Below are 55,583 nucleotides of genomic sequence, written 5' to 3'. Positions count from 1 at the left end.
CGCAAAAGCCGTTGCCGCCCCCCACTGACAAACCCGCCGAGCAGCCGCTCGGGGTTCCGGAGCACTGATGGCCCGTCCAGCCCGTCCCAGCAAGAAACCCGTCCACAACCAGCACAATGGCGTGGGCCAGCTGCGCATCATCGGCGGCGAATGGCGCAGCCGCAAACTGAGCTTTCCCGATCTGCCGGGCCTGCGCCCGACCCCGGACCGGGTGCGCGAAACCCTGTTCAACTGGCTGGCGCCCTATGTCGCCGGGGCCAAGGTCATCGACCTGTTCGCCGGCAGCGGCGCGGTGTTCCTCGAAGCCCTGTCCCGTGGCGCCGCCACGGGCCTGGCCCTGGACAGCAGCAGCGTGGCCATCTCCAGCCTGCGCGAGCACTTGGGCACCCTGCGTTGCACCGTAGGCCAGGCGCAGACCGCCGACGCCCTGCGCTACCTGGAAACCCAGCCGGCGACGCCGTTCGACCTGGCCTTCCTCGACCCGCCGTTCAACCAGAACCTGCTGCCCGCCGCCTGCGCCCTGCTGGAAGAGCGCGGCTGGCTGGCGGACGACGCCTGGATCTACACCGAAAGCGAAACCGCGCCATCAACCCTGGGCCTGCCCGGGCGCTGGCGCCTGCACCGTGAACAAAAATCCGGGCAGGTGTACTACTCGCTGTGGCAACGTATGGCAGACAACGCCGCGTAGCACCCGCCTACGTTCGGCCGGAACAAGGCGCGCACCCCGCCCGGGCTGCGCGCCGCTGCATCGAGATCCTCCCCGTGCCCGACTCGCCTGATTGTTTCATCCCCGCCTTCGGTCTTGGCAACCCGCACCTGCAGACCCTGTGGGGCCCGCTGTGGCGCCCGGCCACTGAGCTGGAGCGCCAGCGCGAACGCCTGTGGCTGGATGACGGCGACTTTCTCGATCTGGACTGGCACGGCCCCCATAGCGCCGAAGCCCCGCTGGTGCTGGTGCTGCATGGCCTGACCGGCTCGTCCAACTCGCCTTATGTGACCGGCCTGCAACAGGCCCTCGCCGCTCGGGGCTGGGCCAGCGCGGCCCTGAACTGGCGCGGCTGCTCCGGCGAACCCAACCTGCTGCCGCGCAGCTACCACTCCGGCGCCAGCGAAGACCTGGCTGCGGCCATCGCCCACCTGCGGGCCCAGCGCCCTCAGGCGCCGCTGTATGCGGTGGGCTATTCGCTGGGGGGCAATGTGCTGCTCAAGTACCTGGGGGAAAGCGGCAGCGAAAGCCCGTTGCAGGGCGCCACGGCGGTATCGGTGCCGTTTCGCCTGGACCAGTGCGCCGACCGCATCGGCCAGGGCTTTTCGAAGATTTACCAGGCGCACTTCATGCGCGAGATGCTGGCCTACATCAAGGACAAGCAGCGCCAGTTCCAGCACGACGGCCGCCACGACGGCCTGGCCACCCTGGCGCAACTGGGCCCGCTGACCAAGATGCGCACCTTCTGGGATTTCGACGGCCGGGTCACCGCGCCGCTGCACGGCTTTGCCGATGCCCAGGATTACTACCGCCGCGCCTCCAGCCGCTATTTTCTCGGCGAAATCCGCACCCCGACCCTGATCATCCAGGCCGCGGACGACCCTTTCGTGTTTCGCCACAGCCTGCCCGAAGCCCGTGAACTGTCCGCCAGCACCCGCTTCGAGCTGCAGGCCAAGGGCGGCCACGTGGGTTTTGTCGGTGGCAGCCTGAAACATCCGCGCTACTACCTGGAACAGCGCATTCCGCAATGGCTGATGGACCTGGACCGCCATGGCTAAGTCCACCCGGGAGTCGATCCGTTTCTGGCAGACCGAGCCCCTGGCCGGGGTCGAGTTGCTGGCCGCGCGCTATATCGAACAGCGCTTCGTGCCTCATGTGCACGAGGGTTATGTGATCGGCATGATCATGGCCGGCGCCCAGCGCTACCGCTATCGCGGGGCCGAGCACCTGGCGGGCAGCGGCACCCTGGTGCTGATCAACCCGGACGAACTGCACACCGGTGCCAAGGGCGTCGAGGACGGCTGGCTGTACCGGGCCTTCTACCCGGACAACCGGCAGATCCTCGGCCTGCTGGGCGAACTGGAGCTGCCCAACGGCAGCCTGCCGACCTTCGGCGCGACCCTGTATCGCGACCCGGACCTGGTGCAGGGGTTTGCCCGCCTGCACCACCTGCTGGAAAGCCCGGCCACTGCCCTGCAGCAACAGACCCAATGGCGAGAAATGCTGCTCTTGCTGTTGCAGCGACACGCCGGGGTCAGGGCGCCGGGTGCGCCCGGGCAAGAGCACCGGGCGATTGTCCAGGCCAAGGAATTGCTGCGCTCGCAACTGGCCGCGCCGCCGTCACTGGAGGAGCTGGCGGCGGCGGTGAACCTGTCGCCGTTCCACTTCGCCCGGGTGTTTCGCCGGGCCACCGGGATTCCTCCCCACACCTGGCTGATGCAGCAGCGCATCGCCAAGGCCCGGGCCCTGTTGCGCGAGGGCTGCCTGCCGCTGGAAGTGGCCACGCAATTGGGATTTGCCGACCAGAGTCACCTGAGTCGACAGTTCAAGCAGGTCTATGGGGTGGCGCCGGCGGCTTATCGCAGCGCCGTCCTGCAGTAGGACGGCGCGGCTTTCGCGAGCACATTCGCGCCTGCTGCCGCCCACCCGTCCCTGTCGACGCTTTCGCGAGCAAGCTCGCTCCTACAGGTTCGTGGGGGCCTGCGAATCATAGGCGCTGGCTTGCCAGCGAAGAGGCCGACCGGGGCAGCCCGTCAGTCGCCCGTGGCGACAGGCCGCTGGGCATCGGTGATCCACTCGCTCCACGACCCGGCATACAGCCGCGCCAGGGGATAGCCGGCCAGGCACAAGGCGAACAGGTTGTGGCAGGCGGTGACCCCGGAGCCGCAGTAAGCCACCAAGTGCTCCGGAGAACGCCCGGCGAGTTTTTCGGCAAAACGCTGCTTGAGCTGCTGCGCCGGCAAAAAGCGCCCGTCGCTGTCCAGGTTGTCCGTGAACGCCGCGCATTGCGCCCCGGGAATGTGCCCGGCCACCGGATCGATCGGCTCCACGTCACCGCGAAAACGCGGCAAGGCCCGGGCGTCCAGCAAGGTCAGGTCCGGCTGGCCCAGACGCTGCTTCAGGTGCTCGGCATCCAGCAGCAAAGCGTGATCGGGCTGACCGCTGAAGTGCCCGCTCACACTGTCGGGGGCATCCAGGCTCAGGGGCAGGCCGGCAGCGTGCCAGGCGTTGAGGCCGCCATCGAGAATGAACACGCCTTCACGCTTGCCCAGCCAGGCCAGCAACCACCAGGCGCGAGCAGCGTAGGCACCGGGACCGTCGTCATAGAGCACGATCTGGCTGTCGTTATCGATGCCCCAGGCCCGCAGGCGCGCCAGCAACTGCGCGGGATCCGGCAACGGATGCCGGCCGGTCACGCCCTTGATCACCGGTGCGCTCAGGTCGCGGTTCAGATCGGCGAAATGCGCCCCGGCAATATGTCCGTTGGCGTAGCTGCGCTGGCCGTAATCGGGGTCTTCCAGGGCAAAGCGACAATCCAGAATCACCAGGCCGGGCTGCTGCTTCTTCTGGTCCAGGGCAAGCGGGCTGATCAACTGCGCAAGGGGCATAGCGGGCTCCTGTGAATAAGTCGGAGGTTGATCCTACTGCACTTCTTCCAGGGCTTGGGCCAGGGGCACGTAAAACTCTTCGAACAGCGCATTGACCGCTTCACGGGCCTGCTCGGTGACAAAGCCGGCTTCCAGCACCAGCACCTGATAGACGCCGCGCTTGATGGCTTCTTCGCTCAGGTGGGTGGAGTTTTCCCGGGTGGTGCACAGAAAGCGTACCCAGGAGGTGAGGATGATCCAGGCATTGAGGGTCAGGGATTCGATCTGCACCTTGTCCATGGCGACGATTCCGGCGTCGACGAAGCGCCCGTAGATGGCCATGCCCTGGATCAGGCAGCGCTGGGAGAAACGCCGGTAGCGCGCGGCCAGTTCCGGGTCGCTGTCCAGCAGGTGCTCCAGGTCGCGATGCAGAAAACGGTAGCGCCACATGGCCGCCAGCAGCGCCTGCAGGTAATAGCGCTTGTCCTGCACGGTGACTGCGCGCCCGGGCGGCGGGCGCAGGAAGCTGTCCACCAGGCTTTCGTACTCGGCAAACAGCACGGCGATGATCGCCTGCTTGTTGGGGAAGTGGTAGTACAGGTTGCCCGGGGAAATCTCCATGTGCGCCGCAATGTGGTTGGTGCTGACGTTGCGTTCGCCTTGCTGGTTGAAGAGTTCGAGGCTGAACTGGACGATGCGTTCGCGGGTTTTTATGCGTGGGGCCATGGGTGTGGGCTTTAATCAGAAGGCTGGGGTGCATCTTACGTTCTATCCCCCTGGGGATAAATCGCGACCGGCACCGGATGGTATTTGACAATTTAGAGCATAAGCTCTAAAAAACTAGCCACCCCCTGAAACCGGAGCCCGTCCATGTCTGCCGAAATCGCCTACCTGCAGGATTCCCTTCAGCAACAGGACGCGCTGCAAACACTGTTCGAAGCCCAGCGCCGGGCCTTTGCCGCCAACCCCATGCCGCCCGCCGCGCAGCGCCAGCAATGGCTCAAGTCGCTGCACGATCTGCTCAACAACGAGCGCCAGGCACTGATCGACGCCATCAGCCAGGACTTCAGCAACCGCAGCGCCGATGAAACCCTGCTGGCCGAGCTGATGCCCAGCCTGCACGGCATCCACTACGCCCGCAAACACCTGAAGAAATGGATGAAGCCGTCCCGCCGCGCCGTGGGACTGGCCTTCCAGCCGGCCTCGGCCAAGGTGGTCTACCAGCCCCTGGGGGTGGTCGGGGTCATCGTGCCGTGGAACTACCCGCTGTACCTGTGCATGGGCCCGCTGGTCGGGGCGCTGGCCGCCGGCAACCGGGTGATGCTCAAGCTCAGCGAGTCCACTCCGGCTACCGGCCAGTTGCTCAAGCAACTGCTGGCGCGGGTGTTCCCCGAGGACCTGGTGTGCGTGGTGCTGGGCGAGGCCGAAGTGGGCATGGCGTTTTCCAAGCTGCGTTTCGACCACCTGCTGTTCACCGGCGCCACCAGCATCGGCAAGCACGTGATGCGCGCCGCCGCGGAAAACCTGACACCGGTGACCCTGGAACTGGGCGGCAAATCCCCGGCCATCGTCTCCAGCAGCGTGCCGCTCAAGGACGCCGCCGAACGCATCGCCTTCGGCAAGACCCTGAACGCCGGGCAGACCTGCGTCGCCCCGGACTACGTGCTGGTGCCGGAAGAACGGGTCGGCGCCTTTGTCGAAGCCTATCGCCAGGCGGTCCGCGGCTTCTTTCCGACCCTGGCGGACAACCCCGACTACACCGCGATCATCAACCAGCGCCAGTTGAACCGGCTCAATGGCTACCTGAGCGACGCCACCAGCAAGGGCGCGCTGCTGGTGCCGCTGTTCGAGCAGAGCCAGGAGCGCCGACTGGGCCACAGCCTGCTGCTCAACGTCACGGACGACATGAGCGTGATGCAGGACGAGATCTTCGGCCCGATCCTGCCCATCGTGCCTTACCGGACCCTGGATCAGGCCTTTGCCTACATCACCCAGCGCCCGCGTCCCCTGGCCCTGTACTACTTCGGTTACGACAAGGCCGAACAGCAGCGGGTGCTCAACGAAACCCACTCCGGCGGCGTGTGCCTCAACGACACCCTGCTGCATGTGGCCCAGGACGACCTGCCGTTCGGTGGCATCGGCCCGTCCGGCATGGGCCACTACCACGGCCACGAAGGCTTCCTGACCTTCAGCAAGGCCAAGGGGGTGTTCATCAAGCAGCGCTTCAACGCCGCGCGCCTGATCTACCCGCCCTATGGCAAATCGATCCAGAAGCTCATCCAGAAGCTGTTCATTCGTTAACCAGTACAACGCCGGGTAATAACAACAATGACCCCTAGCCTGTCTGCAACACCCGCGCTGTCACGGCGCGGCCTGCTGAAAATCGGCCTTTGCGCCAGCGCCTTCCTGGCCACCGCCGGGCTCGGCGCCAGCCTCAGCGGTTGCTCCGCCAGTACCCCCGCCAGCGGTTTCAGCATGCTGCGCAGCCATGACCTGCCATTCCTGCGGGCGCTGATTCCGGTGATGCTCGAAGGCGCGGTGGCGGCGGACAAGATGCCCGCCGCCGTCGAGGGCACCCTGGCCAGCCTGGACAATGCCCTGAACCACCTCTCGCCGGAGATGTTCAAGCTCACCCAGCAACTGTTCGATGTGCTGGGCATGGCGGTGACCCGCGGCCCGCTGACGGGGATCTGGGGCAGTTGGGAGAACGCCAGCGCGGACGACATTCGGCACTTCCTCAGCCGCTGGGAAAACAGCGTCCTGGCCCTGCTGCGCATGGGCCATGCCTCGTTGCTGCAACTGGTGATGATGGCCTGGTACACCCGCCCCGAGTCCTGGGCCCATTGCGGTTACCCCGGGCCACCGAAGGTCTGATCGGGTGGTGTAGACGCTGCCAGTGGCTGCGCGAGCGCTACGCTCGTGGGGCGATGGGGCAGCGGCTGGGGATCGTCAAGCAAGGCCCTACGGGCCTTTTCGCAGCTTCGCAGGCTCAGCAGCGGCTACAGTGGATCCGCGCCGAGCCTTCAATAATAAGAGAGCATCCGATATGCCTGTACCTGATCTGTTCCGCGAAGGCCTGAACCGTGGCTGGAAAACCTACAACGGCGCGCAGCTGGAGCAGGACCTGACCCTGGAAGCCGATGTCGCCATCATCGGCAGCGGCGCCGGTGGCGGCACCACTGCCGAAATCCTCAGCGCCGCCGGCTTCAAGGTGCTGCTGATCGAGGAAGGCCCGCTCAAGACCAGCGACGACTTCAAGATGCTCGAGGACCAGGCCTACACCAGCCTTTATCAGGAAGGCATCGGGCGCATGAGCAAGGACGGCGCCATCACCATCCTCCAGGGCCGGGCCGTGGGCGGCACCACCCTGATCAACTGGACATCGAGCTTTCGCACCCCGGACCCGACCCTGGAACACTGGGCTCGGGAGCACGGGGTGGTGGGCCACAGCTCGGCCGAGATGGCGCCCTGGTTCGAAAAGATGGAACAGCGCCTGGGTGTCGCGCCCTGGGTCATGCCGCCCAATGCCAACAACGACGTGATCCGCAAGGGCTGCGAAGCCCTGGGCTACAGCTGGCACGTGATTCCGCGCAACGTGCGTGGCTGCTGGAACCTGGGCTATTGCGGCCTGGGCTGCCCGACCAACGCCAAGCAGTCGATGCTGGTGACCACCATTCCGGCGACCCTGGAGAAAGGCGGCGAACTGCTGTACCTGGCCCGGGCCGAGCGCCTGTTGATCAAGGATGACAAGGTCAGCGGCCTGCAATGCCAGGCCATGGACGCCCGCTGCGTCGCCCCCACCGGGCGCACCATCACGGTCAAGGCCAGGCACTACGTGCTGGCCGGCGGCGGCATTAACAGCCCGGCCCTGCTGTTGCGCTCCGATGCCCCGGACCCGCATTCGCGGCTGGGCAAGCGCACCTTCCTGCACCTGGTGAACTTCTCCGCCGGGCAGTTCGACGAGGTGATCAACCCGTTCTACGGCGCGCCGCAATCGATCTATTCCGACCATTTCCAGTGGCAGGACGGCACCACCGGCAAGATGTCCTACAAACTTGAAGTGCCGCCCCTGCAACCGGCCCTGGCCAGCACCCTGCTGGGCGGTTTCGGGCCGCAGAGCGGGCTGTCCATGGAGCAACTGCCCCACACCCACGCCATGCTGGCCCTGCTGCGGGACGGCTTCCACCCCGACAGCACCGGCGGCAACGTCGAGCTGCGCGGCGATGGCACCCCGGTGCTCGACTATCAGGTTTCACCCTACGCCTGGGATGGCCTGCGCCGGGCCTTCCACAGCATGGCGGAGATCCAGTTCGCCGGTGGCGCCAAGGCGGTCAAGCCGCTGCACAGCGATGCCCGCTTCGCCAAGACCCTGGGCGAAGTGCGTGCGCAGATCGACGGCCTGGACCTTGCCCTGTACCGCACTCGCCTGGGCAGCGCCCACGTGATGGGCGGCTGCGCCATGGGCGAAAACCCGAAAATCGCCGTGGCCGACAGCCTCGGGCGCCACCATCAACTGCACAACCTGTCGATCCATGACGGCTCGCTGTTCCCCACCAGCATCGGCGCCAACCCGCAGCTGTCGGTGTACGGCCTGACGGCGCAACTGGCCACGGCCCTGGCCCAGCGCTTGAAAACGGCGTGAAACAGCCGGGAAATTTCGGCGTCCATCGGGCTTTCTTCTCTAAAAGGCGACTTGGCCGACCGGGAAGGCTGCGATACCATCCGACTCCCCAACGGATTCCCGCCAGGACGACGCGATGAACCGAGTGTTGTACCCAGGTACCTTCGACCCTATTACCAAGGGCCACGGCGATCTGGTCGAGCGCGCCTCGCGGCTGTTCGACCACGTGATCATCGCCGTTGCCGCCAGCCCCAAGAAAAACCCGCTGTTCCCCCTGGAGCAGCGCGTGGAACTGGCGCGCGAGGTGACCAAGCACCTGCCCAACGTTGAAGTCGTCGGCTTCTCCACGTTGCTGGCGCATTTCGCCAAGGAGCAGAACGCCAATGTCTTCCTGCGCGGCTTGCGGGCGGTTTCGGACTTCGAATACGAGTTCCAGCTGGCCAACATGAACCGCCAACTGGCGCCGGACGTGGAAAGCCTGTTCCTCACTCCGTCGGAACGCTACTCGTTCATTTCCTCGACGCTGGTGCGGGAAATCGCCGCCCTGGGTGGCGATATCACCAAGTTCGTCCACCCCGCCGTCGCCGACGCGCTGACCCTGCGCTTCAAGAAGTAAGCCCCTTGGCCCCGCTGCGGGGCCATTGCCTGACGCCAGCCATCACGCCTGCGTGCACTGCGGGCGTCAATACGGCACAATTGCGCGCATTCGTTTTTACATGCCCGGGCCTGCCGCCCAGGCCGGAGTCCCCCATGTCCCTGATCATCACCGACGATTGCATCAACTGCGACGTCTGCGAACCCGAGTGCCCCAACGCGGCGATCTCCCAAGGCGAAGAGATCTACGTCATCGATCCGAACCTGTGTACCCAGTGCGTCGGCCACTACGACGAGCCGCAGTGCCAGCAAGTGTGCCCGGTGGATTGCATTCCGCTGGACGAAGCGCACCCGGAAACCGAAGAAGAGTTGATGGCCAAGTACCGGAAGATCACCGGCAAGGCTTGAGTGATGGAAACTCGTTTCGGCTCCCACAACCCCTTGTAGGAGCCGGCAGGCTGGCCAGGCGCCTCAGCTCTGGCAACGCGGGCAATAGACGCTGGCCCGCTGGCCGAGCTTGATTTCCCGCAGCCCCGTGCCGCAGACCTTGCAGTGCTCCCCGCCACGCCCGTAGACGAACAGCTCCTGCTGGAAGTACCCCGGCTGGCCGTCACCGCCGATAAAGTCGCGCAAGGTGGTGCCGCCGCGCTCGATGGCCGCCGCCAGGATGCGCTTGATCTCGATCGCCAGTTGCAGATAGCGACCGCGGGAAATGCCCTTGGCTTCACGACGCGGATCGATGCCCGCGGCGAACAGCGCCTCGGTCGCATAGATGTTGCCCACCCCGACCACCACCGCGTTGTCCATGATGAACGGCTTGACCGCCATGGAGCGGCCCCGGGACAGCTGGAACAGGCGCTCGCCGTCGAACAGATCGGTCAGCGGCTCCGGCCCCAGGCGCGCCAGCAGCTCGTGGTTCAGCGGGTCCAGGCTCCAGAGCATGGCGCCAAACCGGCGCGGGTCGGTGTAGCGCAGGGCCAGGCCCGACTCCAGTTCGATGTCCACATGTTCGTGCCTGGCCGCCGGCTGGCCGATCTCCACCAGACGCAGATTGCCCGACATGCCCAGATGACTGATGAGGGTGCCGACTTCGGCATTGATCAGCAGGTACTTGGCCCGACGATCCACCTGGACGATGCGCTGCCCGGACAGGCGCACGTCCAGATCCTCGGGAATCGGCCAGCGCAAACGTCGCTCACGAACAATCACCCGGCTGACCTTCTGGCCTTCCAGGTGCGGCGCGATCCCGCGCCGGGTGGTTTCGACTTCCGGTAATTCAGGCATCTTCGCCTCAGGCACTCATTGCGATATGAACAGTCAGTGTGCGCCCAGCTCGCGCACGGTTTCCTTGAGGTTCTCGAAGTCGTAGTCCGACAGGCCGACGTAATCGAGAATCAGGTGGCCGATGCTGTTCCACTCGAAATCCTGGGTCTGGTTGCCCAGCACCCGGTAGGAGGCGCAGATGTGCTCGGCCATCTTCAGGATCGCCAGCAGGTTCTTCAGCTGGCTGTTGCGCGACGACTCGTCGCTGAAGATCGCCAGGGCATTGTGGTGATTGGCGATGGCGTTGGTCACGTGTTCCGGCAGGCGCCAGGACTTGGCGGTGTAGTAGCCGACCACCGCGTGATTGGTGTTGAAGGCACGGTTTTCCGTGTCCACCACCCGCTGCTCGGGTCCGGCACTGCCGTAGGCCTCTTCCAGCACCGCCATGTAGTCGGGGAAGCGCTTGAGCATCAGCGGCACGCCGCAGTCATGGAACAGGCCCAGGGCGTAGGCTTCGTCCACCGCTTGCGAGCCGGTGCGCTTGGCCAGGGTCAGGCAGGTCATGGCCACATCCTGGGCGGTGTCCCAGAAGCGGTTGAGGGTGACGATGGTTTCATCGCTCATCTCGCCCTTGATCGACTGCGCATTGATCAGGTTGATGATCGAGCGGCTGCCCAGGAGGTTCACCGCCCGCTGGATCGAAGCAATCTTGTTGCTCAGCCCGTAATACGGCGAATTGACGATCTTCAGCAACGCCCCAGACAGGCCCGGGTCCTGGGAGATCAGCTTGGCGATCACCTCCAGATCGGGATCGGGCATGTACTGCTCCATCTGCAAATCCACCATGATTTGCGGCTGAGGCGGCACGCTGATGCCTTGCAGGGCCTGCTGAATCTGTTCGGCTGATAGCTCTTGGGACATAAGTACACACTCTGGCTGAGGCGGCGATTCTAACCCCTAACGGGCCAATGTTGGGCGAACGGACAGGAACTTTACCCTGCGCCTTTAGCCGCAGGTCCATTGGCCGTCGCTGAAGTTGCGCAGCAAGGTATAATCGCGCCCTTTTTTCCGGAGCGACGTCATGTCCCTGCCAAGCCTGCGCCTCAAAGCCAACGCCGATCGCCGCCTGCGCGCCGGCCACCTGTGGGTCTACAGCAACGAAATCGATGTGGCCGCCACCCCACTGCACGGCTTCAAGGCAGGCGACCAGGCGCTGCTGGAAGCCGCCGGCGGCAAGCCTCTGGGGGTCGTGGCCATGAGCCCGAACAACCTGATCTGCGCTCGCCTGCTGTCGCGCGATGCCAAGCTGGCCCTGGACAAGTCGCTGCTGGTGCATCGCCTGAACGTGGCCCTGTCCCTGCGCGAGCGCCTGTTCGACAAGCCGTTCTACCGCCTGGTCTACGGCGACTCCGACCTGCTGCCGGGCCTGGTGGTGGATCGGTTCGGCGACATCCTGGTGGTCCAGCTGGCCTCGGCCACCATGGAACAGCACAAGGACGACGTGATCGCCGCCCTGGTCCAGGTGCTCAAGCCCAGCGGCATCCTGTTCAAGAACGACTCCGCCGCCCGTGACGCCGAAGGCCTGGGCCGCTACGTCGAAACCGTGTTCGGCCTGGTGCCGGAGTGGGTCGCCCTGGAAGAGAACGGCGTGAAGTTCGAAGCCCCGGTGATGGAAGGCCAGAAGACCGGCTGGTTCTACGACCACCGGATGAACCGCGCGCGCCTGGCGCCTTACGCCAAGGGCAAGCGGGTGCTGGACCTGTTCAGCTACATCGGCGGCTGGGGCGTGCAGGCCGGCGTGTTCGGCGCCAGCGAAGTGTTCTGCGTCGATGCCTCGGGCTTTGCCCTCGATGGCGTGGAACGCAACGCCGCGCTCAATGGCATTGCCGAGAAGGTCACCTGTGTCGAAGGCGACGTGTTCGAAGCCCTGAAAGAGCTGAAGGCCGCAGAAGAACGCTTTGACGTGATCGTGGCCGACCCGCCCGCCTTCATCAAACGCAAGAAAGACCTGAAGAACGGCGAAGGCGCCTACCGCCGCCTCAACGAACAGGCCATGCGCCTCCTGAGCAAGGACGGCATCCTGGTCAGCGCTTCGTGCTCGATGCACCTGCCCGAGGACGATCTGCAGAACATCCTCCTGACCAGCGCCCGCCACCTGGACCGCAATATCCAGCTGCTGGAACGCGGCGGCCAGGGCCCGGATCACCCGGTGCACCCGGCCATCCCGGAAACCCGCTACATCAAGAGCATCACCTGCCGCCTGCTGCCCAACAGCTGAGCCCCGGCCGACGGCCATTCCCGCCCGACGCGGGAATGGCCAGCGCCAGCGATTGACTTTGCGCGGCCACGACTCGATTCTCGGCACCTTCTCAAGGACCGAGAGCGCGGCACCATGGACCACTCCCCCGCCACCCCGAAAAACACCGCGGCCGTCATTCTGCTGCTGACCATGACCCTGCTCGGGGTCTTCCCGCTGGACGTCATCCTCCCCTCCTTTCCCGCCCTGGCCGAACGCTTCAATACCTCCAGCGCCGATATCGCGCTGTCCGTCAGCCTGTTCGCCATTGGCTTGTCGTTTTCCCTGATGGTGATCGGGCCGCTATCAGACTCCCTGGGGCGCAAGAAGCTGCTACTGGCAGGCATGGCCGTGGCCATCGCCGGGGCGCTGGGCTGCATGGCCGCCACCGAGTACCCATGGTTCCTGCTGTTTCGCGTGGTCCAGGCCGTGGGGTGTGGCTGCTTCGTGCTGTCCCAGGCGCTGGTGCAGGACCTGTTCGTCGGCCGGCAGCAGGAGCGCCTGCGCATCGCCCTGGTCACCGCCAGCGGCATCTTCATTTCCCTGTCCCCGCTGCTGGGCACCTGGTTGCAGGCCCACCTGGGCTGGCAGGGCAGCTTCGGTGTGTTCGTCGGCCTCGGCCTGCTGGTCATCCTCAAGGCCTGGGTCCTGCTGGAGAACAGGCCAGGCACGGCGCCAGGCCAGAGGCATATCCTCGCGGCCTACCGGCTGGTGTTTGCCGACCTGTCGTTTGTCGGCTACTGGCTGATCTCGGCGCTGGCCTTCGCCTGCCACTTTTCGTTCATCGTCATTTCCCCGCTCATTTTCATGGAGCAGTTGCAGCTCACGCCCTACCAGTACTCCCTGGCGCTGCTGTTGTATGGGGCGGCCTATGTGCTGGGCGGGGCCGGCGCCGGGGTGATGAACCGCTACCTGCAGGCCAACACCCAGATCGTCACCGGCCTGGGGCTGATCGCCCTATCCGGCCTGCTGATGCTGCTGTTGCAGCCGTTCGAGCTGTCCGTCGCCACGGTCCTGGTGCCGATGATCGTCTGCACCGCCGGCACCACCATCACCCGCCCGGTGGCGACCTCGCGGGCCATGGGCATCTTTGCGCACAACGCCGGGACCTCGGCGTCGGCGGGCAACATGCTCGTCTTTATCGCTGGCGGCCTGATCAGCGGGTTCATCAGCCTGAGCGCCAGCAATCTGGTGATGGCGCTCGGGCTGTGCTTCCTGGGTCTGAGTGCCATCGCCCTGGGCCTGAACAGCCTGGTCAATCGCCGCTATCAGGGCGCTTGCGTCTGAAGATCGCGCAAGCGGCACAAGTCCCTGAGGTAGAGGACAAAGGAGAATGCCAGGGGTGGCCCGGTGAAGTAGCGCAAGGACAGGAACCCGCTCTTGAAGGGATCCAGATGCCACTCGTGGGTCCAGAAATCGAACAGCGCCTGGACCAGCCATGACGCTGACAGGGCCACCAGCATCCAACTGCCGTCCCCCAGCAGCCGCCGTTCGAAGCCCTCGCGGCCCGGCAGCCCGGTGGCGCTGAGCAGCGTCATCAGCAGCAGGAGCGCCACCACGCTGTAGATCACCCCACGAGTGAAGGGCAACTCACTGCTGGCCTGGACCACCACCGCCGCGGCGAAGGCCAGCAGCAGCGCGGCCTTCCAGGTGCGCCACTGGCGCCGCTGCCCGGCCAGCAGCTGCACGAAGCCGCCGCCCGTGAGCAGGGCCGCGCCCACCACGGCCATGGTGCTGCCGGGCCAGTCGCTATGGAGCACCAGCCACATCAGCAACAGCCCCTGCAGCAGGCCGATGCCCAGGTAGAACCTCAGGGATCGCATGTTCGCGGACATTCCAGCTCCATTGGATGATGTTCGAGGGGCGGCGAGTCTAAACCAGGAACCACCGTGTTGGCAGCGCTCAGTGATATCCAGGCAATCGCACGCCGCAGAGCGGCCACGGCATTCCTTCCTGACGCCAGCGGTGTAGAATCGGCGAATTCATCGCCAGTCATCCCCCGGCGGGTTTATGAGCTCAGGCTGAGGCGCGCGGCGATCCCGCGACGTCATCGGCAGCTTTCGGACACACGGCCATTTCTGAGTGTTCCCAAGGTCAATAGAAGCTCACTCCCCATTTGTTCCCTGATTAGCCGCCCGGAGTGCTCCATGCCTGATTACCGCTCGAAAACATCCACCCACGGCCGCAACATGGCCGGCGCCCGCGCCCTGTGGCGCGCCACGGGGATGAAAGATGCCGACTTCAAGAAGCCGATCATCGCCATTGCCAACTCCTTCACCCAGTTCGTCCCGGGGCACGTGCACCTGAAGGACCTGGGTCAGCTGGTGGCCCGCGAGATCGAACGCGCCGGTGGCGTGGCCAAGGAATTCAACACCATCGCCGTGGACGACGGCATCGCCATGGGCCACGACGGCATGCTGTATTCCCTGCCGAGCCGCGAGATCATCGCCGACTCCGTGGAGTACATGGTCAACGCCCACTGCGCCGACGCCATCGTCTGCATCTCCAACTGCGACAAGATCACCCCAGGCATGCTGATGGCCGCCCTGCGCCTGAACATCCCGGTGATCTTCGTTTCCGGCGGCCCGATGGAAGCCGGCAAGACCAAGCTGGCCAGCCACGGCCTGGACCTGGTGGACGCCATGGTCATCGCCGCCGACTCCAGCGCTTCTGACGAGAAGGTCGCCGAGTACGAGCGCAGCGCCTGCCCGACCTGCGGTTCGTGCTCCGGCATGTTCACCGCCAACTCCATGAACTGCCTGACCGAAGCCCTGGGGCTGGCCCTGCCGGGCAACGGTTCGACCCTGGCCACCCACAGCGACCGCGAAGAGCTGTTCCTGCGGGCCGGGCGCACCATCGTCGAGCTGTGCCAGCGCTACTACGGCGACAACGACGAGTCGGTCCTGCCGCGCAACATCGCCAACTTCAAGGCGTTCGAGAACGCCATGACCCTGGACATCGCCATGGGCGGTTCCACCAACACCATCCTCCACCTCCTGGCCGCCGCCCAGGAAGCCGAGATCGACTTCGACCTGCGGGACATCGACCGCCTGTCGCGGAATGTGCCGCAGCTGTGCAAGGTGGCGCCGAACATCCAGAAGTACCACATGGAAGACGTGCACCGCGCCGGCGGCATCTTCAGCATCCTCGGCGAACTGGCCCGTGGCGGCCTGCTGCACACCGACCTGCCCACCGTGCACAGCAAGACCCTGGCCGAAGGCATCGCCCGCTGGGACATCACCCAGACCAGCGACGAAGCCGTGCACCACTTCTTCAAGGCCGGCCCGGCGGGCATCCCGACCCAGACCGCGTTCAGCCAGTCGACCCGTTGGGACAGCCTCGACGACGACCGTGAGAACGGCTGCATCCGCAGCGTCGAGCACGCCTACTCCAAGGAAGGCGGCCTGGCCGTGCTCTACGGCAACATCGCCCTGGACGGCTGCGTGGTGAAGACCGCCGGCGTCGACGAGTCGATCCACGTCTTCGAAGGCAACGCCAAGATCTTCGAAAGCCAGGACAGCGCCGTGCGCGGCATCCTCGCCGACGAAGTGAAGGAAGGCGACATCGTGATCATCCGCTACGAAGGTCCGAAAGGCGGCCCGGGCATGCAGGAAATGCTCTACCCGACCTCCTACCTGAAGTCCAAGGGCCTGGGCAAAGCCTGCGCCCTGCTCACCGACGGCCGCTTCTCCGGCGGCACCTCGGGCCTGTCCATCGGCCACGCCTCGCCTGAAGCGGCGGCCGGCGGCGCCATCGGCCTGGTGCAGGACGGCGACAAAGTGCTGATCGACATCCCCAACCGCTCGATCAACCTGCTGGTCAGCGACGAGGAGCTGGCGGCGCGCCGCATCGAACAGGACAAGAAAGGCTGGAAGCCGGTGGAAGCGCGTCCACGCAAAGTGACCACCGCCCTGAAAGCCTACGCCCTGCTGGCCACCAGCGCCGACAAAGGCGCGGTACGCAACAAGGCCATGCTCGACGGCCTGTGATCGCATCACCCTGAAATGAAAATGCCCCGCCAAGTGCGGGGCATTTTTTTCACCTTGCATCGCCCTTGCGGACGCCTTCGCTGGCAAGCCAGCTCCCACAGCAGCATTCGGGGTGCTGGCGCCGCCACCGTAGGAGCCGGCTTGCCGGCGAATGGGCCTTTAAACCTCGCATCGCCCTTCCGGGCGCCTTCGCTGGCAAGCCAGCTCCCACAGCAGCATTCAGGGTGCTGGCGCCGCCACCGTAGGAGCCGGCTTGCCGGCGAATGGGCCTTTGAACCTCGCATCGCCCTCGCGAGCGCCTTCGCTGGCTAGCCAGCTCCCACAGCAGCATTCAGGGTGCTGGCGCCGCCACCGTAGGAGCCGGCTTGCCGGCGAATGGGCCTTTGAACCTTGCATCGCCCTCGCGAGCGCCTTCGCTGGCTAGCCAGCTCCCACAGCAGCATTCAGGGTGCTGGCGCCGCCACCGTAGGAGCCGGCTTGCCGGCGAATGGGCCTTTGAACCTCGCATCGCCCTCGCGAGCGCCTTCGCTGGCAAGCCAGCTCCTACAGCAGCATTCGGGGTGGTGTTGGCGCCAGCATAGGAGCCGGTTCCGGGTTCTCAGGGCATGCGTTCGCCCAACTGCCCGCGCAGGAAACGGTACAGGCCGTCGGCGCTCTTGCGATAACCGTCGGCGGTCAGGTGCACCAGGTCGTTGCGCGCCAGGTCGCTGCCCTGCCATTTGCTGATGGAGCAGTCGCCGCCCATGAACGCCTGCCAGTCCCAGAACAGGGTGCGGCTGGTCTTGGCCACGTCCTTCTGGATCTGCACGATCTGCCGCAGCGGTTGCGGCTGGGAAGCCGCGCAGCTGCCGGCATTGCGGCGCTTGATGGAATCCGGCGGACCCACCAGCAGGATCACGGTCTTGGGCAGGTTCTTGCGCAGCAGCGTGACTTTTTCCTGCAACTGGCTGCGGTAGAGCTGCAGATCCAGATCGTCATCAAAGGCTTCGTTGGTACCGTAGGCCAGCACCACCATGTCCGGGCGCAGGGCCTTGAGGGTTTCCAGCCAGCCGGGCTGCCACTTGTCCAGCACATCCAGGCGCGCGCCATTGATGCCCAGGGAGGAATAGATCACCCCGGCGCTCTTCTGCCCGAGGATGTTCCAGCCGCCCAGGGCCAGGCCCTGGTTGTTGGCCACGTTCAGGTCCAGGGGCAGGGTCAGGTTGTTGAACGGCGGACTGAAGCGCCACTGTCCACCGGTGGCGGCCAGCATGCGGCTGCTTTTGTTGAGGTTGTCCCGGGCGGTCAGGGTGTTGTTGCTGGACGCCTGGTACAGCGCGGAAATCCGGTACTGCTGGTTGCTCGGCTGGCGCTCGGCGATATGCACCCGGGCTCCCGGGGTCATCGGCAGCGACAGGTAGCCCCCCAGAGGGAACTGGTTGCTTTGCTGGTTGCGCGCCGACACCAGGGACCACTGGCGCTTGGCCGCTCCCAGGATCACTCGCTCATAGCGGGTGCCGGGCACCGGTGTGGCCGCCACGAAACCGATGCCGCCATCGCCGTACTGCGCTTGCAACAGGCGACGCATCTCGCCGCTGAACAGGTCGGCGGCGGTATGGGAGTCACCCAGTTGCACGATATTGATGGGGGTGCGGTTGGAGGTACTGAACTTGCGCGCCAGCAGTGCCAGGTTCGGGTCGGTGCCGGTGGTCACGACTTTCTTGGTTCCGCTCCCGGACCGGGCCAGGGCCGAGGCCGGAGTGGCCTGGACCTCGGTGGTCGGGCTGCAACTGCTCAGCAAGGTGATGCCCAGCAACAGCGCAATGCCTTGCAGTCGCCCCATATCAGTGCTCCGTCAATTGTTGGCTGGGAAAGCTGATCAGCGAGATCACACGCTCAGCGATCAGCTTCTGCCCAGTGGTGGTGAAATGGATGCCGTCATCGACCCGGGTCTTGACCTTCTTGCCGTCGCCGGTGGTGCGGTAATAGGAAAACTCGTCGTTCTGGTAGCCGAGAATCTCGTTGGCCGAGACGAAATGCTGCTGATAGCGCTCGATCTGGCTCTTGTACAGGTCGCTCAGGTAAGCCATGGCCGTAGACAGCTTGGGCTTCTCCATGTTCGGCGGGCCGACCCAGATCACCTGCACATTGTGGGCCTGGGCGGTGTCGAGGATCGAATCGATGCGCTGGCGATAGGCTTCTTCCCAGTCCGGGGTCTTGAAGCGCAGGAACGGTTTGCCCTTGGCCACCGGCATGTCCCACGGATCGTTGGGACCGAGGAAGATCACCATCAGACGGATGTTCGGGTTGCTGGCCAGGGTGCTCTCAACGGTCTTGGGCCAGTTGAAGAAACTGGGATAGGCCAGCCCCGTGCTCTGTTTGCTGAGGTTCAGGCTCTTGACGTTGTAGCGCTTGCGCAGGGTGTTGGCCATGTGCGGCGCCACGCCCTGCATCAGCGAGTCACCGACAAAGAACACCTCATCGCCAGTGGCCAGGCTGGCCATCAGCGGCGCCACACCTGCCTGCTGGACCTTGGGCCCATGGCTGAGCGCCGGGGCCACGGCCACCGGCTGCGGGGCGACCGGGGCCGGGCCCTGGGGAGCCGCATGCGCGGGGGCTGCATGGGCGGGAGCTGCATGGGCGGCGCTCAGCGGCGGATGCTCCGGCACCGGCGCGGCGGCGACCTTCGGCAACGGCTCCGGCTCGTCGTCCGCCGCCGCTTCGGCCTGGGCCACCAGCGTCAGGTCGGCCGTGGCGGCAAAGGTGCCGACAAAGGCCACCCGGGCATTCTCCAGCGCCTGGTTGAGCTGGGCGCCAAAGCGCCACTGCGGGTTCTGCGACAGCCCCGGGATCTCGCAGTCATCGTGGTACTTCTGCTGGCAGTAGAGGCGGATCGACTGCTGGTTGAACCACACCAGCAACAGGCTGGTCACCACCAGCGCATAGAACACCTTGGCTGCGCTGCCGAGGCTGACCGACAAGGGCGAACGGTTAGAAGCTGGCATAAATGAACCCCGGCACGCCCGACGGTGAGGCGAAGATGACCACGCAGATGAACAGCCCCAACGGCACTGGGTAGAACAGCCACGGCAAGCTTGTGGCGGCCGTGAACAGGCGCTGCAGCAGCGCCACGATCCGTGGGTAGAACGCAACGAACAGCAGGCAGCCCAACAGGCTCAGGGCGCTGCCGGCCAAGCCGCTGAAGGACAGGCCGCCCAGGCCGCTGAGCATGTCCATGGCATCGGACAAGGTCGCGCAGCGGAAGAAGATCCAGGCCAGTGCCACGTAGTGGAAGGTCAGCAGGCGGGCCGCCAGGTCCGAACCGATCCAGCTCGGCCCCCGGGCCAGCAGCGGGCTGCAGAACTTGTACAGCGCCAGGCCCACGCCATGCAGCGCGCCCCAGATGATGAAGTTGGCGCTGGCGCCGTGCCACAAGCCGGAAATCAGCATGGCCAGCAGCATGTTCAGGTTGCCGCGCCACACCGGGCCCCGGTTGCCCCCCAGCGGGATGTACACGTAGTCACGGATAAAGGTCGACAGGCTGATGTGCCAGCGGCCCCAGAACTCCTTGAGATTGCGCGCCGCATAGGGGTAGTTGAAGTTCAGCGGCAGACGGAAGCCCAGCAACAGGGCGATACCGGTCACCAGATCGGTGTAGCCGCTGAAGTTGAAGTAGATCAGGAACGAATAGCCGTAGACCGCCCGCAGGATCTGCTCGGCCGAGAAGGCCACCGGGCTGTCGAACACCGGGTCGACCCACTCGTTGGCCAGCCACGAACTGAGGAAGAACAGCTTGACCACCGCCACCGCGATCAGGCCCAGGGCCCGTTGCGGCTCCAGCACCTGGCGCAGTTGCGGCGGGTTGATCTGCTCCAGCATCGGGATCGCCCGGTTCACGGGGCCGGCAATCAGGCTGGGGAAAAACGCCAGGTACAGCGCCAGGTCGAAGGGCGAGCCCGGGGTCAGCTCACGGCGATTGATCGATACCAGATAGCTGACCGAGTGGAAGGCATAGAACGACAGCCCCACCGGCAGCAGCACCTCCAGCAGCGGCAGCGACACCTCCACGCCAAACTGGGCGAAGGCGTTCTGCACCGTGCTGGTGAAGAAGTCCTGGTACTTGAACAGGTAGAAGGCCCCCAGCACCAGCAACAGCATCAGGCCATTGACCCAGCCCCTGCCGGGGTAACGCTGGCTCAACAGGCCGAGCAGGTACACCAGGGCCGTGTAGCCCAGCAGGATATAGAGGAAGTTCAGGCTGAAGCTGGCGAGGATCGCGTAGCTGGCGGCCAGCAGCAGGCCGTTCTGCAGACGCAGGCTGAAGCCCAGGCTCCAATAGACGATGAAGAACAGGATGAAGCAGAGGCCGAATTCGATCGAGAGATAGCTCACAACGTAGTCCATTACGTGCAATCGGGGACAAACCCGGCACAAGGGAGAGCAGGCGGGGGGACAGGAAACGGGCGCGATTATGGCAGAGGGGGTTTGGCAGTCACAAGTTGAAACATTCGCCGCCCATGGCGCTAACGGCCTGTCATAGGAGCTGGCTTGCCAGCGAAAGCGCCCACAAGGGCGATGCCTGATCCAAGGACCTCTTCGCCGGCAAGCCGGCTCCTACGGATGAAAGCGGCTTGGCGGATCGGTTTACCGTAGGAGCTGGCTTGCCAGCGAAGGCGCCCACAAGGGCGACGCCAGATCCAAGGACCTCTTCGCCGGCAAGCCGGCTCCTGCAACGGTGGGGAGGCTGGGGTTACTGGATGTCTTCGGGCTTGACGATCACCCAGTTCTTGTCAGCGGTCACCGGCAGGCCTTCCTTGGCCTGGGCCGCGGCATGCTTGGCCATCATGCCGTTGAGCTGGGTCATGTACTTGTCCTTGCGGTTGATCCACAGGTGGATGCCGCCCTTGGCCACGTCCACGCCATGAAACAGCATGTAGCCGTCGCTGGTCGGGGTGTCGCCGCCCACCAGTACCGGTTTCTTCCACTCGTCGATGTAGGTCAGGATCGCCGCGTGCTTGCCCGCCATCCAGGTGGCCGGGGTCCACAGGTACGGCGTCAGTTCCAGGCCGAGGTTGGCCTGCTCGTCATACTTGCCGTCGGTGATCTGCTTGCGCGCGGTGGTCAGGGCGCCGGTCTTGCGGTCCTTGAGCAGAGTGGTCACGCCAATCACGTTCTGCGGCTTGACGTTGTAGCCGTACTTGGGATCGGCGGCGACCATGCGCACCAGCTCTTCGGAGGCGGCGGTCATCACATAGACCTCGATGCCGTTCTCCATCAGCTTGTTGTACAGCTCGGCCTGGCCGGTGAAGACCTTGGGCGGGTTGACCTCGATGGTCTTGACCACGTCACCGTCGTAATAGGTGCTGGGCACCGGCTTGCCGGAGGCCATCAGCTCATCGACGTAGCCCTTGAGTTCCTTGAGGGTGAAGCCGGAGAACACCTGCGCCACCCAGGGGTAGCAGACCATGTCGTCGATTTCACACAGGCGGTAGTAGTAGCTGAACAGGCTTTCCTTGTGCTCGGCGGTGTCCTTGAACGGGATCAGCTTGAGCGACGGGTCGAGCGTGTCGCGGGTGATCAGCCCCTTGTTTTCCATGAAGGGCAGCAGGGACTCCTCCAGGTCGTAGCGGTAGCTGGTGTTGTCCATGTCGAACACCGCGAAGTTGCCCTTGTGGGCGTTGGCCGCGATCATCGCGTCCAGCTGCTTGGCCTGTTCGGCGGGCCAATGCTTCAACTCGGTGGCCAGGGCCTGGCCGGCGAGGCCCAGGCAGAGTGCGACTGCGAGCAATTTCGGAGCAAGTTTCATCGACGGTTTTCTCCCTGAGTGAAAGCCTTCGACGCTAACAAATCCCTGTGACAGTTCTCGTCTCCACGCGACCGCTTGCGTCCCGAGAGCGCCAGCCACATGCGCCTGAGCGTCAGCGGCTTATTCCAAAAACGACAGTTGCCATGCGATATCGTTATTAATTCTTTAGATTTCAAGCTGTTAGGCTTTCCGGTTCGCAATCGCCCCGAGCCGCGATTGGCACACGTCTTATCGGAGTCCCAATGAATCTGCCGCTGATCCTCAACCTGCTGGTGTTCCTGGCCCTGCTGCTGGGCCTGGCACAAACCCGCCACACCACCTGGAGCCTGGCCAAGAAGGTCCTGCTGGCCCTGGTGCTGGGCGTGGTCTTCGGCATTGCCCTGCACAGCCTGTACGGTGCCGGCCACCCGGTGCTCAAGGCCTCCATCAGCTGGTTCGACCTGGTGGGCAATGGCTACGTGCAGTTGCTGCAGATGATCGTGATTCCCCTGGTATTCGCCTCGATCCTCAGCGCCGTGGCCCGCCTGCACAACGCCTCGTCCCTGGGCAAGATCAGCTTCCTGACCATCGGCACCCTGCTGTTCACCACCGCCATCGCCGCGCTGGTGGGCATCGGCCTGACCAACCTGTTCGGCCTGAGCGCCGAAGGGCTGGTGGCCGGCACCCAGGAAATGGCTCGCCTGCAAGTGATCCAGAGCGATTACGCGGGCAAGGTCGCCGACCTCAACGTGCCGCAGCTGCTGCTGTCGTTCATCCCGCAGAACCCTTTCGCCGACCTGGCCCGGGCCAAGCCGACCTCGATCATCAGCGTGGTGATCTTCGCCGCCTTCCTCGGTGTGGCCGCGCTCCAGCTGTTCAAGGATGACGCCGACAAAGGGCAGAAAGTGCTCAACGCCATCGACACCCTGCAAGCCTGGGTGATGCGCCTGGTGCGCCTGGTGATGAAGCTGACCCCGTATGGCGTGCTGGCGCTGATGACCAAGGTGGTGGCCGGCTCGAACCTACAGGACATCATCAAGCTCGGCAGTTTCGTGGTGGTGTCCTACCTCGGCCTGGGCCTGATGTTCGTGGTCCACGGCCTGCTGGTGGCCCTGGCCGGGATCAACCCGCTGCGCTTCTTCCGCAAGGTCTGGCCGGTACTGACCTTCGCCTTCACCAGCCGCTCCAGCGCCGCCAGCATTCCCCTGAGCATCGAAGCCCAGACCCGGCGCCTGGGCATTCCCCAGTCCATCGCCAGCTTTGCCGCCTCGTTCGGCGCCACCATCGGCCAGAACGGCTGCGCCGGCCTGTACCCGGCGATGCTGGCGGTGATGGTTGCCCCGACCGTGGGCATCAACCCGCTGGACCCGCTGTGGATCGCCACCCTGGTGGCCATCGTGACCTTGAGTTCCGCCGGCGTGGCGGGCGTGGGCGGCGGCGCGACCTTCGCCGCGCTGATCGTGCTGCCGGCCATGGGCTTGCCGGTGTCACTGGTAGCGCTGCTGATTTCCGTGGAACCGCTGATCGACATGGGCCGCACGGCGCTGAACGTCAGCGGCTCGATGACCGCCGGCGCCATCACCAGCCAGGTGATGCAGCAGACCGACAAGGCGCTGCTGGACGCCGATGAGCATTCGGAGCTGCACCACGTGTAAAAGCAGCTGCAAGCCGCCAGCTACAAGCTGCAAGTAGAAGCCGACGGGCTCTTGCTTGCAGCTTGTAGCTTGAAACTTGCAGCTGCCTGCTGTCATCTTCTCTCCCACACCTCGAAGCTGTACGCCGGCTTGTCCCCTTCCGGCGGATTCGGCACCTCTGACACCCGCTTCCACTGCTGCTCGTCGAATTCCGGAAACCAGGCGTCGCCTTCCGGGCTCAGGGCCACCCGCGTCAAATACAGGCGATCCGCCTGCTCCAGGCCCTGGCTGTAAAGCTGCGCGCCGCCGATCAGCATCAGCTCGCTGGCGCCCTGCTCCAGGGCCCATTCCTCGGCCCGTGCCACGGCGGCCTCCAAAGATGGGTAGACCTCGGCACCTTCGAGCACCAGGCCGGTCTGACGACTGACCACGATGTTCAAGCGCCCGGGCAAGGGCCGGCCGAGGGAATCCCAGGTCTTGCGCCCCATGATGATCGGCTTGCCCAGGGTGGTGGCCTTGAAGAATTTGAAATCCCCCGGCAAATGCCAGGGCATGCTGTTGTCGACGCCGATCACGCGGTTTTGTGCGAGGGCCGCGATCAGGCTGAGAGGGAGAGATTTTTTCATGCCGGCGAGGATACCAGAGGCCCCAAGCCTGGCAACTTCACCCGACCACCGCTGCAGCAGTTATGCTCAGCGCACTTTGTAAGCGATGGAATGACGCGTGACTGCACTGACTCCCCTGCAACGACTGTGGCTGACCGAAACCGTGCGCCTGCGCGAGGAACACGCCGGCCCGCTGGAGGATCAGGAAGCCAATCGCCTGGCCCGCAACCAGGGCGGCGACCTGGCCACCCGCATCCAGAACCGCGCCCTGTGGCTGGCCCAGCGCGACGGCCTGCACAGTGCCCTGCTGCACTGGCTGCAGGGCGCGCGCCTGGCGCTGCTGGCGCTCTCGGTCCTGGCGGTCATCAGCGGCGCCGGTCTGGCCTTCAGCGCCCTGGGCAGCACCCAGCAACCGGTCAATGTGTTCTGGGCCCTGGGCAGTCTGCTGGGCCTGAACCTGATCCTGCTGCTGAGCTGGCTGGCCGGCCTGCTGTTTGCCGGTGAACACGGGGCCGGCCTGGGCCGCCTGTGGCTGTGGCTCAGCGAAAAATTCTCCCGCGATGCCAAGGCCGCGCAGCTGCCGCCGGCACTGCTGCTGTTGCTGCAGCGGCGCAAGCTCAACCGCTGGGCCCTGGGCAGCCTGATCAACGGCCTGTGGTGCCTGGCCCTGTTCAGCGCCGTGGTCATGCTGCTGGTGCTGCTGACCACCCACCGCTACAGCTTCGTCTGGGAAAGCACCCTGCTGGGCAGCGATGCCTTCGTGGCCATTACCAACGCCCTCAGCGCCCTGCCCCGGGGCCTGGGCTTCGGCGCACCGAGCGTGGCGACCATCCAGGCCAGCACCCGGGACGTCTACAACACCGAGCTGATCCGCCAGTCCTGGGCCATCTGGCTGGTGGTGCTGGTGGTGATCTACGGCGTGCTGCCGCGCCTGCTGCTGATGCTGTTCTGCCGCTGGCGCTGGAAACACGGGCAGGCGCGCCTGCAACTGGACCTCAACCTGCCGGGCTACGCCTCACTGCGCGAACGCCTGATGCCCAGCAGCGAACGCCTGGGAGTCAATGACGCGGCCCCCGAGCAGTTGCACCGAGTCGAAGGCGGCGTCAGCGCCGAGGACAGCAGCGGCGCCTTGCTGGTGGCCATCGAGCTGGACGACCAGCGCCCCTGGCCGCCGCAGTTGCCGGACAAGGTCAAGGACGCCGGCATCCTCGACAGCCGCGAATCGCGCAACCGCCTGCTGGAGCAGATGAGCCGCTTCCCCCCGGCGCGCCTGCTGATCGCCTGCGATCCACGGCGCTCGCCGGACCGCGGCAGCCTGGGGCTGATCGCCGAACTGGCGCGCAACGCCAGCGCGACCCGGGTCTGGCTGCTGCAAGCCCCACCCGGCCAGGCGCTGGATGCCGACCGCCTGGGCGACTGGCACAGCGCCCTGCAACAACTGGAACTGCCCTGCGCCGATTGCGCGCCCCTCGACTGGCTGGAGAACGGTCATGACTGATGCTCGCCAAAAACCGCTGAAACTCGCGGTGGTCGGTCACACCAACGTCGGCAAGACCTCGCTGCTGCGCACCCTGACCCGGGACGTGGGTTTTGGCGAAGTCTCCCATCGCCCCAGCACCACCCGACACGTGGAAGGCGCCCGCCTCTCGGTGGATGGCCAGCCCCTGCTGGAGCTCTACGACACCCCCGGCCTGGAAGACGCCATCGCCCTGCTGGATTACCTGGAGCGCCTGGAGCGCCCCGGCGAACGCCTGGACGGCCCGGCCCGACTGGCGCGCTTTCTCGATGGCAGCGAGGCTCGGCAACGTTTCGAGCAGGAGGCCAAGGTCCTGCGCCAACTGCTGGCCTCGGACGCCGGCCTGTATGTGATCGACGCCCGGGAGCCGGTGCTGGCCAAGTACCGGGATGAACTGGAAGTCCTGGCCGGTTGCGGCAAGCCGCTGCTGCCGGTGCTGAATTTCGTCAGCAGCGCCGAGCAGCGCGAAGGCGACTGGCGCGAAGCCCTGGCCCGCCTCGGGCTGCACGCCCTGGTGCGCTTCGACAGCGTGGCGCCGCCGGAAGATGGCGAGCGGCGCCTGTATGAAAGCCTGGCCCTGCTGCTGGAACATGCCCGCCCGGCCCTGCAACGGCTGATCGATGACCAGGAGGCCCAGCGCCTGGCGCGCCAGCACAGCGCCGCGCGGCTGATTGCCGAGTTGCTGGTGGACTGCGCCGCCTGCCGCCGCAGCGTGGCCAGCGATGCTGAGCTGGAGCAACAGGCCATCGGCGAACTGCGCCAGGCCATCCGCCAGCGCGAGCAGCGCTGTGTCGAAGCCCTGCTCAAGCTCTATGCCTTCCGCCCCGAAGACGCTGCCGCCAGCGACCTGCCGCTGCTGGACGGACGCTGGGGCGACGACCTGTTCAACCCGGAAACCCTCAAGCAACTGGGGGTGCGCGTCGGCGGCGGCATTGCCGCGGGCGCGGCGGCCGGTGCCGGGGTCGACCTGCTGGTGGGCGGCCTGACCCTGGGCGCCGCGGCCCTGGCTGGGGCGATTGCCGGTGGCGCGCTGCAGACCGCCCGCAGTTATGGCAGCCGCTTGCTGGGCAAGCTCAAGGGCCAGCGCGAGCTGACCCTGGACGACAGCGTGCTGCGCCTGCTGGCCCTGCGCCAACGGCAGTTGGTCCAGGCGCTGAACCGGCGCGGGCATGCGGCGCTGGATAGCATCCGCCTGGCCACCCCGGAGGATAAGAGCTGGCGCGAGGGCAAGTTGCCGGAAGCCTTGAACAAGGCCCGGGCGCATCCGCAGTGGTCATCGCTCAACCCGCACAAACGCCTGAGCCAGGCCGAGCGCCAGGAGCAGATCGAGGCCCTGGCCCAACATATCCTGTAGCCGCTGCCGAGCCCGCGAGGCTGCGCCAAGGGCCGCAGGACCTTCAACACTCCCCAAAGCGGCGCCTCCTGCGGAGCCGTTCGCAGCCTGCGGCAGCGGCTACAAAAAGCACTCTGCTCAAAGCAGCGCCATGGCCTTGTCCTTGAGCACCTGCAGGTCCATCACCGGCACCCACAGCTCCTTGGCCTGCTCGTCCCAGTGGCGCAGGCGCAGACTCAATGCGTACAAGGGGTCGAGCTCGAAGGCCGCCGCTTCTGCCGCGCTCATCGCCCCGCCCTGGTATTCCAGGGTGCGGCGGCTGGCCTCGCTCAGCCGCTGGTCATACTCGGGTTCCTTGAAGGTCAGGTAGCGCTTGGCCTGGACGTGGTATTCCACCAGCCGCGCCAAACGCTCGCTGAAGCCCGCCCGGCGCAGGTAATCGGCCCCCAGGCGCTCATGGCTGACCACGCCGAAACCACCCATGTTCTCGGCATCCTGCTGGCAGATATGCCCGATATCGTGGAAGAACGCCGCCAGCACCACTTCGTCGTCATGCCCTTCGGCCAGGGCCAGTTGCGCGGCCTGGGACATGTGCTCGATCTGCGACACCGGCTCGCCAATGTAGTCGCAGTCGCCAAAGCGTTCGTACAGGCCGAAAACCTCGTCGATGATCCGTTGCTGTCGATTCATCACGCGTGCTCCAGCAGCCGGGCGATATTGCCCTCGGCCATGGCCGGACCGACGCTCATGCCCACGCCGGTGTGCATCAGCGCCACATGCACCCCGGGCGCGGCTTCCAGGAAGGAGAACGGCCCGGGTCCGCGAGCGCCATACACGCCCTGCCAGCGCTCCACCACCTGGACCTTGCAGCCCAGGGTCTGCTCGGCCAGCTCGATCAGCCAGTTATCCACCTGTTCGGCGTTGAACGGCGATGAATCGCTGCCGTAGTCGTGGGAATCGCCGATGATCAACTCGCCGTAGGGGGTCGGGCTGATCAACAGGTGAATGCCGTGCTCATGCAGGTGTGGCGCCTCGCGCAGGATCTGCGCCTGCACGGCGGCTGCTTCCGGCAGATCGGCGAAGGCGCCGTAGTGCACACAGCTCAGCCCGGTGAGCAAGGCATGTTGCAGGTTGAGGTTGACCTGGGGCCGGGCGCGGAGCATCTGCAGGCGGCAGACCTGCGGTTGCAGGGTGGCGATCGGCTCGGCCAGCAGGGTCTGATAGTCGTGGCCCGAACACAGCACGATCTGCGGCGCATGAAAGTTGCCGGCGGTGCTCTGCAGCCGGCCCGGCTGGATGTCCCGGACCAGGGTCGAGAAGTGGAACTGCACCCCCAGGTCGCGGCGCAGGTAGTCGATCAGCAGCGGCAGCGCCTCGCGGGAATACACTTGCTGGTCGTCCAGGCCGTGCAAGGCCGCCCGATGATGGCGGAACTGGCCGCCATACAGGTCATTCAGGGCCGCGCCCCGGAGCAGTTCGACGCGGTAGCCATGCTCCCGCGCGCGCCCGGCGCAGAAGGCTTCCAGCAACTGCTCCTCGGCTTCGCTGCGGGCGAACAGGTAGGAACCGTTGCGCTTGAGTGACAGGCCCGCCAGCTGCTGCCAGTCGGCCCAGATTTCGCGGCTGGCTCGGGCCAGCTCCAGCATGATCCCCGGCGGCTGACCGGTGACCAGGGCCTGGCCGAAGTTGCGCACCGAGGCGCCCAGGGGCGTGGCGCTGCGCTCGAATACCTGTACCCGCAAACCGCGCTTGGCGGCGGCGTAGGCGTGGGACAGGCCGAGGATGCCGGCGCCGACGATCAGCAGATCGCTGTGATGGGTCATGTTCATGTCTCGTTGTTTGTGGCGAGGGAGCTTGCTCCCGCGGGAGTGCGCAGCACTCCCAGGCAGATACACCGCACGGTCGGGATTCAGGGCCGCTGCGCCGCCCAGCGGGAGCAAGCTCCCTCGCCACAGCAGCCCCTGGCGTTACTGCTTGGCAACCTTTTCCGACTTGCCGTCATAGCGCTTGCGCCATTCGGCGAGGATCTGGTCGCGGTTCTTCGAGGCCCAGGCGAAGTCGTTCTTGATCAGGCGCTGCTCGTAGTCCGCCGGCAGTTCGGTCTGCGGCTTGGCGATGCCCGGCTGGGCCAGCACGGCGAAGTTTTCCTTGTACAGCTCCATGGCCGCGGGGCTGGCGGAGAAGTCGGCGAGCTTCTTCGCCGCCTCTTCATGAGGGGTGCCCTTGATCACCGCCGTGGCTTCGATTTCCCAGCCCAGGCCTTCCTTGGGCAGGACGATGTCCAGCGGCGCGCCCTGGCGCTTGAGCTGCACGGCCGGGTATTCGAAGGAGATGCCGATGGGGAATTCACCGGCGGCGGCCAGCTTGCACGGCTTGGAGCCGGAATGGACGTACTGGCCGATGTTCTGGTGCAGCTCATCCATGTACTGCCAGCCCTGTTTCTCGCCGAAGGTCTGCAACCAGGCGCTGACATCCAGGAAACCGGTACCCGAGGACGCCGGGTTGGGCATGACGATCTTGCCCTTGTACTCGGGCTTGGTCAGGTCCTGCCAGCTCACCGGCTTGCTCAGGCCCTGCTTCTCGGCCTCCACGGTGTTGAAGCAAATGGTCGCGGCCCAGACGTCCATGCCGACCCAGGCCGGCGGGTTGGCGGCGTCGCGGTAGTTCGGGCCGATCTGGCCCAGGTCCTTGGGCGCATAGCTTTGCAGCATGCCCTGCTGGTCGAGGATCGCCAGGCTGGACGCCGCCAGGCCCCAGACCGCGTCCGCTTGCGGCCGGGCTTTTTCCGCCAGCAGCTTGGCGGTGATGATCCCGGTGGAATCACGCACCCATTTGATCTCCACTTCCGGGTTGGCCTTTTCGAAGGCCTGCTTGTAGGTCTTCAGTTGCTCGGCTTCGAGGGCGGTGTAGACCGTCAGCTCGGTTTTCCCGGCAAACGCATTCAGGCTGACAGCAGAGAGGACGGCAGCGGCAAGAGCCAGGGGCTTGAACATGGTGCGGTTCCTTGGTGAGTGCGGATCAGAGGGTGGGTGAACGAGGCATCATTGACCCGGCGCGGTCTGCCGCCAGGCCTGGGAGCGGTGCAGCAAGCCGCGCGAAGCCCAGGCCAGGAGCAGCGAGACGCCGGCCGAGGTGAACAGGATCAGGGTCGACATGGCCGCGGCGCCGCCGACGTTGCCGGCGTCGTCCATGTTCAGCACGGCCACGGCGGCGAGGATGGTGTCCGGGCTGTAGAGGAAGATCGCCGCCGACACCGTGGTCATCGCCGAGACGAACAGGTAGCGCACGATGTCCAGCAGCGCCGGCAGGCAGATCGGCACGGTGACCCGCAGGTAATGCCGGTACAGCGGCGCCTTGAGCGACAGCGCGGCGGCCTCGAACTCGGCATCCAGCTGGCGCAGGGCGGTGGTGGCGGTCATCTGCGCGGTGGTCAGGTAGTGGGCGATGGTGCACACCACCAGCAGGGTCAGGCTGCCGTAGAACACATGCAGCGGGTTGCCGTTGAGGTTGAAGAAAAACACGTAGCCCAGGCCCAGCACCAGGCCGGGCACCGCCATCGGCACGAAGCTGAGCAGACGCAGCGACAGGTTCAGGCCGCGCTGGCCGCGGGTTTTCTCCATCAGGTAGGCACCGGTGAAGATCAGCACACTGCCGATCAGCGCCGTGCACAGGGCCATGCTCAAGCTGTTGCGGTAGGCCAGCCAACCACCACCAGCGGTGTCGTCGAACTGGTAGTGGTTCAGCGACAGCGACAGGTTGTAGGGCCAGAACTTCACCAGGGACGAATACACCGCCATGCCGAACACCAGCAGCAGCGCGGCGCAGATCAGCAGCACGATGGCCAGGTAGCAGGCGTCCCGCAGCCGCGATGGCGCAGGCCGGAACACCTGGGCGCGACCGCTCATGGAATCGCCCTGGCGACGGCGCAGCCAGGCGTCGACGCCGAAGCTCAACAGCGCCGGCAACAGCAGGACCATGCCGATCAAGGCGCCGCGACCGAACTGCTGCTGCCCCACCACTGCCTTGTAGGCTTCCAGGGCCAGCACCTGATAGTCGCCGCCCACCACCACCGGCACGCCGAAGTCGGTGATGGTCAGGGTGAACACCAGGCAGAAGGCGGCGAACACCGCCTGCCGGGTCGCCGGCCAGGTGATGCTGCGAAAGGCCCTGGCGGGACTGGCGCCCATGCTCGATGCGGCGTCGAACAGCCGCGCATCAGCCAGGGACAGGGCCGAGAGCAGGATCATCAGGGCATGGGGAAAGGTGTAGATCACCTCACCGAGGACGATGCCCCAGAAGCCGTAGATGTTCTCGGCGAACAGGCCGCGGAGCAGGCCCTGGTTGCCGAACAGATAGACCAGGGCAATCCCCGGCAGCATCGACGGCGCCATCAGCGGCAACAGCGACAGGCCACGCCACAGGCCCTTGCCGGGAATCAGCGTGCGTTGCAGGGCGTAGGCGAACAGATAAGCCAGGGGCACCACGATGGCGGCGACGCTGAGGGAGACTTTCAGGCTGTTGCCCAGCAACCAGTGGAAGTTGGCGCTGTTCACCAGCTCGCGGGCCGCCAGCCAGCCACCGCCCTGCCCGGCCTCGGAGCTGAAGCCGCGCCAGAAGATCGCCAGCAGCGGCAACAGCACCGATACACCCAGCAGGACCAGGAGCAGAACCTTGCCGCCGACGACAAAGATACGGTCGCCGATCTGGGCACGAGAAGCCTGGCGCGCCCGCTTGGCAGGTAGCGGCAGGGACATGGGCAGGCTCATCTCAGGCAAACACCTGGAGGCTGCGCGGCGGCAAGGCGACCCAGATGTCCCGGGCGCCCAGGCGCGGCATGGCTTCCGGGGCCAGTTCCGCCAGCAGTGCATGCCCCGGCAGCTGATCGAGTTCAAAACTCATGCGGCAGCGGTTGCCGAGGAAGGTGATCTCGCGGACCTTGGCCGGGAACAGGTTTTCCTCATGCACCGGCGGGTTCACGCTGATCGCTTCCGGGCGGCAGAACAGCCGGCCCGAAGCGGCCTTGGCCGAGTCGTCGGCCAAGCGCACATTCATTCCGCCGACCTGGGCATGGCTGTCGCTGTTGCGGCTGAAGGGCAGCCAGTTGCCCTGGCCAACGAACTCGGCGACGAAGGGCGTGGCCGGACGATCGTAGATTTCCTGGGGCGTGGCGTACTGCTCGACCCTGCCGTTGTTCATCACGGCAATGCGGTCGGCCATCAGCATGGCCTCGTCCTGATTGTGGGTGACCATCAGGGTGGTGATGCCCAGGCGCCGTTGCAGTTGGCGCAGCTCGGTGCACAGGTGCTCGCGGACCCGGGCGTCCAGGGCCGACATCGGTTCGTCGAGCAACAGCAACGACGGCGCCGGTGCCAGGGCGCGGGCCAGGGCCACGCGCTGCTGCTGGCCGCCGGACAGCTGGCCGGGGTACTTCTTCTCGCTGCCGCTCAGGCCCACCAGTTCCAGCATTTGCGCCACGCGCTTGCGCACTTCCTCACGGCCGCTACCGGCCAGGCCGTAGGCGATGTTGGCTTCTACCGTGAGATTGGGAAACAGCGCGTAGGACTGGAACAGGATGCCGTAGTCCCGGGCTTGCGGCGCCAGCAGCGAAACGTCCCGATCCCCCAGGTACAACTCGCCCTGGTCCTGGCGCTCCAGGCCGGCGATGCAACGCAGCAACGTGGTCTTGCCACAGCCGGACGGGCCCAGCAGGCACACCATCTCGCCGGCGGCGACGTCCAGGGACACGTTGTCCAATGCGGTGAAGGCACCAAAGCGCTTCTGGACGCCTCGCACCTTCATCGGCGCGCCGGGGTTGCTCAGGGCAGTTGCAGTGGAGTGGTTCATGGATGGACCTCATCAAGCAGATGGGGCCAATCCTAGAGTTGTAATGCGTCGGTCATATGGCAGTAAGGCAAAAACGACCGATAGTGGTATTCGGGGATTTTGGTTCAACCTGCCAGTCATGTGCTGGCTGATCTGACGCCTTCGCGAGCAAGCTCGCTCCTACATTGAAGTGCACTCCCCCCCCTTTAGGAGCGAGCTTGCTCGCGAAGCCATCGGCATGGCCGATGCAGATCCTTCAGGCGGGAGCCATCTCCTGCGCCAATCCGAGAAACGCCGCGGGCAGGCGCGCGTTCTTGCGCTCCTTGAGGCAGTACAGGTATTCGACGATCTGCGGCGCATGCTCGATGGTCAGCACCCGCAGCTGCGGGTCGTGGGGCACTTCCTGGCGGGCAATGATGCTGATGCCGATGTTGCGCAGCACCGCCTCGCGGATCGATTCGCGACTGCCGATTTCCAGCAGCGGGCCACCGCTGACGTTGGCGTCCTTGAGCAGGGCTTCGGTGAGGCTGCGGGTGGTGGAACCCGGCTCGCGCATCAGCAGGGTATGCCCGGCCAGGGCATTGAGGGGCACGTGCTCCAGCGCCGCCAGGGGATGGTCGCGGTGCACCGCCAGCACCAGCGGGTCGCTGCCCAGCACCCGACGGATCAGGCGCGAATCCTCCAGCAACTGTGAGGAGGCCGCCACGTCCACCCGGTAGTCCTCCAGGGCTTCGAGGACTTGCTGGGAATTGCCGATCTCCACCGACACGTCCACCTGGGGCAGGCGCTGGCGGAAGGTTTTCACCAGATCGAGGATGTAGTACGGCGCCGTGGCGGCAATCCGCAAGGTGCCCTGTACCTGGCCGCTGTTACGCAGGAAGAACTCGATGTCGGCTTCTTTCTGCAACAGCTCCTTGACCATCGGCAGCAGGCGCGCGCCCTCGTCGCTCAGGCTCAGGCGCCGACCGCCGCGGTAGAACAGCTCCACCGAGTACTGGCTTTCCAGGTTGCGGATCTGCGTGGTCACGGTCGGCTGACTGAGGCCAAGCTTCTTCGCCGCCAGGGTGATGCTGCCCAGGCGGGCGACCATGTAAAAGGCCTTGAGCTCCGCGCTCAGCATGGCGGCTTGTCGCAGCAGCACGCTTGCAGCGCCAGGCCACAAGCTGGAGCGGGTGGGTATGGGTTCATCACTCTGCTTCTCACCTCAGTTACTTGTTGCTTGCCGCTTGCCGCTTGTCGCTTGTCGCTTGTCGCTTGTCGCTTGTCGCTTGTCGCTAAGGTGCCCTATTTGCGCAGCAGGCGCAGACCGTTGAACACCACCAGCAGGCTGACGCCCATGTCGGCAAACACCGCCATCCACATGGTGGCGAGCCCGGCAAAGGTTACCCCAAGAAAGATCGCCTTGATGACCAGGGCCAGGGCGATATTTTGCTTGAGCACCCGCGAGGTCTGGCGCGACAGGCGGATGAACGCCGGGATCTTGCGCAGATCATCGTCCATCAGGGCGACATCCGCGGTTTCAATCGCGGTGTCGGTGCCGGCCGCGGCCATGGCGAAGCCGATCTCGGCCCGGGCCAGGGCCGGGGCGTCGTTGATGCCGTCGCCGACCATGCCGACCCGGTGGCCCTGGGCATACAGGTCTTCGATGGCTTGCAGCTTGTCGCTGGGCAGCAGGTCGCCCCGGGCCTGGTCGATACCGACCTGGGCGGCGATGGCCTGGGCGGTGTGCGGGTTGTCGCCGGTGAGCATCAGGGTCTTGATCCCCAGCTCGTGCAACTGTCGGATGGCTTCGCGACTGGATTCCTTGACCGTGTCGGCCACCGCGAACAGCGCCAGCGGCCCGTTGCTGTCCAACAGCAGGACCACGGTCTTGCCCTGCTGCTCCAGGGCGAAGAGTTTTTCTTCCAGGGCCGGCGAGCACAGGCCCAGCTCTTCCACCAGGCGGTGGTTGCCCAGGTGATAGAACTGGCCGTTGATTTCACCGCGGACTCCGCGCCCGGCCAGGGCTGCGAAGTTATCCACAGGGTGCATGGCCAGCTGTTTATCCACAGCCGCGCGGGCAATGGCCAGGGACACCGGGTGGTCGGAACGCCCCGCCAGGCTCGCGGCCAGGGCCGGAGCCGTGTCCTGGGCCAGTGGGTCCAGGGCCAGGAAATCGGTCTGCACCGGCTTGCCGTGGGTGATGGTGCCGGTCTTGTCCAGGGCCAGGTAGTCGAGCTTGTAGCCACCTTCCAGGTAGACCCCGCCCTTGACCAGGATGCCCTTGCGCGCCGCCGCTGCCAGGCCGCTGACGATGCTCACCGGAGTGGAGATCACCAGGGCACAGGGGCAGGCCACCACCAGCAGCACCAGGGCGCGGTAGATCCAGTCGAACCAGGCGCCGGCCATGAACAGCGGTGGAATCAGCGCCACGGCCAGGGCGAAGGCGAATACCGCCGGGGTGTAGACCTTCGAGAAGGTATCGACGAAGCGCTGGGTCGGGGCCCGCGCACCCTGGGCCTGTTCCACGGCATGGATGATCCGCGCCAGGGTCGAGTTGTTGGCGGCGGCGCTCACCCGGTATTCCAGGGAGCCGGCCTGGTTGATGGTGCCGGCGAACACCTTGTCGCCCACGGTCTTTTCCACCGGCAGGCTTTCCCCGGTGATCGGCGCCTGATCGATGGTGGAACTGCCGGACACCACCTCGCCGTCCAGACCGACGCGCTCGCCGGGACGGACCCTTATCAATGCCCCCAGTTCGACGCTTTTCGCCTCAATTTCGCGCCAACTGCCGTCGGCCTGCTGCACCGTGACCTGTTCCGGGGTCATCTGCATCAGGCCGCTGATGGCGTTGCGCGCCCGATCCAGGGAGCGGGCCTCGATCAACTCGGCCACGGTGAACAGGAACATCACCATCGCCGCTTCCGGCCACTGGCCGATCAGCACCGCGCCGGTCACCGCGATGCTCATCAGCGCATTGATGTTGAGGTTGCGGTTCTTCAGGGCGATCCAGCCCTTCTTGTAGGTGCCCAGGCCGCCGCTGAGGATCGACACCAGGGCCACCAACGCCACCACCCAATCGGGGGCGGCCTGGGTGAAATGAATGACTTCGGCGGCCAGCGCACCGATCCCGGACAGCGCCAGCGGCCACCAGGCTTTCTTCACCGGCGCGGCGGCAGGCGCGGCTGCGGCGCCCTCCTGCTGCAGGGGCTCGGCGTGCATGCCCAGGGATTTGACCGCCTCGATGATCGGCGCGGTGCTCGGCAGGTCGTGGGTCACCCCCAGCACACGGTTCATCAGGTTGAATTCCAGGGCCTGGACCCCGGCCAGCTTGCCCAGCTTGTTCTGGATCAGGGTCTGCTCGGTGGGGCAGTCCATGGCTTCGATGCGAAAGCTGCTCAAGCGTGCGCCGGCGGTCGGGGTTTCGCTCAGGGTGACCCTGGACGGCGAAGGGACGGCGGAACCGCAGCAGGAAGCGCCATGGGCGGCGTGGTCGTGGGCCTTGACCGGCTGCAGCTTGCCCGTCGGGGCGTGGGCATGGCTGTGATCGTGATCGTGATCGTGATCGTGATCGTGTTCAGCATGGGTGTGCTGGGCGTCGGGCTTGCGCGGGTTGTGAATGGAGTCGCTCATAAGGGGTCGCGTCCGAATAGAGGTGCTTGTTGCCAAGTGAACACCCTGTAGCCACTATAGGGTCAAGCACCCATTCGGAGACGACGGCAATGAAGATTGGCGAACTGGCGAAACTCACCGACTGTCAGGTCGAGACCATCCGTTACTACGAGCGCGAAGGACTGCTGCCGGAACCGGCCCGCAGCGAAGGCAACTACCGCCTCTACACCCAGGCCCACACCGAGCGCCTGACCTTTATCCGCAATTGCCGCAGCCTGGACATGACCCTCGAGGAAATCCGCAGCCTGCTCAACCTGCGCGACAGTCCCCAGGACCAGTGCGCCAGCGTCAACGCCCTGATCGACGAGCATATCCATCACGTCAAGGCGCGCATCGACGGTTTGCTGGCCCTGCAGGAACAACTGCTGGACCTGCGCCAGCGCTGCAGCGAAGGCCCGGACCTGGAGCACTGTGGCATCCTCCAGCGCCTGGAAGTCAGCGGCTCGGTGGCCCCCAACGAAGCCGAACCCTCACATGTCGGCCGCAGCCACGGCCACTGAACCCCGGGCGCGGCCTCAGGCGCCGCGCCACAGGCTGCCGATCAACCGCAGATAAACCCCTTCGAGCATCGTCAGCAGCCGCTGGTCAAGCTGCCGCCAGGCCAGGGCCTGGCGCACCAGCCAGGCACTGAACAGCCCCACCAGGCACCCGCCGAGAATATCGAAGGGGAAATGCACCCCAAGGTAGACCCGGGCCCAGCCCACCAGCAGCGCCAGGCCCAGCATCACCAGCCCGGTCTTGCGCAGGGGCGCGAGGATCAGCGCGAACGCCATGGCGAACATGCCGCTGGCATGATCACTGGGGAAGGACGCGCCGGGCGCGTGGGCAAGGAAGTTCTGCCCCAGGCCGATCATGAACGGCCGTGGATGGAACCACAGCTCACGGATCAGCACATTGCTGGCCAGGGCCAGCACGATGCCGAGGGTCGCAAGCAGCACGATCATGCGCTGGCGGCGCTCACCGAAAACCCAGAGCACCGCCAGCAGCAACGGCACGCTGAGCACCAGCCATTGCGCGAGGAAAACCGCCAGTGTACGCATCGGCATTGACGCCTCGGCACTGGCGTTGATGGCCAGGAACAGGCTTTGATTGAGTTCTTCCATTCGCGGCTCACGTTGAAGTTCACAAGGGCGACGCCCTGTGTCTGGCGGGGTCACTCTTCAGAGCGTAGCTGGCCGCCAGGCACAGTCAGGCCCGGAACGATTCCGGACACAGGACGATAAAGACAACAGGTTCAATCGACAGGGGCCACGCGGTGTCAGCCGCGCGGCCCCTGGCACAGCAGACGGAGGCTTATACGGCCATCGGCGCGGTCATCGGCGCGTGATGCTCGTAGCCTTCCAGGGAGAAGTCGCTCGGTTCGATCAGCTCCAGCCACTCCGGCTGGTAGACGCCGGTCTTGGCGAACTCCGGCACGCGCTCGGAAATCACCAGCTTGGGCATCGGGAACGGCTCGCGCTTGAGCTGTTCGTTGAGCATGTCCAGGTGGTTTTCGTAGACGTGGGCATCACCGATGAAATAGGTGAACCAGCGTGGCGTGTAGCCGGTCAGGCGGCCGATCAGGCTCAGCAGCGCCGCGCCCTCGGTGAGGTTGAACGGCGTCCCCAGCCCCAGGTCGTTGGAGCGGATGTAGAGGGTCAGGGAGATTTCCCGAGTCTCGACATTGGGGTGGAACTGATACAGCAGGTGGCACGGCGGCAGGGCCATTTCATCCAGCTGGGCGCAGTTCCAGCCGTGGAACAGGATCCGCCGGCTGCCCGGGTCATTGATGATGGTGTCGACGCACTGGCGCACCTGGTCGATGGCCTTGTACAGCACCACGTAGCCCTGGCCGTCTTCCTCGCCGGCGGCGATCTGCCGGTAGCCCTGGCTCAGCGCCAGGTCGATGGCCGCCTGGTTGCTGGTCTTGATCTGCTTGTAGGCCGGCCATTTGCGCCATTGCACGCCGTAGATCTCGCCCAGGTCGTCGTCGCCCTGGCGAAACGGGTTGGCCAGCCACTGGGCGTTTTCGTTGGCGTTCTGGTCCCAGACCTTGCAGCCCAGGGCGCGGAACTCGGCGGCGTTGTTCACCCCACGCAGGAAGCCGACCATTTCGCCGATTGCCGACTTGAAGGCCATCTTGCGCGTGGTGATGGCCGGGAAACCTTCCTTGAGGTCGTAGCGCAGCATCGCCCCGGGAAAGCTGATGGTGTTCACACCGGTGCGGTTGGCCTGCTTGGTGCCGTTGTTGATGACGTGGGCCACCAGATCAAGATATTGCTTCATGAATTACCTGCATCCTTGAACCCGGGGCACGCCCCGGGGTTCGAATTTATTGCGCCGCGCTCTGGGCCGGAGCGCGATGATAAGCCAGCCAGATCAGCCCCAGGCCGCCGAGAATCATCGGCACGCACAGAACCTGACCCATGGTCAGCCAGTTCCACGCCAGGTAGCCCAGCTGCGCGTCCGGCACCCGGACGAACTCGACGATGAAACGGAAGATCCCGTAGAACAGCGCGAACATACCGGAAACCGCCATGGTCGGCCGCGGTTTGCGCGAGAACAGCCAGAGAATCAGGAACAGCGCCACGCCCTCCAGGGCGAACTGATACAGCTGCGACGGGTGACGCGGCAACTGCGCCGGATCGCTGAACGGCGGGAAGATCATCGCCCAGGGCACATCGGTGGGTTTGCCCCACAACTCGGCGTTGATGAAGTTGCCGATCCGCCCGGCGCCCAGGCCGATCGGCACCATCGGCGCGACGAAGTCCATCAGCTCGAAGAAGCTCTTGTTGTTGCGCTTGCCGAACCACCAGGCCGCCAGCATCACCCCGATGAAACCGCCATGGAACGACATGCCGCCCTTCCACACTTCGAAGATCAGGGTCGGGTTGGCCAGGTAGGCGCTCAGGTCGTAGAACAGCACGTAACCCAGACGGCCGCCGACGATCACCCCCATGGACATCCAGAACACCATGTCCGAGAGCTTCTCCTTGCTCCAGGTCGGATCGAAACGGTTCAGCCGGCGCGAGGCCAGCAGCCAGGCACCGCCGATGCCGATCAGGTACATCAGGCCGTACCAGTGGATTTTCAGCGGGCCGATGGCCAGGGCCACCGGATCAATCTGCGGGTAAGGCAGCATTGCGACTCCTCGTCAGGGTTAGAACTCAAAGATTCCCGGGCAAACTGCCAGACCGGGATTAAGCCAGGATTGCGTCGTCACTCAGAACAGGAAGCTGATGCCCACGCAAAACAGTAGCGCGGCGAACATCCGCTTCAACAGGCGCGGCGACAATCTATGGGCCAGGCGCGCGCCGATACGGGCGAACACCATGCTGGTCAGGGCAATGCCCAACAGCGCCGGCAAATACACGAAGCCGAGACTATGAGCCGGAAGCAGCGGATCATGCCAGCCCAGAATCATGAAACTTAAGGCACTGGCCAGGGCGATGGGCAGGCCACAGGCCGAAGAGGTGGCCACCGCCTGTTGCATCGGCACGCTGCGCCAGGTGAGAAACGGCACGGTCAGCGAGCCACCACCGATGCCAAAGATCGCCGAGGCCCAACCGATCACCCCGCCGGCCGCGGCCAGGCCCAATTTGCCGGGCACCTGGCGACTGGCCTTGGGCTTGAGTTCCAGGGTCATCTGCAGGGCCACCAGCAGGGCAAAGACGCCAATGATCTTCTGCAGATGCGGGCCGGAAATGGCTTCCGCCGTCAGCGCACCGAAGCCGGCCCCCAGCAGGATGCCTGCGGCCATCCAGGCAAAGATCGGCCAACGTACCGCGCCGCGCCGATGGTGCTCACGAACCGCGTTGACCGAGGTGAAGATGATGCTGGCCAGGGAGGTGCCGACCGCCAGATGGGTCAGTACCGAGGCATCGAAGCCTTGCAGGGTAAAACTGAACACCAGCACCGGGACGATGATGATCCCGCCGCCCACGCCGAACAGCCCGGCCAGCACGCCCGCACAGGCGCCCAACAGCAGATAGAGCAGAAATTCCATGGGAGCATCCGAAAATGAGAGCGGCATGGTAACGGATGCGCCGCCCCGGACTCCACTGGATGGCGATGGATACCCCGGGGTTGTGTGCGTAGAGTGAGCAAAAACACCCAGGGGGCCACCTCAATGTGCTTGATCGTTTTCGCCTGGCGGCCGGGCCACGCCCAGCCACTGATCGTCGCGGCCAACCGTGACGAGTTCTACGCTCGCCCCAGCCTGCCCCTAGGGCAATGGCCCGAGTCGCCGCAGATCCACGCCGGACGTGACCTGGAGGCAGGCGGCACCTGGCTTGGGGTTGGTGCCGACGGGCGATTTGCCGCCCTGACCAACATCCGCAACCCGCACCAACCGCCCGCGCGGCGCTCCCGGGGCGAACTGGTGGCGCGCTTTCTCGCCGGAGGCATACCCCTGGAAGATTACTTGCGCGATGTAGTCGGCCGTTCGGTGGAGTACGCCGGTTTCAACCTGCTGCTGGGCACCGGCGATCAGTTGTGGCACTACAACGCCCAGGACCTGGAGCCCCAATTGCTCCAGCCCGGCGTCTACGGCCTGTCCAATGCCGGGCTCGACACGCCCTGGCCAAAACTGCTCAAGGCCAGAGCGGCGCTGCAAGAAGTGCTGGATGACCCCAAGCCCCAGGCGCTGCTGGCGCTCTTGAGCGATCCGCAGACTGCACCCTTCGCCGAGTTGCCGGACACCGGGGTGGGGCTGGCCACGGAAAGCCTGCTGTCCAGCGTATTCATCGCCAGCCCCAGCTACGGCACACGGGCCAGCACCGCGCTGATCGTCAACGCCGACGGCTCGCGGCATCTGGTCGAACGCAGCTTTGGCCCTTATGGCGGGCATCTGGGGGAGGTTGAGCTGAAGCTCTGAAGCGTTCGCCGGCAAGAAGGCTCCTGCAGGAACCGACTTGCCGGCGAAGAAAACGCCGCGATTACAGGGTCTTGCTCGAAGCCGGATTGATCATCCGCGCCAACCCGAGCTTCTTCAGGGCCAGTTGCAGCGAGCTGTGGATAACTTGCGGGTTGTCGATGGTCATCATCTCGTCCAGCAGTTCCTTGGCCTTGCTCAGGCTGATCTGGCGCAGCATCCACTTCACTTTCGGCAGGTTGGTGGCGTTCATCGACAGGCTGTCAAAGCCCATGGCCATCAGCAGCACCGCGGCCGCCGGATCGCCGGCCATCTCGCCGCAGATGCTCACCGGCTTGCCTTCGGCATGGGCATCGCGCACCACGTTCTGCAGGGCTTGCAGCACTGCCGGGTGCAGGTAGTCGTAGAGGTCGGCGACCCGCGGGTTGTTGCGGTCCACCGCCAGCAGGTACTGGGTCAGGTCGTTGGAGCCCACCGAGAGGAAGTCCACCTGGCGCGCCAGCTCCCGGGTCTGATACACCGCCGCCGGAATCTCGATCATCACCCCCACCGGAGGCATGGGCACGTCGGTGCCTTCGTCACGCACTTCGCCCCAGGCCCGGTGAATCAGGTGCAGGGCCTCCTCCAGCTCGTGGATGCCGGAAATCATCGGCAGCAGGATGCGCAGGTTGTTCAGGCCCTCGCTGGCCTTGAGCATGGCCCGGGCCTGCACCAGGAAGATTTCCGGGTGGTCGAGGGTCACACGGATGCCGCGCCAACCTAGGAAGGGGTTGTCTTCCTTGATCGGGAAATACGACAGCGACTTGTCGCCGCCGATGTCCAGGCTGCGCATGGTCACCGGTTGCGGATGGAATGCCGCCAGTTGCTCGCGATAGATCGCCAACTGCTCTTTTTCACTGGGGAAGCGCTGGTTGATCATGAACGGCACTTCGGTGCGGTACAGGCCAACGCCCTCGGCCCCGCGCTTCTGCGCTCGGGCCACGTCGGCCAGCAGACCGGTGTTGACCCACAACGGCATGCGGTGCCCATCCGGCGTCACGCACGGCAGATCGCGCAAGGCGTCCAGGCCCTGGGCCAGTTGCCGCTCTTCTTCGACCACATCGGCGAACTGCTTGCGCAGCACTTCGCTGGGGTTGGTGTAGACCTCGCCGTGGTAGCCGTCGACGATCATCTGGATGCCGTCGACCTTGGAATACGGCAGGTCCACCAGGCCCATCACCGTGGGAATACCCATGGCCCGGGCCAGGATCGCCACGTGGGAGTTGCCCGAACCCAGCACCGACACCAGCCCCACCAGCTTGCCTTCGGGCACTTCGCCGAGCATGGCCGGGGTCAGTTCTTCGCTGACCAGGATGGTGTTGTCGGGATAGACCAGGGTCTGCTGGCGTTCTTCCTGCAGGTAGGCCAGGAGTCGGCGCCCCAGGTCCTTGACGTCCGAGGCGCGCTCGCGCAGGTAGGCGTCGTCCATCAATTCGAAACGGTTGACGTGATCGGTGACCACCTGGCGCAAGGCGCCCTGGGCCCATTGCCCGGTCTTGATCACGGTCTTCACTTCGCTGCCCAGGGAAGCGTCGTCGAGCATCATCAGATAGACGTCGAACAGCGCGCGCTCTTCCGGGCGCAACTGGGTGGCGAGTTTTTCCGACAGCGCGCGCATATCGGCGCGCACTCCTTCCAGCGCGGTCTTGAACAGCGCCAGCTCGGCATCGATGTCGGTGATGTATTTGTCCGGCACCACGTCCAGGTCGGCTGGCGGCAGCATCACCACCGCGCTGCCCACCGCGGCACCAGGTGAACCGGGCACGCCGACGAACTTGGCTTCCTGAATACCCTTGCCCTGGCGACCCAGGCCGCGGATCGAACCGGTGGCCTCGGCATGGGCAATTACCCCGGCCAACTGGGCGCTCATGGTCACCAGGAAGGCTTCTTCGCCCTCGTCGAACTGGCGACGCTCCTTCTGCTGGATGACCAGCACCCCGACCACCCGACGGTGGTGGATGATCGGAGCCCCCAGGAACGAGGCATAACGCTCTTCACCGGTCTCGGCGAAGTAGCGATAGCGCGGGTGATCGGCGGCGTTTTCCAGGTTGAGGGGTTCTTCCCGGGTGCCCACCAGGCCTACCAGGCCTTCGTTGGGGGCCATGCTGACCTTGCCGATGGAGCGCTTGTTCAAGCCCTCGGTGGCCATCAGCACGAAACGGTTGGTTTCCGGGTCCAGCAGATAGACCGAGCAGACCTGGCTGCCCATGGCCTCTTTGACGCGCAATACAATAATCCCCAACGCCGCCTTGAGATCCTTGGCGGAGTTAACTTCCTGGACGATCTTGCGCAGCGTATTGAGCATGGCTCGGGGTCGAACTCCGTCGTCAGTCGCGCACTAAAAGGCGCGGGGCAAGCTCTTTGAGAGCGCGGCGATACACTTCGCGCTTGAATGTCACCACCTGGCCCAACGGATACCAATAACTGACCCAGCGCCAGCCATCGAATTCCGGTTTACCGGTCAAATCCATCCGCACCCGCTGCTCGTTGGAGATCAGGCGCAGGAGAAACCATTTCTGTTTCTGGCCGATGCACAGCGGCTGGCTGTGCGTTCGGACCAGACGCTGCGGCAAACGATAGCGCAACCAGCCCCGGGTGCAGGCGAGAATTTGCACATCTTCGCGCTCCAGCCCCACTTCTTCGTTCAACTCGCGATACAAGGCGTCTTCCGGCGTCTCGTCGGGGTTGATCCCGCCTTGAGGAAACTGCCAGGCATCTTGATTGATACGGCGAGCCCATAGCACCTGTCCGGCATCATTGGTCAGAATGATCCCGACATTGGGGCGGAAACCATCGGGGTCGATCACGGCTACAACCTCGCAAACGCATGTCGCCGCATTGTTCCACAAAGCTTGGGAATGCAGCAACGAGGCTGCTTAGCTTATGTGCACTCTTGTGAAAAGACCGTATTCTGGGCACCTTTTTCCGCGACTTTTCAGTGAGTAACTGCAATGCGCCTGGCTTTATTCGACTTGGACAACACGCTTCTTGGCGGCGACAGCGACCACGCCTGGGGCGACTACCTGTGCGAGCGGGGCTTCCTCGACGCCGTCGCCTACAAGACCCGCAACGACGAGTTCTACCAGGACTACCTGGCCGGCCAACTCGACAACGCCGCGTACCTGAACTTCTGCCTGGAAATCCTCGGCCGCACCGAAATGGCCGTGCTCGAACAATGGCATCGCGACTACATGCGCGACTGCATCGAGCCCATCCTCCTGCCCAAGGCCCAAGCGCTGCTGGATCAGCACCGCGAGGCCGGCGACAAGCTGGTGATCATCACCGCCACCAATCGCTTCATCACCGCACCGATCGCCGAGCGCCTGGGGGTCGAACACCTGATCGCCACCGAATGCGAGATGCATGAGGGCCGCTACACCGGGCGCAGCACCGACGTGCCCTGTTTCCGCGAAGGCAAGGTAATCCGCCTCAAGCGCTGGCTGGAAGAAACCGGCCACGACCTGGAAGACAGCTACTTCTACAGCGACTCGATGAATGACCTGCCGCTGCTGGAACAAGTCAGCAACCCGGTGGCCGTCGATCCTGACCCGAACCTGCGGGCCGAAGCCGAGAAACGCGGATGGCAGGTCATCAGCCTGCGCGATTGACCAACTCGTCGGCGAGCCGGCTGCATTCGCCGGCTTGCCAGCGACAGGCCCTACACCGGCTTGGCCACCATCAGGTAGAAAATCACCATGAAGGCCAGAAACGCCGGCCAGCCCAGGGCGAACCACCAGCGCATATAAAGGTTGGCCCGGATCGGCATCGGCACCCCGTCATGCAATGCCTGCTCAGCCATCTTGTGCACCCGGATCTGCAACCAGACCACCGGCAGCCAGCACAGCCCGGCCACCACATACAGCCCCAGGCTCCACAGCAGCCACGCCTGCTGGATCGGCCAGCCCGCCAGGTGCACCAGTCCCAGGCCGCTCAACGGCTGGAACACCGCCGTGGTGGCGGTAAAGGCCCAATCGGCGAACACCAGGTGCTTGAAGGTCACGGCAATCACTTCCACCCGGCCGCTGCGCCAGGCCCGCAAGGCGTAATAGGCCGAGCCGGCACCGAGGCCGAAAAGCACGGTCGAGGACAGGATATGCAGGGTTTTCAACAGCAGATAAGCGCTCATCGACGGGGTTCGGTCCACAACAGCCAGAGAGTCGCCACCATCAGCACCAGGTTCTTGGCCACGGCGGCATAAGGGTCAAACCAGAAATGCGGCAGGATCAGGCTGATGATCAGGGTGTAGCCGAGCATCAGCCCCAACTGTGCCTGCAAGGCCCGACGGCGCCAGCGTCGCAGCAGCAGGCCGACACCCAGCACGGCGTCGCAGAGCGAGCCCGCGATCACCGCCAGCGCCGCCCAGACGCCCTGTACGCCGGCCTCGGCCATGATCCGCAGGCCCCAATCGTAGCCCGGGCCGATGCACACCAGCGCCGTGCCCAGCCAGATCAACACCATCACCGCAAGCAGCAACGGCCGTAGGGCCAGTTGGGTGCTTTGCGCCGCCTGCGGCCAGTCCTGCAGGCGGGCCGCCAGGGGCGCCGCGTGATAACCGCAGACCGAAGCCAGCACCTCCGGATCGGCCAGGTTGTCAGTGCGGGCCATGGCCAGGCTTTGTCGGTTCAAGGCGCGCCAGCCCAGGCGATCACCGGCGCCAGCCGCCAGCCTGAGCAGGATCGAAGGCAACTGGAAGTAACGGGCCGGGGCCCAGCCCTGGGCCGCCCGCAGGCGATCCAGCAACTGCGCCATGGTCAGGCGTTCCGGGCCGACCAGGGGCAGGACCATGGATTCCTGCGGCCATTGCCTGAGCAGCGCCAGCACCGCCGCGCTCAAGTCCTCGACATGCAGGGGCTGCATCTGCGCCTGGGTGGACAACAACCCCAGCAGCGGCCAGGGCGACATCTTCGCCAGCCAGCCGCTGCTGGCACCGCCGGCGCCAAGCACCAGCGACGGCCGCAGCACCACGGCCGCAATACCCGAGCGCAGCAGGTAATCATCCGCCGCGGCTTTGCTGGCCAGAAATGGCACATGGGGCTGGGTGCCGGCACCCAATGCGGAAATCTGCAGCACCCGCACGCCACGGGCCTGCGCCAGATCGAACAGGGCACGCGTGCCCAGGTCCTGGGTCAGGGTCAGTGCCCGGGCATCGGTGCTCAACAACCCGGCGGCATTGATCAGCACATCGGTATCGGCGGGCAGGACAAAGGGCTGGGGCTCATGCCCCAGGCGATCGAGGTCCAGTTGTCGCCATTCCACCCCCGGCAGGCCGCGCGGCTGTGGATAACGACTGGTGGCGATCAACTGATGGCCGGCGGCGTGCAGAGCCGCCAGCAGATGGCGGCCGACAAACCCTGTGGCCCCCACCAGAACAACCTTCATGGCAATCCTTAAGGTTCACGCCGGGATCAGACCGGCTTGGCGCCCATCAGGCCGGCAATGGCGACAAAACACACCAGGCTGAACACCGCCAGCACCAGGGTGAAGGTCAGGCCGCTGGCGGCCTTGGCCCGCCGCAGGCGATTGAGTCGCACCATCAGCCACAGCCAGGCCAGGGCACCCAGGGTATAGAGCACGCTGGAGCCCAGGAGCCAGGCCTGGCCCAGCGGCCAGCCCACCCGATGCACCATCCACCAGCCACTGAACGGCAGGCTCAGCAGTCCGATGGCCAGCAGCAACCAGCCGAACAGCCCCGGACGCTGCAATACCCGGCTGTAAACCGTGGCATCGCCCTGGCGACGCAGGCGCCAGACCCAGATCGCCAGCCCCAGGGCGCTGCCCAACAGCAGCACCGTGGCCAGTACATGAAGCGTCTTCAGCGTGGTCAGTGTTTCCATGTTCTCGCTTCCTTAAGGCTCCGTTCCTCAGCGTAGTCGTTCAGCCCAGGAACAGCTGGTACGCCGGGTTGTCGCTTTCATCCCAGTACGGATAACCGATCTGCTCCAGGGCCGCCGGCACCAGGTGACGCTCCTCGGCCGGCACTTGCAGGCCGGCCACCACCCGGCCGTCCGCCGCGCCATGGTTGCGATAGTGGAACATCGAAATGTTCCAGCGCCCGCCCAGCTTGTTGAGGAAGTTGAACAGCGCACCCGGACGCTCCGGGAACTCGAAGCGCAGCACCACTTCGTCGCTGACCTTCTCGGCATGGCCACCGACCATGTAGCGGATATGCAGCTTGGCCAGTTCGTTGTCGGTCAGGTCGATCACCGGAAAGCCCTGCTCGGTCAGGCTGGCGATCAGGGCGCTGCGCGGATCGTTTTCCGGGTGGGTCTGCACCCCGACGAAAATGTGCGCTTCGCTGCCGGTGTTGTAGCGGTAGTTGAATTCGGTGATCTGGCGCTTGCCCACCGCCTCGCAGAACGCCTTGAAGCTGCCCGGCTTCTCGGGAATGGTCACGGCGATGATGGCTTCACGGCCCTCACCCAGCTCGGCGCGCTCGGCCACATGGCGCAAGCGGTCGAAGTTGACGTTGGCCCCGGAATCGATGGCCACCAGGGTCTGCCCGCTGATGCCACGCTGCTCGACGTACTTCTTGATCCCGGCCACTCCCAGGGCCCCGGCAGGTTCGGTGATCGAGCGGGTATCGTCGTAGATATCCTTGATTGCGGCGCAGATCTCATCGGTACTGACCGTGATCACTTCATCCACATAGTGTTTGCAGATATCGAAGGTGTGCTGGCCGATCTGCGCCACCGCCACGCCGTCGGCAAAGATCCCCACGGTCGGCAGCACCACACGCTCGCCCGCGGCCATGGCCGCCTGCAGGCAGTTGGAGTCGTCCGGCTCGACGCCGATCACCTTGATCTCCGGGCGCAGGTACTTCACATAGGCGGCGATGCCGGCAATCAGCCCGCCGCCACCGACCGGAACGAAGATCGCGTCCAGCGGCCCCGGGTGCTGGCGCAGAATCTCCATGGCCACCGTGCCCTGCCCGGCAATGGTGTGGGGATCATCGTAGGGGTGGATGTAGACGTAGCCCTTTTCATCCACCAGCTTCAGCGAATAGGCCAGCGCCTCGGGGAAGGTATCGCCGTGCAGCACCACTTTGCCGCCACGGGAGCGCACGCCTTCGACCTTGATCTCCGGGGTGGTCTTGGGCATCACGATGGTGGCCTTGACCCCCAGCACCTTGGCCGCCAGGGCCAGGCCCTGGGCGTGGTTGCCGGCCGACGCGGTGACCACGCCACGGGCGCGCTCGGCGTCGCTGAGCTGGGTCAGCTTGTTGTAGGCGCCACGGATCTTGAACGAGAACACCGGCTGCAAGTCTTCGCGCTTGAGCCAGATCTGATTGCCCAGCCGCTCGGAGAGCTGGCGGGCAGTCTGCAATGGGGTTTCTACGGCAACGTCATAAACGCGCGAGGTGAGGATCTTCTTGACGTACTGTTCGAGCATCGGAAAGCATCACTGAGCGGGTTGGGCAGGGCCAAGGAGTCTAACCCAGCGTTTGCCCGGGCGACCACACGAATACCGAGGTTTTAGCCGGCGCCCTCGCCACCCCTTCCCCACCATGCGAACGGCCCGTCCACCCCGGCCGATTAGCCAAACGGGCAATGACCTGATCTGCCGCGGCGCCTATAATGCCGGCCTTTGTGCCCCCCTTGCCCGCTTCGGAGCCCGCATGACCCAGGATCAACTCAAACAGGCTGTCGCCCAGGCCGCCGTCGACCTTATCCTCCCGAAACTCGATGACAAGAGCATCGTCGGGGTCGGCACCGGCTCCACCGCCAACTGCTTCATCGATGCCCTGGCCCTGCACAAGGGTGCCTTCGACGGCGCCGTGGCCAGCTCCGAAGCCACCGCCGCACGCCTCAAGGGCCACGGCATTCCAGTGTACGAACTCAATACCGTGAGCGATCTGGAGTTCTACATCGATGGCGCCGACGAAAGCGATGAGCACCTGAACCTGATCAAGGGTGGCGGCGCCGCCCTGACCCGGGAAAAGATCGTCGCCGCCGTGGCCAAGACCTTCATCTGCATCGCCGACGCCAGCAAGCTGGTGCCGGTGCTGGGCAACTTCCCGCTGCCGGTGGAAGTGATCCCGATGGCCCGCAGCCACGTGGCCCGTGAGCTGGTGAAACTGGGCGGCGACCCGGTGTACCGCGAAGGCGTGATCACCGACAACGGCAACATCATCCTCGACGTGCACAACATGCAGATCACCAACCCGGTGGAACTGGAAAGCCAGATCAACGCCATCGTCGGCGTGGTCACCAATGGCCTGTTCGCCGCACGCCCTGCCGATGTACTGCTGCTGGGCACCGCTGAAGGGGTGAAAACCCTCAAGGCCTGAGCCGGCCGGGCGTAGGAGCCAGCGGGCGGGTGAAGGCGCTCTTGAGCCGCTTCGCTGGCAAGCCCGCTCCTGCACCCGCCAGCGTCTATTGGGTCGATTTCTTGAAGACGTAGAACAGGTTCGGCTCGCTCACCAGGTACAGGCTGCCGGCGTCATCCATGGCGATTCCTTCGGCCTGGGGCACCGCCTTGCTCAAACCCTGGCGGCCCCGCCCCAGGGCCAGGGTGCTGAGCGGGCGCCCGTCCACGTCCAGCTCCACCACCAACCGCGACTCGTCCGACAAGGCCAGCAGATGGCCGCTGCGCTCGTCGTATTGCAGGCTGGAGAGATCACGCACAAAGAGTCCGGCATCGCGCTTGGGGTTATTCAGCACGTGCACGCCGTAGGATTTTTCCGGATCGTGATGGGGAAAGCCCTGTACTTCATAGATCAGCATCGGGTCGCGCTCCTTGGCGACGAACAACCGCTGGCCCTTTGAATCGTAAGCCAGCCCCTCGAAGCCCTTGTTCCCCGAGAGGTGCACGCCGAGGGTTATCTGCTCGGCCTCTGCCGCATCCACCACGGTGGTTTCGTCATCCAGCTGGATCTTGATCAGCCGGTGCTGACGCTCGTCGCTGATCACGTAGGTATTGGCGCTGATGAACTCCACCGCCTCCGGATCGCCGAAGCCCACCAGGGCGATGCGCCGCAGGACCTGACCGTCCAGGGACAGCTCGACCAGCTCGGCATTCTTGTTGGTCACGGTAAACAAGCTATTGCGCAAGGGGTCGTAGGTCAGCGCCGAGACTTCGTCCAGGCCCTTGATCGGCTGCGCCTCCAGCACCGCCCGATAGTCGCCCAGCCCCAGCGATTCAGGGGCCGCCACCTGCCAGTAGGCTTGCCAGTCGAACCAGGCGCGCTGCCACAACCGGTGGTTGTGGACAAACGCCGCCAGCAGCACGGCCATCAGGCCGAGAATCAGGTAGAGGGGTTGCAGACGGGTCAGGCGATACATGGCGGGCAGGCTCGAAATCAGGACAGGCGAATGAAATATCACAGCCGACTGAATTCAAGCTTAATGCCGCGGGACGGCCCGGCTCGGGCGCCGAGCCCGGGATTCACTGTTTCTCGAAGCGGTAGAACAGATTGGGTTCGCTGACCATGTACAGGTTGCCGGCTTCATCCATGGCCACGCCTTCGGCCCGGGGAATGGTTTTCTTCAAGCCGTTGAAGCCACCGAGCAGGGCCATGAAGCTGACTTGCTCGCCCTGCTCGTCCAGCTCCAGCAGCAGGTGGGAGTCGGCGGACAGCACCAACACATGACCGGTACGTGGGTCGACGCCCAGGGCCGACAGGTTGCGCAGGTCGAGTTCGTCGCTGGCCAGCTTCTGCTTGTCGCCCTTGAGCACCTGACTGCCATCGCTGTTCCAGGTGAACAGCGCCGGAGGACGCTCCTCGCCCAGCAGCAGTTGCTGCTTGCGCGGGTTCCAGGCGATGGCTTCGAACGCCTTGTTCTGGTCTTTCGAAGGGCCCAGGTCGTATTGGGGGAAATCAGCGATGTTCAGCGCTTGGGTGTTGGCATCGACCTTGACGATCACCAGCGAGTGCTGGCGCTCATCAACGATCGCCAGCAGACCGTTTTCCAGGACCGCCACCCCTTCCGGATTGCTCCAACCCACCAGCGGCATTTTGCGCAGGACGTCGCCTTGCAGGGTCAGCTCCACCAGGAACGGATTCTTGCCCATCACTGAAAACAGGGTTTTGGTTTGCGGATTGTAGGCAAGGTCGGAGGCTTCATCGCGCTCCATCCCCGGCAGGGCCTTGGCATCGATGACCGCCCGGTAGCTGGGCAGCCAGACGCTGGCGTCGCGCTCGGCGTTGCTGACAAAACCTTCCTGAACCCAAAGCGCGCCACGATCATCCCAGTGCATGACACTGGCAACGCCATAGCAGATCACGCCGGCCAGCAGCAGCCAGGAGTACCAGCGCATGCGCAAACGCAGGCGGTGGATGGGGTGAGGTTTGGGTAGGGAGTGGGCGTCCATCACACAGATTCCAGAAGCTCGGCCAATGGTAATAGCACACGAATTTCGGATCCGCGAACCATAAACATCGGAATTATCCGGAGTAAATGTGAAAAACCGGTTAAAGCTCGCTGAGCTCTCTGCGCCGCGCCCTGGATTAGAGGGACAGCGCAGAGCGCTTCAGATCAACGGACGCTGCTGGTGAAACGGCTGACGCCCGGCAGCTCCAGCACCAGCTCATCACCGACATTCAGTGGACCAACCCCCACCGGTGTGCCGGTGAGAATGACGTCGCCGGCCTGCAGGGAGAAGCAACCGGCCATGTACTGAATCATTGGCACGATGGGATTGAGCATGACGCTGCTGTTACCGTCCTGACGCACTTCGCCGTTGATGGTCAGGCGGATGCCGATGTCGGTCAGGTCGGCAAAGCTGCTGCTTACCACGAAGGGCGCGAGGACCGCCGCCCCATCGAAGCACTTGGAGATCTCCCACGGCAGGCCCTTGGCCTTCAGCTCGGCCTGCTTGTCCCGCAGGGTCAGGTCCAGCGCCGGGGCGAAACCGGAGATGGCGTCCAGCACCTCTTCGCGGCTGGGCTGGGTGGACAGCGGCTTGCCGATCAACACCGCGATCTCCGCTTCGTAGTGCACCGAGCCACGCTCGGTGGGAATGGCGAACCCCCCTTCCAGCGGCACCACACAACTGCCCGGCTTGATAAACAGCAGGGGTTCGGTAGGAACCGGGTTGTCCAACTCCTTGGCGTGCTCGGCGTAGTTGCGGCCGATGCATACCAACTTGCCTACCGGAAAATGAATCCGGGTACCGTCGACATACTGGTGCTGATAGCTCATTACCGACTCCTGCTTGTGTGCTTCATCAGGGTGCCGCTTACGCTCAAACGGCGAAGATTTTGCCCGGGTTCATGATGCCGTTGGGATCGAACACCGCCTTGACCGCCTTCATGTACTCGATCTCCACCGGCGAGCGGCTGTAGGTCAGGTAGTCACGCTTGGTCATGCCCACGCCGTGTTCGGCGGAAATCGAACCGTTGTACTTCTCGACGGTTTCGAACACCCACTTGTTGACCGTGGCGCACTTGGCAAAGAACTCGTCCTTGCTCAGGTTGTCCGGCTTGAGGATGTTCAGGTGCAGGTTGCCGTCGCCGATGTGGCCGAACCAGACGATTTCGAAATCCGGGTAGTGTTTGCCGACGATGGCGTCGATTTCCTGGAGGAAGGCCGGGACTTTCGACACGGTGACCGAGATGTCGTTCTTGTAGGGTGTCCAGTGGGAGATGGTTTCGGAGATGTACTCGCGCAGCTTCCACAGGTTGTGCAGCTGGGTTTCGCTCTGGCTCATCACCCCGTCCAGGACCCAGCCCTGCTCGACACAGTGCTCGAAGGTTTCCAGGGCGTGGTTGGCCACCTCCTCGGTGGTGGCCTCGAATTCCAGCAGCGCGTAGAACGGGCATTCGGATTCGAATGGCGCCGGCACGTCGCCACGGGCTAGGACCTTGGCCAGGGCCTTGTCGGAGAAGAACTCGAAGGCGGTCAGATCAAGCTTGCTCTGGAAGGCGTGCAGCACCGGCATGATGGAATCGAAGTCGGCGGTGCCGAGCACCATCGCGGTGAGGTTCTTCGGCGCCCGATCCAGGCGCATGGTGGCCTCGACCACGAACCCCAGCGTGCCTTCCGCACCGATGAACAGCTGGCGCAGGTCGTAGCCGGTGGCGTTCTTGATCAGGTCCTTGTTCAGTTCCAGCAGGTCGCCCTTGCCGGTCACCACTTTCATGCCGGCCACCCAGTTGCGGGTCATGCCGTAGCGAATGACCTTGATTCCACCGGCATTGGTGCCGATGTTGCCGCCAATCTGGCTGGAACCTGCGGAAGCGAAATCCACCGGGTAGTAGAGGCCGTTTTCTTCCGCCAGGTTCTGCAACTGCTCGGTGACCACACCCGGCTGGCACACCGCCGTGCGATCCGTCAGGTTCAGGTCGAGAATCTGGTTCATGTAGTCGAAAGACACCACCACTTCGCCATTGGCTGCCACGGCGGCGGCCGACAGGCCGGTACGTCCGCCGGAAGGCACCAGGGCCACCCGGTGCTGATTGGCCCAGCGCACGATGGCCTGAACCTGCTCGATGGTCTTGGGAAACACGATGGCCGTGGGGGCCGGGGCGAAATGCTTGGTCCAATCCTTGCCGTAAGCTTCCAGGGAGTCAGCGTCGGTCAGCACCTTGCCAGGCTCAACCAGGGTCTTCAGTTCATCAATCAGGGCAGGATTGGTCATCGACAGAACTCTCGAACAATTCATGGTCATCCTGAGAACGCTTCACGTCGCAGGAATGAGTGTTTAGCGGGGCGCGTATGCTAGCATACCGCCCCCGCAGGAGAGTGCCCAAGGGCCTTCCCGCGGTGGCGGTTGCATGCCGTCCAGGTCAGCTCAAGCTGTCCATTTCCCTGCCATTTTTCTCCGGGACACAGGTTTACGCAGATGAGCAAGACTTCTCTCGATAAGAGCAAGATCAAGTTCCTTCTCCTCGAAGGCGTCCACCAATCCGCTGTCGACGTCCTCAAGGCCGCCGGCTACACCAGCATCGAGTACCTCACCGGTTCTCTGCCGGAAGCCCAGCTCAAGGAAAAGATCGCCGATGCACACTTCATCGGCATTCGCTCCCGCACTCAACTGACCGAAGAGATCTTCGACCACGCGAAGAAACTGGTCGCAGTGGGTTGCTTCTGCATCGGCACCAACCAGGTTGACCTGTCCGCCGCTCGCGAGCGCGGCATCGCGGTGTTCAACGCGCCTTACTCCAACACCCGTTCGGTCGCCGAACTGGTACTGGCCGAGGCCATCCTGCTGCTGCGCGGCATCCCCGAGAAAAACGCTTCCTGCCACCGTGGCGGCTGGATCAAGAGCGCGGCCAACTCCTTCGAAATCCGCGGCAAGAAGCTGGGTATCGTCGGTTACGGCTCCATTGGTACCCAACTGTCGGTCCTGGCTGAAGGCCTGGGGATGCAGGTGTTCTTCTACGACACCGTGACCAAGCTGCCGCTGGGCAACGCGACCCAAGTGGGCAACCTGCACGAACTGCTGGGCATGTCCGACATCGTCACTCTGCACGTACCGGAAACCCCGGCCACCCAGTGGATGATCGGCGAGAAGGAAATTCGCGCCATCAAGAAGGGCGGCATCCTGATCAACGCCGCTCGTGGCACCGTGGTCGAGCTGGACGCCCTGGCGGACGCGATCAAGGACAAGCACCTGATCGGCGCGGCCATCGACGTCTTCCCGGTCGAGCCGCGTTCCAACGACGAAGAGTTCGAGAGCCCGCTGCGCGGCCTGGACAACGTGATCCTGACTCCGCACATCGGCGGTTCCACCGCTGAAGCACAGGCCAACATCGGTCTGGAAGTGGCAGAGAAGCTGGTCAAGTACAGCGACAACGGCACCTCGGTGTCCTCGGTCAACTTCCCGGAAGTGGCGCTGCCGGCCCACCCTGGCAAGCACCGTCTGCTGCACATCCACGAGAACATCCCGGGCGTGATGAGCGAGATCAACAAGGTCTTCGCCGAAAACGGCATCAACATCTCCGGTCAGTTCCTGCAGACCAACGAAAAGGTCGGCTACGTGGTGATCGACGTCGACGCCGAGTACTCGGACCTGGCGCAAGAGAAACTGCAGCACATCAACGGCACCATCCGTTGCCGCGTGCTGTTCTAAGAGCAGTTTCAAGCTGC

Annotated in this window: 51 protein-coding genes (1 of these 51 only partly in view); 20 read left to right on the top strand and 31 right to left on the bottom strand. The window is 64.9% G+C overall.

Annotated elements, in window-relative coordinates:
- The 4 genes from ACMGG8_RS05735 to ACMGG8_RS05720 form a co-directional block, all read left to right on the top strand.
- A protein-coding gene (locus ACMGG8_RS05735; protein WP_414159294.1) for a M16 family metallopeptidase crosses the window boundary here: on the top strand, positions 1-68 show its end. Its footprint begins 1,423 nt before the window's first position; the window shows 68 of its 1,491 coding nt (coding positions 1,424-1,491); its start codon lies beyond the left edge, outside the window; its stop codon occupies positions 66-68.
- Positions 68-688 (top strand): 16S rRNA (guanine(966)-N(2))-methyltransferase RsmD, encoded by a 621-nt coding sequence (rsmD, locus tag ACMGG8_RS05730; RefSeq protein WP_060841554.1) that lies wholly within the window; start codon positions 68-70, stop codon positions 686-688. The genes ACMGG8_RS05735 and rsmD overlap by 1 nt, the downstream gene beginning before the upstream one ends.
- 74 nt (positions 689-762) lie before the next feature.
- Positions 763-1,764 (top strand): hydrolase, encoded by a 1,002-nt coding sequence (locus ACMGG8_RS05725; RefSeq protein ID WP_414159293.1) that lies wholly within the window; start codon positions 763-765, stop codon positions 1,762-1,764.
- Positions 1,757-2,587, top strand: coding sequence for an AraC family ligand binding domain-containing protein (locus tag ACMGG8_RS05720; protein WP_414159292.1), 831 nt, complete (start codon positions 1,757-1,759; stop codon positions 2,585-2,587). The genes ACMGG8_RS05725 and ACMGG8_RS05720 overlap by 8 nt, the downstream gene beginning before the upstream one ends.
- Positions 2,588-2,739: 152 nt before the next feature.
- Here ACMGG8_RS05720 and ACMGG8_RS05715 read toward each other — a convergent pair whose 3' ends face one another.
- Together ACMGG8_RS05715 and ACMGG8_RS05710 are read right to left on the bottom strand one after the other, a co-directional pair.
- The gene (locus ACMGG8_RS05715) at positions 2,740-3,594 is read right to left on the bottom strand and encodes a sulfurtransferase (RefSeq protein WP_108545061.1); all 855 of its coding nucleotides are present in this window, start codon (positions 3,592-3,594) and stop codon (positions 2,740-2,742) included.
- 33 nt (positions 3,595-3,627) lie between these two features.
- Positions 3,628-4,299 (bottom strand): TetR/AcrR family transcriptional regulator, encoded by a 672-nt coding sequence (locus ACMGG8_RS05710; RefSeq protein WP_060841558.1) that lies wholly within the window; start codon positions 4,297-4,299, stop codon positions 3,628-3,630.
- Between the two features lie 144 nt (positions 4,300-4,443).
- On the opposite strand from ACMGG8_RS05710, the gene ACMGG8_RS05705 reads away from it, so the two are divergent.
- The 5 genes from ACMGG8_RS05705 to ACMGG8_RS05685 all read left to right on the top strand — a co-directional run bounded on the left by ACMGG8_RS05705 (position 4,444) and on the right by ACMGG8_RS05685 (position 9,196).
- Entirely contained in the window at positions 4,444-5,874 is a 1,431-nt protein-coding gene (locus ACMGG8_RS05705; protein WP_060841559.1) for a coniferyl aldehyde dehydrogenase, read from the top strand.
- Positions 5,875-5,901: 27 nt separating this feature from the next.
- Positions 5,902-6,447, top strand: coding sequence for a hypothetical protein (locus ACMGG8_RS05700; RefSeq protein WP_060841560.1), 546 nt, complete (start codon positions 5,902-5,904; stop codon positions 6,445-6,447).
- A 172-nt stretch (positions 6,448-6,619) separates the two neighbouring features.
- Positions 6,620-8,215 (top strand): GMC family oxidoreductase N-terminal domain-containing protein, encoded by a 1,596-nt coding sequence (locus ACMGG8_RS05695; RefSeq protein ID WP_414159291.1) that lies wholly within the window; start codon positions 6,620-6,622, stop codon positions 8,213-8,215.
- A gap of 115 nt (positions 8,216-8,330) precedes the next feature.
- Entirely contained in the window at positions 8,331-8,810 is a 480-nt protein-coding gene (gene coaD, locus ACMGG8_RS05690; RefSeq protein ID WP_003176711.1) for a pantetheine-phosphate adenylyltransferase, read from the top strand.
- Positions 8,811-8,944: 134 nt separating this feature from the next.
- Positions 8,945-9,196, top strand: coding sequence for a YfhL family 4Fe-4S dicluster ferredoxin (locus ACMGG8_RS05685; protein WP_007921257.1), 252 nt, complete (start codon positions 8,945-8,947; stop codon positions 9,194-9,196).
- A gap of 63 nt (positions 9,197-9,259) precedes the next feature.
- On the opposite strand, the gene mutM is transcribed toward ACMGG8_RS05685, so the two are convergent.
- Both mutM and ACMGG8_RS05675 read right to left on the bottom strand, forming a co-directional pair.
- A complete protein-coding gene (gene mutM / locus ACMGG8_RS05680) occupies positions 9,260-10,072 on the bottom strand; it encodes a bifunctional DNA-formamidopyrimidine glycosylase/DNA-(apurinic or apyrimidinic site) lyase (protein WP_060844887.1) in 813 nt (270 codons plus the stop codon).
- Between the two features lie 33 nt (positions 10,073-10,105).
- The gene (locus tag ACMGG8_RS05675; protein ID WP_235760231.1) at positions 10,106-10,918 is read right to left on the bottom strand and encodes an HDOD domain-containing protein; all 813 of its coding nucleotides are present in this window, start codon (positions 10,916-10,918) and stop codon (positions 10,106-10,108) included.
- A gap of 214 nt (positions 10,919-11,132) precedes the next feature.
- Between ACMGG8_RS05675 and ACMGG8_RS05670 the strand changes: the two genes are divergently transcribed.
- Both ACMGG8_RS05670 and ACMGG8_RS05665 read left to right on the top strand, forming a co-directional pair.
- Positions 11,133-12,329 (top strand): class I SAM-dependent rRNA methyltransferase, encoded by a 1,197-nt coding sequence (locus ACMGG8_RS05670; RefSeq protein WP_060841564.1) that lies wholly within the window; start codon positions 11,133-11,135, stop codon positions 12,327-12,329.
- Between the two features lie 114 nt (positions 12,330-12,443).
- Complete coding sequence (locus tag ACMGG8_RS05665; RefSeq protein ID WP_414159290.1) at positions 12,444-13,634, top strand: MFS transporter; 1,191 nt, start codon at positions 12,444-12,446, stop codon at positions 13,632-13,634.
- Here ACMGG8_RS05665 and ACMGG8_RS05660 read toward each other — a convergent pair.
- Positions 13,616-14,182: a hypothetical protein gene (locus ACMGG8_RS05660; protein ID WP_060841566.1), complete on the bottom strand. Its 567-nt coding sequence runs from the start codon at positions 14,180-14,182 to the stop codon at positions 13,616-13,618. The two genes, ACMGG8_RS05665 and ACMGG8_RS05660, sit on opposite strands and share 19 nt — an antisense overlap.
- A 312-nt stretch (positions 14,183-14,494) precedes the next feature.
- On the opposite strand from ACMGG8_RS05660, the gene ilvD reads away from it, so the two are divergent.
- A complete protein-coding gene (gene ilvD / locus ACMGG8_RS05655; protein WP_060844889.1) occupies positions 14,495-16,336 on the top strand; it encodes a dihydroxy-acid dehydratase in 1,842 nt (613 codons plus the stop codon).
- 598 nt (positions 16,337-16,934) lie between these two features.
- Here ilvD and ACMGG8_RS05650 read toward each other — a convergent pair.
- The 4 genes from ACMGG8_RS05650 to ACMGG8_RS05635 form a co-directional block, all read right to left on the bottom strand.
- Positions 16,935-18,158 carry an SGNH/GDSL hydrolase family protein gene (locus ACMGG8_RS05650; protein ID WP_414159289.1) on the bottom strand — a complete coding sequence of 408 codons (1,224 nt, stop codon included), beginning with the start codon at positions 18,156-18,158 and terminating at the stop codon, positions 16,935-16,937.
- Between the two features lies 1 nt (position 18,159).
- Entirely contained in the window at positions 18,160-19,320 is a 1,161-nt protein-coding gene (locus ACMGG8_RS05645) for a DUF459 domain-containing protein (protein WP_414159288.1), read from the bottom strand.
- Positions 19,307-20,707 carry an MBOAT family O-acyltransferase gene (locus ACMGG8_RS05640; RefSeq protein ID WP_231978987.1) on the bottom strand — a complete coding sequence of 467 codons (1,401 nt, stop codon included), beginning with the start codon at positions 20,705-20,707 and terminating at the stop codon, positions 19,307-19,309. The genes ACMGG8_RS05645 and ACMGG8_RS05640 overlap by 14 nt, the downstream gene beginning before the upstream one ends.
- Before the next feature lie 358 nt (positions 20,708-21,065).
- Positions 21,066-22,121 (bottom strand): hypothetical protein, encoded by a 1,056-nt coding sequence (locus ACMGG8_RS05635; RefSeq protein ID WP_047306514.1) that lies wholly within the window; start codon positions 22,119-22,121, stop codon positions 21,066-21,068.
- Positions 22,122-22,363: 242 nt separating this feature from the next.
- Here ACMGG8_RS05635 and ACMGG8_RS05630 point away from each other — a divergent pair, with 242 nt between their 5' ends.
- Complete coding sequence (locus tag ACMGG8_RS05630; protein ID WP_108545057.1) at positions 22,364-23,755, top strand: L-cystine transporter; 1,392 nt, start codon at positions 22,364-22,366, stop codon at positions 23,753-23,755.
- Between the two features lie 92 nt (positions 23,756-23,847).
- Here ACMGG8_RS05630 and ACMGG8_RS05625 read toward each other — a convergent pair whose 3' ends face one another.
- Complete coding sequence (locus ACMGG8_RS05625; protein WP_108545056.1) at positions 23,848-24,360, bottom strand: dihydrofolate reductase; 513 nt, start codon at positions 24,358-24,360, stop codon at positions 23,848-23,850.
- Between the two features lie 97 nt (positions 24,361-24,457).
- On the opposite strand from ACMGG8_RS05625, the gene ACMGG8_RS05620 reads away from it, so the two are divergent.
- Positions 24,458-25,837 carry a DUF2868 domain-containing protein gene (locus ACMGG8_RS05620; protein ID WP_060844893.1) on the top strand — a complete coding sequence of 460 codons (1,380 nt, stop codon included), beginning with the start codon at positions 24,458-24,460 and terminating at the stop codon, positions 25,835-25,837.
- Complete coding sequence (locus ACMGG8_RS05615; RefSeq protein ID WP_108545054.1) at positions 25,830-27,209, top strand: GTPase/DUF3482 domain-containing protein; 1,380 nt, start codon at positions 25,830-25,832, stop codon at positions 27,207-27,209. Before ACMGG8_RS05620 ends, ACMGG8_RS05615 begins: the two co-directional genes overlap by 8 nt.
- Positions 27,210-27,326: 117 nt before the next feature.
- Here ACMGG8_RS05615 and ACMGG8_RS05610 read toward each other — a convergent pair whose 3' ends face one another.
- The 7 genes from ACMGG8_RS05610 to ACMGG8_RS05580 form a co-directional block, all read right to left on the bottom strand.
- On the bottom strand, positions 27,327-27,878 hold the full coding sequence (locus ACMGG8_RS05610; protein WP_060841576.1) for a phosphonate degradation HD-domain oxygenase: 552 nt from the start codon (positions 27,876-27,878) through the stop codon (positions 27,327-27,329).
- A complete protein-coding gene (locus ACMGG8_RS05605; RefSeq protein WP_414159287.1) occupies positions 27,878-29,011 on the bottom strand; it encodes a TIGR03364 family FAD-dependent oxidoreductase in 1,134 nt (377 codons plus the stop codon). Before ACMGG8_RS05605 ends, ACMGG8_RS05610 begins: the two co-directional genes overlap by 1 nt.
- 144 nt (positions 29,012-29,155) lie before the next feature.
- Complete coding sequence (locus tag ACMGG8_RS05600; protein ID WP_060841578.1) at positions 29,156-30,181, bottom strand: putative 2-aminoethylphosphonate ABC transporter substrate-binding protein; 1,026 nt, start codon at positions 30,179-30,181, stop codon at positions 29,156-29,158.
- A 48-nt stretch (positions 30,182-30,229) separates the two neighbouring features.
- Positions 30,230-31,954, bottom strand: coding sequence for a putative 2-aminoethylphosphonate ABC transporter permease subunit (locus tag ACMGG8_RS05595; protein ID WP_414159286.1), 1,725 nt, complete (start codon positions 31,952-31,954; stop codon positions 30,230-30,232).
- A 1-nt stretch (position 31,955) separates the two neighbouring features.
- Complete coding sequence (locus ACMGG8_RS05590) at positions 31,956-33,032, bottom strand: putative 2-aminoethylphosphonate ABC transporter ATP-binding protein (protein WP_414159285.1); 1,077 nt, start codon at positions 33,030-33,032, stop codon at positions 31,956-31,958.
- A gap of 235 nt (positions 33,033-33,267) precedes the next feature.
- Positions 33,268-34,131 carry a LysR family transcriptional regulator gene (locus ACMGG8_RS05585; RefSeq protein ID WP_060842029.1) on the bottom strand — a complete coding sequence of 288 codons (864 nt, stop codon included), beginning with the start codon at positions 34,129-34,131 and terminating at the stop codon, positions 33,268-33,270.
- Between the two features lie 164 nt (positions 34,132-34,295).
- On the bottom strand, positions 34,296-36,623 hold the full coding sequence (locus ACMGG8_RS05580; protein ID WP_414159284.1) for a heavy metal translocating P-type ATPase: 2,328 nt from the start codon (positions 36,621-36,623) through the stop codon (positions 34,296-34,298).
- Positions 36,624-36,712: 89 nt separating this feature from the next.
- Here ACMGG8_RS05580 and cadR point away from each other — a divergent pair, with 89 nt between their 5' ends.
- Positions 36,713-37,162, top strand: coding sequence for a Cd(II)/Pb(II)-responsive transcriptional regulator (cadR, locus tag ACMGG8_RS05575; protein WP_414159283.1), 450 nt, complete (start codon positions 36,713-36,715; stop codon positions 37,160-37,162).
- Positions 37,163-37,177: 15 nt separating this feature from the next.
- Here the strand turns inward: cadR and ACMGG8_RS05570 are convergent, their stop codons facing one another.
- The 4 genes from ACMGG8_RS05570 to ACMGG8_RS05555 all read right to left on the bottom strand — a co-directional run bounded on the left by ACMGG8_RS05570 (position 37,178) and on the right by ACMGG8_RS05555 (position 40,647).
- Positions 37,178-37,765: an undecaprenyl-diphosphatase gene (locus tag ACMGG8_RS05570; RefSeq protein WP_414159282.1), complete on the bottom strand. Its 588-nt coding sequence runs from the start codon at positions 37,763-37,765 to the stop codon at positions 37,178-37,180.
- Positions 37,766-37,955: 190 nt separating this feature from the next.
- Complete coding sequence (locus ACMGG8_RS05565) at positions 37,956-38,927, bottom strand: thymidylate synthase (protein ID WP_015637397.1); 972 nt, start codon at positions 38,925-38,927, stop codon at positions 37,956-37,958.
- A 46-nt stretch (positions 38,928-38,973) separates the two neighbouring features.
- On the bottom strand, positions 38,974-39,783 hold the full coding sequence (gene lgt / locus ACMGG8_RS05560) for a prolipoprotein diacylglyceryl transferase (protein ID WP_016967543.1): 810 nt from the start codon (positions 39,781-39,783) through the stop codon (positions 38,974-38,976).
- 81 nt (positions 39,784-39,864) lie between these two features.
- Positions 39,865-40,647: a sulfite exporter TauE/SafE family protein gene (locus tag ACMGG8_RS05555; RefSeq protein ID WP_060841584.1), complete on the bottom strand. Its 783-nt coding sequence runs from the start codon at positions 40,645-40,647 to the stop codon at positions 39,865-39,867.
- 123 nt (positions 40,648-40,770) lie between these two features.
- Here ACMGG8_RS05555 and ACMGG8_RS05550 point away from each other — a divergent pair, with 123 nt between their 5' ends.
- On the top strand, positions 40,771-41,517 hold the full coding sequence (locus tag ACMGG8_RS05550; RefSeq protein ID WP_414159281.1) for an NRDE family protein: 747 nt from the start codon (positions 40,771-40,773) through the stop codon (positions 41,515-41,517).
- Positions 41,518-41,578: 61 nt separating this feature from the next.
- On the opposite strand, the gene ptsP is transcribed toward ACMGG8_RS05550, so the two are convergent.
- Both ptsP and ACMGG8_RS05540 read right to left on the bottom strand, forming a co-directional pair.
- Positions 41,579-43,858, bottom strand: coding sequence for a phosphoenolpyruvate--protein phosphotransferase (gene ptsP / locus ACMGG8_RS05545; protein ID WP_060841586.1), 2,280 nt, complete (start codon positions 43,856-43,858; stop codon positions 41,579-41,581).
- A gap of 22 nt (positions 43,859-43,880) precedes the next feature.
- Positions 43,881-44,360 (bottom strand): RNA pyrophosphohydrolase, encoded by a 480-nt coding sequence (locus tag ACMGG8_RS05540; protein WP_011064073.1) that lies wholly within the window; start codon positions 44,358-44,360, stop codon positions 43,881-43,883.
- A 144-nt stretch (positions 44,361-44,504) separates the two neighbouring features.
- On the opposite strand from ACMGG8_RS05540, the gene ACMGG8_RS05535 reads away from it, so the two are divergent.
- Positions 44,505-45,161 (top strand): HAD family hydrolase, encoded by a 657-nt coding sequence (locus tag ACMGG8_RS05535; protein ID WP_060841587.1) that lies wholly within the window; start codon positions 44,505-44,507, stop codon positions 45,159-45,161.
- A gap of 50 nt (positions 45,162-45,211) precedes the next feature.
- On the opposite strand, the gene ACMGG8_RS05530 is transcribed toward ACMGG8_RS05535, so the two are convergent.
- From ACMGG8_RS05530 to ilvA, 4 genes are read right to left on the bottom strand one after another with little or no spacing between them, the layout of a single operon-like run.
- Complete coding sequence (locus ACMGG8_RS05530) at positions 45,212-45,679, bottom strand: DUF2269 family protein (RefSeq protein WP_060841588.1); 468 nt, start codon at positions 45,677-45,679, stop codon at positions 45,212-45,214.
- On the bottom strand, positions 45,676-46,932 hold the full coding sequence (locus tag ACMGG8_RS05525) for an SDR family oxidoreductase (protein ID WP_414159280.1): 1,257 nt from the start codon (positions 46,930-46,932) through the stop codon (positions 45,676-45,678). Before ACMGG8_RS05525 ends, ACMGG8_RS05530 begins: the two co-directional genes overlap by 4 nt.
- Positions 46,933-46,958: 26 nt before the next feature.
- Positions 46,959-47,387, bottom strand: a complete 429-nt coding sequence (locus ACMGG8_RS05520) for a DUF2269 family protein (protein ID WP_060841590.1) — start codon at positions 47,385-47,387, stop codon at positions 46,959-46,961.
- 40 nt (positions 47,388-47,427) lie between these two features.
- Complete coding sequence (gene ilvA, locus ACMGG8_RS05515) at positions 47,428-48,942, bottom strand: threonine ammonia-lyase, biosynthetic (protein WP_060841591.1); 1,515 nt, start codon at positions 48,940-48,942, stop codon at positions 47,428-47,430.
- 226 nt (positions 48,943-49,168) lie between these two features.
- Here ilvA and rpiA point away from each other — a divergent pair, with 226 nt between their 5' ends.
- Entirely contained in the window at positions 49,169-49,840 is a 672-nt protein-coding gene (rpiA, locus tag ACMGG8_RS05510) for a ribose-5-phosphate isomerase RpiA (protein WP_016963479.1), read from the top strand.
- Positions 49,841-49,925: 85 nt separating this feature from the next.
- On the opposite strand, the gene ACMGG8_RS05505 is transcribed toward rpiA, so the two are convergent.
- The 4 genes from ACMGG8_RS05505 to ACMGG8_RS05490 form a co-directional block, all read right to left on the bottom strand.
- Entirely contained in the window at positions 49,926-50,834 is a 909-nt protein-coding gene (locus ACMGG8_RS05505; protein ID WP_060841592.1) for an SdiA-regulated domain-containing protein, read from the bottom strand.
- Between the two features lie 103 nt (positions 50,835-50,937).
- A complete protein-coding gene (locus tag ACMGG8_RS05500) occupies positions 50,938-51,864 on the bottom strand; it encodes an SdiA-regulated domain-containing protein (RefSeq protein ID WP_414159279.1) in 927 nt (308 codons plus the stop codon).
- 164 nt (positions 51,865-52,028) lie between these two features.
- Positions 52,029-52,694, bottom strand: a complete 666-nt coding sequence (locus ACMGG8_RS05495) for a fumarylacetoacetate hydrolase family protein (RefSeq protein WP_414159278.1) — start codon at positions 52,692-52,694, stop codon at positions 52,029-52,031.
- 43 nt (positions 52,695-52,737) lie between these two features.
- Complete coding sequence (locus ACMGG8_RS05490) at positions 52,738-54,132, bottom strand: FAD-binding oxidoreductase (RefSeq protein WP_060841595.1); 1,395 nt, start codon at positions 54,130-54,132, stop codon at positions 52,738-52,740.
- Positions 54,133-54,336: 204 nt separating this feature from the next.
- On the opposite strand from ACMGG8_RS05490, the gene serA reads away from it, so the two are divergent.
- On the top strand, positions 54,337-55,566 hold the full coding sequence (gene serA / locus ACMGG8_RS05485; RefSeq protein ID WP_016963474.1) for a phosphoglycerate dehydrogenase: 1,230 nt from the start codon (positions 54,337-54,339) through the stop codon (positions 55,564-55,566).
- Positions 55,567-55,583: the final 17 nt, after the last annotated feature.

The sequence above is a fragment of the Pseudomonas sp. BNK-45 genome (genome assembly GCF_047456255.1).
Classification (GTDB): domain Bacteria; phylum Pseudomonadota; class Gammaproteobacteria; order Pseudomonadales; family Pseudomonadaceae; genus Aquipseudomonas.
This window is presented reverse-complemented; position numbering and strand designations above follow the sequence as displayed.

What these genes read in the sequence shown, in the direction of transcription:
- ACMGG8_RS05525 (WP_414159280.1), bottom strand. Translation starts at nt 46,932, where the DNA reads ATGAAGGTTGTTCTGGTGGGGGCCACAGGGTTTGTCGGCCGCCATCTG.
- serA (WP_016963474.1), top strand. Translation starts at nt 54,337, where the DNA reads ATGAGCAAGACTTCTCTCGATAAGAGCAAGATCAAGTTCCTTCTCCTC.
- ACMGG8_RS05685 (WP_007921257.1), top strand. Translation starts at nt 8,945, where the DNA reads ATGTCCCTGATCATCACCGACGATTGCATCAACTGCGACGTCTGCGAA.
- ACMGG8_RS05585 (WP_060842029.1), bottom strand. Translation starts at nt 34,131, where the DNA reads ATGCTGAGCGCGGAGCTCAAGGCCTTTTACATGGTCGCCCGCCTGGGC.
- ACMGG8_RS05705 (WP_060841559.1), top strand. Translation starts at nt 4,444, where the DNA reads ATGTCTGCCGAAATCGCCTACCTGCAGGATTCCCTTCAGCAACAGGAC.
- ACMGG8_RS05600 (WP_060841578.1), bottom strand. Translation starts at nt 30,181, where the DNA reads ATGTTCAAGCCCCTGGCTCTTGCCGCTGCCGTCCTCTCTGCTGTCAGC.
- lgt (WP_016967543.1), bottom strand. Translation starts at nt 39,783, where the DNA reads ATGCTGCCTTACCCGCAGATTGATCCGGTGGCCCTGGCCATCGGCCCG.
- ACMGG8_RS05500 (WP_414159279.1), bottom strand. Translation starts at nt 51,864, where the DNA reads ATGGACGCCCACTCCCTACCCAAACCTCACCCCATCCACCGCCTGCGT.
- ACMGG8_RS05625 (WP_108545056.1), bottom strand. Translation starts at nt 24,360, where the DNA reads ATGAAAAAATCTCTCCCTCTCAGCCTGATCGCGGCCCTCGCACAAAAC.
- ACMGG8_RS05570 (WP_414159282.1), bottom strand. Translation starts at nt 37,765, where the DNA reads ATGGAAGAACTCAATCAAAGCCTGTTCCTGGCCATCAACGCCAGTGCC.
- ACMGG8_RS05630 (WP_108545057.1), top strand. Translation starts at nt 22,364, where the DNA reads ATGAATCTGCCGCTGATCCTCAACCTGCTGGTGTTCCTGGCCCTGCTG.
- ACMGG8_RS05550 (WP_414159281.1), top strand. Translation starts at nt 40,771, where the DNA reads ATGTGCTTGATCGTTTTCGCCTGGCGGCCGGGCCACGCCCAGCCACTG.
- ACMGG8_RS05650 (WP_414159289.1), bottom strand. Translation starts at nt 18,158, where the DNA reads ATGGGGCGACTGCAAGGCATTGCGCTGTTGCTGGGCATCACCTTGCTG.
- ACMGG8_RS05520 (WP_060841590.1), bottom strand. Translation starts at nt 47,387, where the DNA reads ATGGAAACACTGACCACGCTGAAGACGCTTCATGTACTGGCCACGGTG.
- ACMGG8_RS05670 (WP_060841564.1), top strand. Translation starts at nt 11,133, where the DNA reads ATGTCCCTGCCAAGCCTGCGCCTCAAAGCCAACGCCGATCGCCGCCTG.
- ACMGG8_RS05555 (WP_060841584.1), bottom strand. Translation starts at nt 40,647, where the DNA reads ATGGAATTTCTGCTCTATCTGCTGTTGGGCGCCTGTGCGGGCGTGCTG.
- cadR (WP_414159283.1), top strand. Translation starts at nt 36,713, where the DNA reads ATGAAGATTGGCGAACTGGCGAAACTCACCGACTGTCAGGTCGAGACC.
- ACMGG8_RS05720 (WP_414159292.1), top strand. Translation starts at nt 1,757, where the DNA reads ATGGCTAAGTCCACCCGGGAGTCGATCCGTTTCTGGCAGACCGAGCCC.
- ACMGG8_RS05660 (WP_060841566.1), bottom strand. Translation starts at nt 14,182, where the DNA reads ATGTCCGCGAACATGCGATCCCTGAGGTTCTACCTGGGCATCGGCCTG.
- ACMGG8_RS05610 (WP_060841576.1), bottom strand. Translation starts at nt 27,878, where the DNA reads ATGAATCGACAGCAACGGATCATCGACGAGGTTTTCGGCCTGTACGAA.
- ACMGG8_RS05715 (WP_108545061.1), bottom strand. Translation starts at nt 3,594, where the DNA reads ATGCCCCTTGCGCAGTTGATCAGCCCGCTTGCCCTGGACCAGAAGAAG.
- rpiA (WP_016963479.1), top strand. Translation starts at nt 49,169, where the DNA reads ATGACCCAGGATCAACTCAAACAGGCTGTCGCCCAGGCCGCCGTCGAC.
- ACMGG8_RS05530 (WP_060841588.1), bottom strand. Translation starts at nt 45,679, where the DNA reads ATGAGCGCTTATCTGCTGTTGAAAACCCTGCATATCCTGTCCTCGACC.
- ACMGG8_RS05580 (WP_414159284.1), bottom strand. Translation starts at nt 36,623, where the DNA reads ATGAGCGACTCCATTCACAACCCGCGCAAGCCCGACGCCCAGCACACC.
- ACMGG8_RS05695 (WP_414159291.1), top strand. Translation starts at nt 6,620, where the DNA reads ATGCCTGTACCTGATCTGTTCCGCGAAGGCCTGAACCGTGGCTGGAAA.
- ACMGG8_RS05710 (WP_060841558.1), bottom strand. Translation starts at nt 4,299, where the DNA reads ATGGCCCCACGCATAAAAACCCGCGAACGCATCGTCCAGTTCAGCCTC.
- ptsP (WP_060841586.1), bottom strand. Translation starts at nt 43,858, where the DNA reads ATGCTCAATACGCTGCGCAAGATCGTCCAGGAAGTTAACTCCGCCAAG.
- coaD (WP_003176711.1), top strand. Translation starts at nt 8,331, where the DNA reads ATGAACCGAGTGTTGTACCCAGGTACCTTCGACCCTATTACCAAGGGC.
- ACMGG8_RS05615 (WP_108545054.1), top strand. Translation starts at nt 25,830, where the DNA reads ATGACTGATGCTCGCCAAAAACCGCTGAAACTCGCGGTGGTCGGTCAC.
- ACMGG8_RS05495 (WP_414159278.1), bottom strand. Translation starts at nt 52,694, where the DNA reads ATGAGCTATCAGCACCAGTATGTCGACGGTACCCGGATTCATTTTCCG.
- mutM (WP_060844887.1), bottom strand. Translation starts at nt 10,072, where the DNA reads ATGCCTGAATTACCGGAAGTCGAAACCACCCGGCGCGGGATCGCGCCG.
- ACMGG8_RS05595 (WP_414159286.1), bottom strand. Translation starts at nt 31,954, where the DNA reads ATGAGCCTGCCCATGTCCCTGCCGCTACCTGCCAAGCGGGCGCGCCAG.
- ACMGG8_RS05590 (WP_414159285.1), bottom strand. Translation starts at nt 33,032, where the DNA reads ATGAACCACTCCACTGCAACTGCCCTGAGCAACCCCGGCGCGCCGATG.
- ACMGG8_RS05535 (WP_060841587.1), top strand. Translation starts at nt 44,505, where the DNA reads ATGCGCCTGGCTTTATTCGACTTGGACAACACGCTTCTTGGCGGCGAC.
- ilvA (WP_060841591.1), bottom strand. Translation starts at nt 48,942, where the DNA reads ATGCTCGAACAGTACGTCAAGAAGATCCTCACCTCGCGCGTTTATGAC.
- ACMGG8_RS05665 (WP_414159290.1), top strand. Translation starts at nt 12,444, where the DNA reads ATGGACCACTCCCCCGCCACCCCGAAAAACACCGCGGCCGTCATTCTG.
- ACMGG8_RS05635 (WP_047306514.1), bottom strand. Translation starts at nt 22,121, where the DNA reads ATGAAACTTGCTCCGAAATTGCTCGCAGTCGCACTCTGCCTGGGCCTC.
- ACMGG8_RS05605 (WP_414159287.1), bottom strand. Translation starts at nt 29,011, where the DNA reads ATGACCCATCACAGCGATCTGCTGATCGTCGGCGCCGGCATCCTCGGC.
- ilvD (WP_060844889.1), top strand. Translation starts at nt 14,495, where the DNA reads ATGCCTGATTACCGCTCGAAAACATCCACCCACGGCCGCAACATGGCC.
- ACMGG8_RS05505 (WP_060841592.1), bottom strand. Translation starts at nt 50,834, where the DNA reads ATGTATCGCCTGACCCGTCTGCAACCCCTCTACCTGATTCTCGGCCTG.
- ACMGG8_RS05645 (WP_414159288.1), bottom strand. Translation starts at nt 19,320, where the DNA reads ATGCCAGCTTCTAACCGTTCGCCCTTGTCGGTCAGCCTCGGCAGCGCA.
- ACMGG8_RS05700 (WP_060841560.1), top strand. Translation starts at nt 5,902, where the DNA reads ATGACCCCTAGCCTGTCTGCAACACCCGCGCTGTCACGGCGCGGCCTG.
- ACMGG8_RS05490 (WP_060841595.1), bottom strand. Translation starts at nt 54,132, where the DNA reads ATGACCAATCCTGCCCTGATTGATGAACTGAAGACCCTGGTTGAGCCT.
- ACMGG8_RS05565 (WP_015637397.1), bottom strand. Translation starts at nt 38,927, where the DNA reads ATGAAGCAATATCTTGATCTGGTGGCCCACGTCATCAACAACGGCACC.
- rsmD (WP_060841554.1), top strand. Translation starts at nt 68, where the DNA reads ATGGCCCGTCCAGCCCGTCCCAGCAAGAAACCCGTCCACAACCAGCAC.